Source organism: Bacillus sp. ms-22 (assembly GCF_009759805.1).
In the GTDB taxonomy this organism is placed as follows: Bacteria; Bacillota; Bacilli; order Bacillales; family Bacillaceae; genus Bacillus; species Bacillus xiamenensis.
Genome location: NZ_CP046653.1, coordinates 1,439,975 through 1,497,645 on the forward strand (window position 1 = coordinate 1,439,975; position 57,671 = coordinate 1,497,645).

58 protein-coding genes, 1 other RNA gene, 1 pseudogene and 2 other annotated features (2 of these 62 running past the window's edge) are annotated in these 57,671 nt (G+C 41.7%); of the genes and pseudogenes, 50 read left to right on the plus strand and 10 right to left on the minus strand.

Annotation, left to right across the window (positions count from 1 at the left end; all coding sequences use genetic code 11):
• Positions 1-433 carry the 5' portion of a stage V sporulation protein B gene (gene spoVB, locus GPA07_RS07485; protein ID WP_157292285.1) on the minus strand. The gene continues 1,118 nt to the left of window position 1, outside the view, so the window shows 433 of its 1,551 coding nt (coding positions 1-433); it begins with the start codon at positions 431-433; the stop codon falls past the left edge of the window.
• Between the two features lie 116 nt (positions 434-549).
• Between spoVB and GPA07_RS07490 the strand changes: the two genes are divergently transcribed.
• From GPA07_RS07490 to dtd, 8 genes are all read left to right on the plus strand, one after another.
• Positions 550-846, plus strand: coding sequence for a post-transcriptional regulator (locus tag GPA07_RS07490; protein ID WP_008360989.1), 297 nt, complete (start codon positions 550-552; stop codon positions 844-846).
• A gap of 41 nt (positions 847-887) precedes the next feature.
• Positions 888-3,116: a protein translocase subunit SecDF gene (gene secDF / locus GPA07_RS07495; RefSeq protein WP_157292286.1), complete on the plus strand. Its 2,229-nt coding sequence runs from the start codon at positions 888-890 to the stop codon at positions 3,114-3,116.
• A 394-nt stretch (positions 3,117-3,510) separates the two neighbouring features.
• Entirely contained in the window at positions 3,511-3,999 is a 489-nt protein-coding gene (locus tag GPA07_RS07500) for a cation:proton antiporter regulatory subunit (protein ID WP_008360876.1), read from the plus strand.
• Positions 4,000-4,100: 101 nt separating this feature from the next.
• Complete coding sequence (locus GPA07_RS07505) at positions 4,101-4,457, plus strand: LapA family protein (protein WP_008360873.1); 357 nt, start codon at positions 4,101-4,103, stop codon at positions 4,455-4,457.
• A gap of 81 nt (positions 4,458-4,538) precedes the next feature.
• Positions 4,539-6,863, plus strand: coding sequence for a single-stranded-DNA-specific exonuclease RecJ (gene recJ, locus GPA07_RS07510; protein WP_157292287.1), 2,325 nt, complete (start codon positions 4,539-4,541; stop codon positions 6,861-6,863).
• A gap of 23 nt (positions 6,864-6,886) precedes the next feature.
• Positions 6,887-7,399: an adenine phosphoribosyltransferase gene (locus GPA07_RS07515; RefSeq protein ID WP_008342729.1), complete on the plus strand. Its 513-nt coding sequence runs from the start codon at positions 6,887-6,889 to the stop codon at positions 7,397-7,399.
• Between the two features lie 143 nt (positions 7,400-7,542).
• The gene (locus tag GPA07_RS07520; protein WP_008360869.1) at positions 7,543-9,753 is read left to right on the plus strand and encodes a RelA/SpoT family protein; all 2,211 of its coding nucleotides are present in this window, start codon (positions 7,543-7,545) and stop codon (positions 9,751-9,753) included.
• A gap of 18 nt (positions 9,754-9,771) precedes the next feature.
• Positions 9,772-10,215: a D-aminoacyl-tRNA deacylase gene (gene dtd, locus GPA07_RS07525; RefSeq protein WP_157292288.1), complete on the plus strand. Its 444-nt coding sequence runs from the start codon at positions 9,772-9,774 to the stop codon at positions 10,213-10,215.
• 84 nt (positions 10,216-10,299) lie between these two features.
• Here dtd and GPA07_RS07530 read toward each other — a convergent pair whose 3' ends face one another.
• Positions 10,300-11,880, minus strand: coding sequence for an N-acetylmuramoyl-L-alanine amidase family protein (locus GPA07_RS07530; protein ID WP_157292289.1), 1,581 nt, complete (start codon positions 11,878-11,880; stop codon positions 10,300-10,302).
• A gap of 137 nt (positions 11,881-12,017) precedes the next feature.
• Here GPA07_RS07530 and GPA07_RS18615 point away from each other — a divergent pair, with 137 nt between their 5' ends.
• The 5 genes from GPA07_RS18615 (at position 12,018) to GPA07_RS07550 (ending at position 16,745) form a co-directional block, all read left to right on the plus strand.
• On the plus strand, positions 12,018-12,188 hold the full coding sequence (locus tag GPA07_RS18615; RefSeq protein ID WP_003216250.1) for a YrzK family protein: 171 nt from the start codon (positions 12,018-12,020) through the stop codon (positions 12,186-12,188).
• A gap of 58 nt (positions 12,189-12,246) precedes the next feature.
• Positions 12,247-12,486 (plus strand) — a binding site (T-box leader).
• A gap of 72 nt (positions 12,487-12,558) precedes the next feature.
• A complete protein-coding gene (gene hisS, locus GPA07_RS07535) occupies positions 12,559-13,833 on the plus strand; it encodes a histidine--tRNA ligase (protein ID WP_157292290.1) in 1,275 nt (424 codons plus the stop codon).
• A gap of 18 nt (positions 13,834-13,851) precedes the next feature.
• Positions 13,852-15,630, plus strand: a complete 1,779-nt coding sequence (gene aspS / locus GPA07_RS07540) for an aspartate--tRNA ligase (RefSeq protein WP_145939416.1) — start codon at positions 13,852-13,854, stop codon at positions 15,628-15,630.
• 77 nt (positions 15,631-15,707) lie between these two features.
• A non-coding RNA gene (gene ssrS, locus GPA07_RS07545) (6S RNA) lies at positions 15,708-15,888 on the plus strand.
• Between the two features lie 92 nt (positions 15,889-15,980).
• Positions 15,981-16,745 (plus strand): tRNA threonylcarbamoyladenosine dehydratase, encoded by a 765-nt coding sequence (locus tag GPA07_RS07550; RefSeq protein WP_008360859.1) that lies wholly within the window; start codon positions 15,981-15,983, stop codon positions 16,743-16,745.
• A 32-nt stretch (positions 16,746-16,777) separates the two neighbouring features.
• On the opposite strand, the gene GPA07_RS07555 is transcribed toward GPA07_RS07550, so the two are convergent.
• Positions 16,778-18,043, minus strand: coding sequence for a replication-associated recombination protein A (locus tag GPA07_RS07555; protein WP_157292291.1), 1,266 nt, complete (start codon positions 18,041-18,043; stop codon positions 16,778-16,780).
• Positions 18,044-18,252: 209 nt separating this feature from the next.
• Here GPA07_RS07555 and cymR point away from each other — a divergent pair, with 209 nt between their 5' ends.
• From cymR to GPA07_RS07595, 8 genes are all read left to right on the plus strand, one after another.
• A complete protein-coding gene (gene cymR, locus GPA07_RS07560; protein ID WP_008360856.1) occupies positions 18,253-18,672 on the plus strand; it encodes a cysteine metabolism transcriptional regulator CymR in 420 nt (139 codons plus the stop codon).
• 18 nt (positions 18,673-18,690) lie between these two features.
• Positions 18,691-19,833 (plus strand): cysteine desulfurase family protein, encoded by a 1,143-nt coding sequence (locus GPA07_RS07565; RefSeq protein ID WP_008360854.1) that lies wholly within the window; start codon positions 18,691-18,693, stop codon positions 19,831-19,833.
• Positions 19,834-19,928: 95 nt separating this feature from the next.
• A complete protein-coding gene (mnmA, locus tag GPA07_RS07570) occupies positions 19,929-21,047 on the plus strand; it encodes a tRNA 2-thiouridine(34) synthase MnmA (RefSeq protein ID WP_008360852.1) in 1,119 nt (372 codons plus the stop codon).
• A gap of 61 nt (positions 21,048-21,108) precedes the next feature.
• Entirely contained in the window at positions 21,109-21,762 is a 654-nt protein-coding gene (locus tag GPA07_RS07575; RefSeq protein WP_008360849.1) for a tetratricopeptide repeat protein, read from the plus strand.
• 19 nt (positions 21,763-21,781) lie between these two features.
• The gene (gene recD2 / locus GPA07_RS07580) at positions 21,782-24,166 is read left to right on the plus strand and encodes an SF1B family DNA helicase RecD2 (RefSeq protein WP_008360847.1); all 2,385 of its coding nucleotides are present in this window, start codon (positions 21,782-21,784) and stop codon (positions 24,164-24,166) included.
• Positions 24,167-24,456: 290 nt separating this feature from the next.
• Positions 24,457-24,915, plus strand: a complete 459-nt coding sequence (locus tag GPA07_RS07585) for a PRC-barrel domain-containing protein (RefSeq protein WP_071169241.1) — start codon at positions 24,457-24,459, stop codon at positions 24,913-24,915.
• A 13-nt stretch (positions 24,916-24,928) separates the two neighbouring features.
• Positions 24,929-25,120: a hypothetical protein gene (locus GPA07_RS07590; protein WP_003216308.1), complete on the plus strand. Its 192-nt coding sequence runs from the start codon at positions 24,929-24,931 to the stop codon at positions 25,118-25,120.
• Between the two features lie 20 nt (positions 25,121-25,140).
• Positions 25,141-25,272 carry a YrzQ family protein gene (locus GPA07_RS07595; RefSeq protein ID WP_008362324.1) on the plus strand — a complete coding sequence of 44 codons (132 nt, stop codon included), beginning with the start codon at positions 25,141-25,143 and terminating at the stop codon, positions 25,270-25,272.
• A 241-nt stretch (positions 25,273-25,513) separates the two neighbouring features.
• On the opposite strand, the gene GPA07_RS07600 is transcribed toward GPA07_RS07595, so the two are convergent.
• The 4 genes from GPA07_RS07600 to GPA07_RS07615 form a co-directional block, all read right to left on the minus strand.
• Entirely contained in the window at positions 25,514-26,164 is a 651-nt protein-coding gene (locus tag GPA07_RS07600) for an amino acid ABC transporter permease (protein ID WP_008358536.1), read from the minus strand.
• Between the two features lie 15 nt (positions 26,165-26,179).
• Complete coding sequence (locus GPA07_RS07605) at positions 26,180-26,833, minus strand: amino acid ABC transporter permease (protein WP_008358534.1); 654 nt, start codon at positions 26,831-26,833, stop codon at positions 26,180-26,182.
• Between the two features lie 80 nt (positions 26,834-26,913).
• Positions 26,914-27,723, minus strand: coding sequence for a transporter substrate-binding domain-containing protein (locus GPA07_RS07610; RefSeq protein ID WP_008358532.1), 810 nt, complete (start codon positions 27,721-27,723; stop codon positions 26,914-26,916).
• A 14-nt stretch (positions 27,724-27,737) separates the two neighbouring features.
• Entirely contained in the window at positions 27,738-28,466 is a 729-nt protein-coding gene (locus GPA07_RS07615; RefSeq protein WP_157292292.1) for an amino acid ABC transporter ATP-binding protein, read from the minus strand.
• Positions 28,467-28,690: 224 nt separating this feature from the next.
• On the opposite strand from GPA07_RS07615, the gene GPA07_RS07620 reads away from it, so the two are divergent.
• The 14 genes and pseudogenes from GPA07_RS07620 (at position 28,691) to GPA07_RS07685 (ending at position 42,773) form a co-directional block, all read left to right on the plus strand.
• The gene (locus GPA07_RS07620; protein ID WP_157292293.1) at positions 28,691-29,755 is read left to right on the plus strand and encodes an AI-2E family transporter; all 1,065 of its coding nucleotides are present in this window, start codon (positions 28,691-28,693) and stop codon (positions 29,753-29,755) included.
• A gap of 43 nt (positions 29,756-29,798) precedes the next feature.
• Positions 29,799-30,007 (plus strand) — a binding site (T-box leader).
• Between the two features lie 81 nt (positions 30,008-30,088).
• Positions 30,089-32,725 carry an alanine--tRNA ligase gene (gene alaS / locus GPA07_RS07625; protein WP_157292294.1) on the plus strand — a complete coding sequence of 879 codons (2,637 nt, stop codon included), beginning with the start codon at positions 30,089-30,091 and terminating at the stop codon, positions 32,723-32,725.
• Between the two features lie 88 nt (positions 32,726-32,813).
• Entirely contained in the window at positions 32,814-33,080 is a 267-nt protein-coding gene (locus GPA07_RS07630; RefSeq protein WP_008358522.1) for an IreB family regulatory phosphoprotein, read from the plus strand.
• A 3-nt stretch (positions 33,081-33,083) separates the two neighbouring features.
• Positions 33,084-33,500 (plus strand): Holliday junction resolvase RuvX, encoded by a 417-nt coding sequence (ruvX, locus tag GPA07_RS07635; protein WP_008358520.1) that lies wholly within the window; start codon positions 33,084-33,086, stop codon positions 33,498-33,500.
• A 15-nt stretch (positions 33,501-33,515) separates the two neighbouring features.
• Positions 33,516-33,797 carry a DUF1292 domain-containing protein gene (locus GPA07_RS07640; protein WP_157292295.1) on the plus strand — a complete coding sequence of 94 codons (282 nt, stop codon included), beginning with the start codon at positions 33,516-33,518 and terminating at the stop codon, positions 33,795-33,797.
• Between the two features lie 179 nt (positions 33,798-33,976).
• Positions 33,977-34,258: pseudogene (locus GPA07_RS07645) on the plus strand (hypothetical protein); the annotation flags it as partial.
• 56 nt (positions 34,259-34,314) lie between these two features.
• Positions 34,315-35,397, plus strand: coding sequence for an endolytic transglycosylase MltG (mltG, locus tag GPA07_RS07650; RefSeq protein ID WP_008358515.1), 1,083 nt, complete (start codon positions 34,315-34,317; stop codon positions 35,395-35,397).
• Between the two features lie 213 nt (positions 35,398-35,610).
• Positions 35,611-36,276 (plus strand): O-methyltransferase, encoded by a 666-nt coding sequence (locus tag GPA07_RS07655; protein ID WP_008358513.1) that lies wholly within the window; start codon positions 35,611-35,613, stop codon positions 36,274-36,276.
• Positions 36,273-37,202 (plus strand): peptidase U32 family protein, encoded by a 930-nt coding sequence (locus GPA07_RS07660; RefSeq protein WP_157292296.1) that lies wholly within the window; start codon positions 36,273-36,275, stop codon positions 37,200-37,202. Before GPA07_RS07655 ends, GPA07_RS07660 begins: the two co-directional genes overlap by 4 nt.
• Positions 37,203-37,222: 20 nt before the next feature.
• Positions 37,223-38,491 carry a peptidase U32 family protein gene (locus tag GPA07_RS07665; RefSeq protein ID WP_008358509.1) on the plus strand — a complete coding sequence of 423 codons (1,269 nt, stop codon included), beginning with the start codon at positions 37,223-37,225 and terminating at the stop codon, positions 38,489-38,491.
• A gap of 7 nt (positions 38,492-38,498) precedes the next feature.
• Positions 38,499-39,131: a uridine kinase gene (udk, locus tag GPA07_RS07670; RefSeq protein WP_008358507.1), complete on the plus strand. Its 633-nt coding sequence runs from the start codon at positions 38,499-38,501 to the stop codon at positions 39,129-39,131.
• Positions 39,132-39,776: 645 nt separating this feature from the next.
• Complete coding sequence (gene greA, locus GPA07_RS07675) at positions 39,777-40,250, plus strand: transcription elongation factor GreA (RefSeq protein ID WP_008358505.1); 474 nt, start codon at positions 39,777-39,779, stop codon at positions 40,248-40,250.
• 50 nt (positions 40,251-40,300) lie between these two features.
• The gene (locus GPA07_RS07680; RefSeq protein ID WP_157292297.1) at positions 40,301-42,043 is read left to right on the plus strand and encodes a peptidoglycan D,D-transpeptidase FtsI family protein; all 1,743 of its coding nucleotides are present in this window, start codon (positions 40,301-40,303) and stop codon (positions 42,041-42,043) included.
• Positions 42,044-42,110: 67 nt separating this feature from the next.
• The gene (locus GPA07_RS07685) at positions 42,111-42,773 is read left to right on the plus strand and encodes a YrrS family protein (RefSeq protein WP_008358502.1); all 663 of its coding nucleotides are present in this window, start codon (positions 42,111-42,113) and stop codon (positions 42,771-42,773) included.
• A gap of 39 nt (positions 42,774-42,812) precedes the next feature.
• Here GPA07_RS07685 and GPA07_RS07690 read toward each other — a convergent pair whose 3' ends face one another.
• Positions 42,813-43,016, minus strand: a complete 204-nt coding sequence (locus GPA07_RS07690) for a YrzA family protein (RefSeq protein WP_008358500.1) — start codon at positions 43,014-43,016, stop codon at positions 42,813-42,815.
• A 186-nt stretch (positions 43,017-43,202) separates the two neighbouring features.
• Between GPA07_RS07690 and GPA07_RS07695 the strand changes: the two genes are divergently transcribed.
• From GPA07_RS07695 to GPA07_RS18820, 7 genes are all read left to right on the plus strand, one after another.
• Entirely contained in the window at positions 43,203-43,844 is a 642-nt protein-coding gene (locus tag GPA07_RS07695) for a class I SAM-dependent DNA methyltransferase (protein ID WP_008358498.1), read from the plus strand.
• A gap of 15 nt (positions 43,845-43,859) precedes the next feature.
• Positions 43,860-44,555, plus strand: coding sequence for a 5'-methylthioadenosine/S-adenosylhomocysteine nucleosidase (gene mtnN, locus GPA07_RS07700; RefSeq protein ID WP_157292298.1), 696 nt, complete (start codon positions 43,860-43,862; stop codon positions 44,553-44,555).
• Between the two features lie 47 nt (positions 44,556-44,602).
• Positions 44,603-45,526: a PLP-dependent cysteine synthase family protein gene (locus GPA07_RS07705; RefSeq protein ID WP_008358494.1), complete on the plus strand. Its 924-nt coding sequence runs from the start codon at positions 44,603-44,605 to the stop codon at positions 45,524-45,526.
• A 1-nt stretch (position 45,527) separates the two neighbouring features.
• The gene (locus GPA07_RS07710; protein WP_008358492.1) at positions 45,528-46,676 is read left to right on the plus strand and encodes a bifunctional cystathionine gamma-lyase/homocysteine desulfhydrase; all 1,149 of its coding nucleotides are present in this window, start codon (positions 45,528-45,530) and stop codon (positions 46,674-46,676) included.
• 72 nt (positions 46,677-46,748) lie between these two features.
• A complete protein-coding gene (locus tag GPA07_RS07715) occupies positions 46,749-46,979 on the plus strand; it encodes a YrhC family protein (protein ID WP_008358490.1) in 231 nt (76 codons plus the stop codon).
• A 444-nt stretch (positions 46,980-47,423) separates the two neighbouring features.
• The gene (locus tag GPA07_RS07720) at positions 47,424-47,558 is read left to right on the plus strand and encodes a YrzI family small protein (RefSeq protein WP_008358488.1); all 135 of its coding nucleotides are present in this window, start codon (positions 47,424-47,426) and stop codon (positions 47,556-47,558) included.
• Positions 47,559-47,717: 159 nt separating this feature from the next.
• Positions 47,718-47,879, plus strand: a complete 162-nt coding sequence (locus GPA07_RS18820) for a hypothetical protein (RefSeq protein WP_155887861.1) — start codon at positions 47,718-47,720, stop codon at positions 47,877-47,879.
• Positions 47,880-47,923: 44 nt separating this feature from the next.
• On the opposite strand, the gene GPA07_RS19140 is transcribed toward GPA07_RS18820, so the two are convergent.
• Positions 47,924-48,049, minus strand: a complete 126-nt coding sequence (locus tag GPA07_RS19140; protein WP_008342643.1) for a YjcZ family sporulation protein — start codon at positions 48,047-48,049, stop codon at positions 47,924-47,926.
• Positions 48,050-48,316: 267 nt separating this feature from the next.
• Here GPA07_RS19140 and GPA07_RS07735 point away from each other — a divergent pair, with 267 nt between their 5' ends.
• From GPA07_RS07735 to GPA07_RS07770, 8 genes are all read left to right on the plus strand, one after another.
• Positions 48,317-48,919 (plus strand): class I SAM-dependent methyltransferase, encoded by a 603-nt coding sequence (locus tag GPA07_RS07735; protein WP_008358486.1) that lies wholly within the window; start codon positions 48,317-48,319, stop codon positions 48,917-48,919.
• Between the two features lie 429 nt (positions 48,920-49,348).
• Positions 49,349-50,563 (plus strand): formaldehyde dehydrogenase, glutathione-independent, encoded by a 1,215-nt coding sequence (gene fdhA / locus GPA07_RS07740; protein WP_008358484.1) that lies wholly within the window; start codon positions 49,349-49,351, stop codon positions 50,561-50,563.
• A 230-nt stretch (positions 50,564-50,793) separates the two neighbouring features.
• Positions 50,794-51,738, plus strand: coding sequence for an ABC transporter ATP-binding protein (locus GPA07_RS07745; protein WP_008358482.1), 945 nt, complete (start codon positions 50,794-50,796; stop codon positions 51,736-51,738).
• Positions 51,739-51,776: 38 nt separating this feature from the next.
• Positions 51,777-52,925, plus strand: a complete 1,149-nt coding sequence (locus GPA07_RS07750; protein WP_232532122.1) for an ABC transporter permease — start codon at positions 51,777-51,779, stop codon at positions 52,923-52,925.
• Complete coding sequence (locus tag GPA07_RS07755) at positions 52,918-54,039, plus strand: ABC transporter permease (protein ID WP_157292300.1); 1,122 nt, start codon at positions 52,918-52,920, stop codon at positions 54,037-54,039. The genes GPA07_RS07750 and GPA07_RS07755 overlap by 8 nt, the downstream gene beginning before the upstream one ends.
• Before the next feature lie 70 nt (positions 54,040-54,109).
• Complete coding sequence (locus tag GPA07_RS07760; protein ID WP_008358476.1) at positions 54,110-54,859, plus strand: glucose 1-dehydrogenase; 750 nt, start codon at positions 54,110-54,112, stop codon at positions 54,857-54,859.
• A gap of 371 nt (positions 54,860-55,230) precedes the next feature.
• Positions 55,231-56,451: an MFS transporter gene (locus tag GPA07_RS07765; RefSeq protein ID WP_008358474.1), complete on the plus strand. Its 1,221-nt coding sequence runs from the start codon at positions 55,231-55,233 to the stop codon at positions 56,449-56,451.
• 70 nt (positions 56,452-56,521) lie between these two features.
• Positions 56,522-57,562 carry a 2,3-butanediol dehydrogenase gene (locus GPA07_RS07770; RefSeq protein WP_008358472.1) on the plus strand — a complete coding sequence of 347 codons (1,041 nt, stop codon included), beginning with the start codon at positions 56,522-56,524 and terminating at the stop codon, positions 57,560-57,562.
• A gap of 41 nt (positions 57,563-57,603) precedes the next feature.
• On the opposite strand, the gene GPA07_RS07775 is transcribed toward GPA07_RS07770, so the two are convergent.
• Positions 57,604-57,671, minus strand: partial view of an amino acid ABC transporter permease gene (locus tag GPA07_RS07775; RefSeq protein ID WP_008358470.1) — the 3' portion only. 646 nt of this gene lie beyond the right edge of the window; 68 of the gene's 714 nt are visible here — the last part of the coding sequence; its start codon lies beyond the right edge, outside the window; it ends in the stop codon at positions 57,604-57,606.

Below are 57,671 nucleotides of genomic sequence, written 5' to 3' on the forward strand. Positions count from 1 at the left end.
GGAAATATCCCCTCAGCACACTTGAGATAGCGATGACGGGTACGACTGGTGTAATCGCAAGCAGTGGATAGACCGTTCTAGGATCTGTCAGCATATTTTCCGCCATAATAGGGGCAAACCATAAAAAGAGCGGCGTGAAAATCAGGCTAAGTGTTCCTGTTATCGCAAGGGACATGACCAGAATGCGTTTTGTTTTCTGTTTGTCACCCCGGGCTTCTGCTTCTGCGACAAGCTTACTGATAGCGACAGGCAGTCCGAATTGTGTCAGCGTCACCGCGAGAAAAAAGGTAGGTGCTGCCATCATGTAAAGCCCTACGCCTTCTTCTCCAATGAACCTTGCAATCACAATTCGATTCACAAAACCCAATATTCTCGTGATGAAACCTGCTAAAATTAAAATGATTGTCCCTTTTAAAAACGTTTGCTTCGTCAAATCACAGATCACCTGCCTTCTCAAACGACATAGAATCATATACAATAAGATATGCGTGTATATCGTCCAAGCATGACAAGTCTCTCGATAAAAAACTGAAAAGGGGGAGCCTCACATTGACACAACATCCGGCTGCTATATACAAAGACCATTTAAAGCCTTTTCTGTTCAGTAAGCTTGAAGAATTCATTGTTTTGGGCTACAAAGATGTTGATTTAGAGGAATTATGGTCATACTTAGAGAATAAGAAGTGGAAGAAAAAACAAGATTATCCGATTCATGAAATGGTTGCAGATATTTTATCTGTGAAAATTGGCGAATTTATGAACTATGCAACCGTTCAGTCGTTTAAAACGTCTGCTTTTTTGGACAGTGAAGATGGCAAGAATATGCTGGATGAACTGTTGAAATAAGCCATCTTAATGGATTCAGGTGTTTAAGGAGGAAATACATAATGAAAAAAGGGCGCATTCTTGCGTTTTTCTTAGTGGTTCTGTTAATCGGAACTGGTGTGGGCTTATTAACGAAGCCTGTTGCGAAAGATATGACGCTAGGGCTGGACTTACAGGGTGGATTTGAAGTTCTGTATGATGTACACCCAGTGAAAAAAGAAGACAAGATCACAAATGGTGTTCTCGTCAGTACAGTAGAGGCTTTAAACCGAAGAGCCAACGTGCTTGGAGTCAGTGAGCCGAACATTTCTATTGAAGGCAACAACCGTATCCGCGTGCAGCTTGCGGGTGTAAAAAATCAAAACAGAGCAAGAGAAATTCTTTCAACTGAAGCTCAGCTTTCCTTCAGAGATACGAATGATAAAGAGCTCTTAAACGGATCTGATCTTGTTGAAAACGGTGCAAAACAAACATTCAACCAAACGAATGAGCCGATTGTGACGGTCAAACTAAAAGATGCGAAAAAATTTGGCGAAGTGACAAAAAAAGTAGCGGCTATGGCACCAAATAATCAGCTTGTTATTTGGCTTGATTATCATAAGGGAGACTCCTTCAAAAAAGAAGTCACTAAATCAAACCACAAGTATGTGTCTGCGCCGAATGTGAATCAAGAGATTAACAGCAGTGACGTACAAATTGAAGGGAACTTTACGGTTCAAGAGGCCAAAGACCTTGCGAGCATTTTAAATGCAGGGGCATTGCCAGTAAAATTAACGGAAAAATATTCAACATCTGTGAGTGCACAGTTTGGTGAACAAGCACTGAACGAAACAGTCTTTGCAGGAATTGTAGGAATAGCATTTATCTTCTTATTCATGCTGCTTTATTACCGATTACCAGGTCTAATTGCTGTCATTACACTGTCAGCTTATATCTATATCACACTGCAAGTTTTTGACTGGATGGGTGCGGTCATGACGCTGCCTGGAATCGCTGCTTTGATTCTTGGGGTAGGGATGGCTGTCGATGCCAATATTATTACTTATGAACGGATCAAAGAGGAGCTCAAGCTCGGTAAATCTGTGCGTTCTGCCTTCAGATCGGGTAACCGCAGATCGTTTGCCACGATCTTTGATGCGAACTTAACAAGTATTATTGCCGGCGGGGTTCTGTTCTTCTTTGGAACAAGTTCTGTAAAAGGATTTGCAACCATGCTCATCCTATCGATTTTAACAAGCTTTATCACGGCTGTCTTCCTATCAAGATTCCTCCTTGGGCTTCTTGTAGAAAGCCGCTATCTCGACCGGAGAAAAGGCTGGTTTGGCGTTCGCAAAAAAGACATCATGAACATTCATGAAACAACAGAAAATACCGAACCGAAAACACCATTTGATAAATGGGATTTCGTCAGCAAACGTAAAGGCTTCATGATTTTCTCAGCAGCTGTGACCATTGCTGGAATCATTGTGCTTTCGATCTTCAAGCTCAATGCAGGTATTGACTTTGCCAGTGGAACAAGGGTTGATGTCCAAAGTGATCACAAGCTGTCAACAGAGCAAGTAGAGCAAGATTTTAAAAAGCTTGGTCTTGAAACAGACAGTGTTGTGTTATCGGGTCAAAAAGAAAATCAGGCAGCTGCTCGATTTGTCGGTGTTCCGAATAAAGAAAAAATCGCCGAAGTGAAAGATTACTTCAAAGATAAATATGGAACTGAGCCTAACGTAAGTACAGTGTCTCCGACAGTCGGAAAAGAGCTTGCACGTAACGCATTGTACGCGGTCATCATTGCTTCGATCGGGATTATCTTATATGTATCCATCCGGTTTGAGTATAAAATGGCCATTGCAGCGATTATCTCACTGCTTTACGACGCATTCTTTATCGTTGCCTTCTTTAGTATTACGCGGTTAGAGGTGGATGTCACCTTCATTGCAGCGATACTCACGGTCATCGGGTACTCGATCAATGACACGATCGTGACCTTTGACAGGGTTCGTGAACAAATGAAGAAACGCAAACCGAAAACCATTGAAGATTTATCACATATTGTGAACTTAAGCTTACAGCAAACCTTTACGCGTTCTGTGAACACCGTGCTCACCGTACTTGTAGTGGTTATTGCACTGCTTATCTTCGGATCAGCGTCTATTACAAACTTCTCTATCGCCTTACTTGTTGGCCTATTAACAGGGGTGTATTCATCTCTTTATATCGCGGCACAAATTTGGCTGATGTGGAAAGGCCGTGAGCTGAAAAGACCGGCTAAAGTAGACACAGAACAAGACATCTAAACAAGAAAGACTGCCAGTATGGCAGTCTCAGCGTGTAGACAAACCCTCGCATTCGGTGTCAGTCCTGCGTGCTGGTGCTCACGAATGTCAAATTCGCTCCGCGCCAGTACTCGTCCTTCCTAGACTGCAAAGGTTTTCATGTCACGCTGAAAAGAAGACAAAGGGCTAAAATCAACAACATTTTAGCCCTTTGCCAACAATCTGAGACTGCCAGCATGGCAGTCTTTTTTTCATGCATCATCTCCATTTGTCACAACAATAAGACAATTTGAAAAAACATTTCGGGTTTCGTTGATCTTGAAATGGTCTTTTGCTATAATGACATACGTTTAGATCAGTATAGAAAGCAAGTGCCTGTTTTGGGCATTTGGCTTTATTCATTGGAGGGGCTGTTATGAAGGTTCGGGAAACTGAACTGCCTGGTATCGGTCACAAAGCCGAAATGATCACAAGAAATAATGAGAAGCTTGCCATCATCACACATGATGACGGCAGAAGAGAGATGTATCATTTTCAAGAGGATGATCACGAAGAATGTATTTCTGGTATCTTGCTTAGCGATGAAGAAGCAAGGCAAATCTCGGCTATTTTAGGCGGTATGGTGTATAAACCAAAGGCGCTTGAGACAGTGGAGGTTGCCATTGATGAACTCATGATCGAATGGTTTAAGATTGAAAAGAACGCACCAGCTGTTAGACAGACGATTGGCGACCTCGATGTTCGTCAAAATTATCAAGTGACAGTCATCGCCATTGTGAGAAAGTCACATGAGAAGATTTTAAATCCAGGACCAGATACGATCATTGAAGAAGGGGATACCCTTGTCATCTCTGGAGAAAGAAAAGAATTAAAGAACTTAATTAAAGAAAAACTCAGCAGCTAATCACACCCATGCTGATAGAAGATCTTCCGCTGCTTTCCTTGTGTGTTTAAAAAGGACAAGAAAAAGGGAAGAATAAAAGAAAAAGCTTGGGGGATATGTAGATGAATAAACAACAATGGACCATTATACTCGCATTTATTTTCGTATTAATTGTCTCAGTTTTTGCCGTGATTAATGTGCGGCCTGTGCAGGTAGACTACTTATTTGGAACGGCTGAATGGCCGCTGATCCTTGTCATTATCGGCTCTGTTCTCATGGGCGGGCTCATTGTGGCTTTTGCAGGGATTTTCCAAATTGTAAAACTGAAACGTGAACTAAAAGCATTAAAAGCTGAACGTGCAGCCGCTGCGACTGTTCCTGCTGCTTCTTCCAAAAAGGCAGACAAAGACGTTCAAAAGAAATCGAATGTCACGCCTTTAAAAGAACAAACAGCGTCTTTTGACCGGAAGGAAAAATAATCTTCCAGTCCAATTTCATAAAATAAAAATTGAAACCCCTCAGGCCACTCTAGTATAATAGTGTGGTTGAGGGGTGAATTTATGTTATTATCCAAAATGCGCTGGGAATATGAGCATCCAAGCGAAGAAAAAGTGAAATCACTCTCTGAAAATCTGAATATTTCTGCGCTGACTGCATCACTTCTTGTACAAAGAGGACTCGAAGAAGTAGAAGAAGCGAGGTCTTTTTTATTTGATCAAAAAGCCGAATTTCATGATCCATTCTTATTAAAAGGAATGAAAGAAGCAGTAGAGCGCATCAACAAAGCGATCGAAGCGCAAGAATCGATTGTGATCTTCGGAGATTATGATGCAGATGGTGTGACAAGTACGTCTGTACTTTTACATACATTAAAAGAGCGGTCTGCGAAAGTAGACTTTTATATTCCAGATCGATTTAAAGAAGGTTATGGGCCAAACGAACAGGCTTTCCGATATATTAAAGAGCAGGGAGCATCGCTTGTCATCACAGTGGATACAGGTATCGCTGCTGTAAATGAAGCGCGAATTGCAAAAGAAATAGGATTAGACCTGATCATCACAGATCACCATGAACCAAGCGAGGAACTGCCGGAGGCACTTGCGATTGTACACCCTAAGCAGCCAGGCTGTGAGTACCCATTTAAAGAACTGGCTGGTGTCGGTGTTGCGTTTAAAGTGGCACATGCCCTCCTAGGGAAACTGCCTGTAGATTTATTAGATCTTGCTGCAATTGGAACAATTGCGGATCTTGTCCCGCTGCATGATGAAAATAGATGGCTTGCAAAAAAAGGCCTTATGCAGCTTCGGCAGTCTCGTCGTCCTGGGCTAAAAGCGTTAATAAAAGAAGCGGGGGCTACTCTTGAAGAAGCCAATGAGGAAACAGTCGGCTTTCAAATTGCGCCAAGGCTGAATGCAGTCGGACGAATTGAGCAGGCAGACCCAGCTGTTCATCTTCTCATGACGGAGGATAGGGATGAAGCAGAAGAGCTCGCTCGTTTTGTTCAAGAACTCAACAAAGAACGGCAGAAAATCGTCAGTACGATCACGGAAGAAGCCATTCGAATGGTCGAAGAGACGGGCGGTGACCAGTCTGCCATCGTTGTCGCAAAAGCGGGCTGGAATCCTGGCGTTGTTGGCATTGTTGCCTCGAAATTGACTGATACATTTTCTCGTCCGGCGATTGTGCTAGGCATAGACGAAGAAACGCAGATGGCGAAGGGGTCAGCACGAAGTATTCCTGGCTTTGATTTGTTTTTCCATTTGAGCAAGTGCCGTGACATCCTGCCGCATTTTGGCGGACACCCTATGGCAGCAGGAATGACACTTCAAGCGGATGATGTTCCTTTGCTTAGAGAAAGATTGAATCAATATGCAAATGAAACGTTGACAGAAGAAGATTTTATTCCGATTCAACGGGTTGATGCGGTATGTAAAGTGGACGAGATTACGGTGCAGGCCATTGAAGAAGTGGGGATGCTGTCCCCATTTGGCATGCAGAACCCTAAGCCGTTTATCATGATTGAAGACGCCAAGCTTGAAGACATACGAACGATTGGGGCCAATCAAAATCATATAAAAATGTCACTGAAAGACGAAGACAAACTGCTGGACTGTGTCGGTTTTCATCAAGGCAATCTAAAAGAAGAACTCGTCCCAGGAAGTCAAATTTCGGTCATTGGCGAGATCTCCATTAATGAATGGAATAATCGAAAGAAACCTCAGCTTATGTTAAAGGACGCTCGAGTGGATGAATGGCAGCTGTTTGATTTACGCGGGAAAAAGGATTGGGAAAAGAAAGTATCAACACTTGATCCAGAGAAAAGTGTTGTGCTCTGTTTTGATGAAGAAACAAAACGGCAAACGGAAATTCCGGTTCATGTTGTCGATGCAGACAATGTTACATCGTTTGATGTCCATGAGAAATATGTGGTCTTTGCCGATGTTCCCGCAGATGAGCACTTGCTCAAGTTGCTTTTAGAAAATCAAAAACCAGCAAGAATTTATACGGTGTTTCAACGGAAAGAAGATCACTTTATGTCCGCATTCCCGAGCCGTGACCAATTTAAATGGTTTTATGGGTTCTTGTTAAAACGGGGGAGTTTTCCTCTCAAAGAACAAGGCATGGAGCTTGCCAAACATAGAGGCTGGACAAAAGATACAATCATTTTTATGACAAAGGTGTTTTTTGAACTCGGTTTTGTTAAAATAGAGAATGGTGTGCTGACAATAGTACGTGATGCCCCTAAAAAAGATTTAACCGCATCATCGTCTTATACAGCAAAACAACGATTGATGGAACTCGATCAAACACTAACATATTCCTCAGCCAAAGAGCTGAAGGAATGGCTGAATAGCATGATGAGCGAAGTCTCACCTGTGCTTTGACGTACGAGGAGGAAAAGGAAAAGATGGATTTAAAACAATATGTGACAGTTGTACCTGACTACCCAAAGGAAGGTGTACAATTTAAAGATATTACAACATTAATGGATAAAGGCGAAGTGTACCGTTATGCAACGGATCAAATCGTTGAATACGCAAAGGAAAGAGACATTGATCTCATTGTTGGACCTGAAGCGCGTGGATTCATTATTGGCTGTCCTGTAGCATATGCACTTGGTGTAGGTTTTGCACCAGTTCGTAAAGAAGGAAAGCTTCCTCGTGAAGTCATTAAAGTTGATTACGGTTTGGAATACGGTAAAGATGTATTAACGATTCATAAAGATGCGATTCGTCCTGGTCAGCGTGTACTGATTACAGATGATTTACTTGCGACTGGTGGAACGATTGAAGCGTCCATCAAGCTTGTTGAGGAATTAGGCGGCGTTGTTGCAGGGATTGCATTTTTAATTGAGCTGACGTATCTTGATGGCAGAAAGAAGCTGGACGGTTACGACATCTTGACGTTAATGCAATACTAATGGAGTTTTACGAAAAAAGCACTCAGTAAGAAGGGTGCTTTTTTCCTATCAAAAATCTTTTAGCGGACTTCTTCTCTTTACATCTATCGAATTTTTCTTGATAATAAACTACAATACAGTTTTCATTTAAAAAAGGTGATTCCATGGCGAACGAACAAGTTTTAACGGCGCAGCAGGTCATTGACAAGGCAAGAGAATACCTGTCCGCTGAACATATTCAATTTATAGAGCGTGCATACGAGTATGCTGAGAATGCACACAAGGAGCAATACCGGAAATCCGGTGAGCCTTATATTATCCATCCTATTCAAGTGGCTGGAATTCTTGTTGATCTTGAAATGGACCCTTCGACCATTGCTGGCGGCTTTTTGCATGATGTTGTCGAGGATACGGATGTGACATTAGAGGATTTAAAAGAGCATTTTAACGAAGAAGTGGCAATGCTGGTTGATGGTGTGACAAAGCTCGGGAAGATTAAATATAAATCACAAGAAGAACAGCAGGCTGAAAACCACAGGAAAATGTTTGTTGCAATGGCGCAGGATATTCGTGTGATCTTGATTAAGCTGGCAGACCGTCTTCACAATATGAGAACACTCAAGCATCTTCCGCAGGAAAAGCAGCGTAGAATTTCAAATGAAACGCTTGAGATTTTTGCACCGCTTGCGCACAGATTAGGGATTTCAAAGATTAAGTGGGAGCTTGAGGATACAGCCCTCCGCTATTTAAATCCGCAGCAATATTACCGGATTGTGAATCTCATGAAGCGCAAACGAGCGGAACGTGAGGAATACTTGGACGAGGTTGTTAATGAAGTGAAAGACCGTGTGTCTGAGGTGAACATCAAGGCTGAATTCTCCGGCAGACCGAAACATATTTATAGCATTTATCGCAAAATGGTCTTGCAAAATAAGCAGTTTAATGAAATATATGATTTGCTGGCTGTTCGTATTTTGGTGGACAGCATTAAAGACTGCTATGCCGTACTCGGTATTATTCATACGTGCTGGAAGCCGATGCCAGGCAGATTTAAAGATTATATTGCTATGCCAAAGCCGAACATGTATCAGTCACTTCATACAACAGTGATTGGTCCAAAAGGCGACCCGCTGGAAGTTCAGATCCGTACAGTAGAAATGCACGAAATTGCGGAATACGGAATTGCGGCACACTGGGCGTATAAAGAAGGCAAAGAATCAGCAGAATCGACGGAAGAAGCTGTTTTCCAGAAGAAGCTGTCTTGGTTTAGAGAAATCCTAGAATTCCAAAATGAATCCACAGATGCGGAAGAATTTATGGAATCGTTAAAAATCGATCTCTTCTCTGATATGGTGTTTGTGTTTACGCCAAAAGGAGACGTCATTGAGCTGCCGTCTGGTTCAGTTCCAATTGACTTTTCGTACCGGATTCATTCGGAAATTGGGAATAAAACAATCGGAGCCAAGGTCAACGGCAAAATGGTCACACTTGATCACAAATTAAAAACAGGTGACATTATTGAAATTCTGACATCTAAGCATAGCTATGGTCCAAGTCAGGATTGGATCAAGCTTGCCCAAACTTCCCAAGCGAAGCACAAGATCAGACAGTTTTTCAAAAAACAGCGCCGTGAAGAAAATGTCGAAAAAGGCCGAGAACTCGTGGAGAAAGAAATCAAAAACCTTGAGTTTGATGTCAAAGACATTATGACACCTGAAAACCTGCAAAAAGTGGCCGATAAATTTAATTTCTCAAATGAAGAGGACATGTATGCGGCCGTCGGTTATAACGGAATTACGGCACTCCAAGTGGCGAATCGTTTAACTGAAAAAGAAAGAAAACAAAGAGATCAGGAAGAACAAGAGAAAACCGTCCAAGAAGTGACGGTAGAGTCAAAACCATATCACGGGAAAAAACGCGAAGCGGGCGTACGAGTCAAAGGAATTGATAATCTGCTTGTCCGCTTATCCAAGTGCTGTAATCCTGTTCCTGGTGATAGCATTGTGGGCTTTATTACAAAAGGACGGGGCGTATCTGTTCACCGTGAGGACTGTCCGAACGTGAAGACTGGAGAAGCGCAGGAGCGGTTAATCCCGGTCGAGTGGGAGCACGAACAGCCTGCTCGAAACCGTAAAGAATACAATGTGGAAATTGAGATATTAGGATATGACAGGCGCGGCTTACTCAATGAGGTGCTTCAAGCAGTGAATGAAACAAAAACAAACATCTCCTCTGTTTCTGGGAAGTCTGATCGTAACAAAGTAGCGACGATTCATATGGCTATTTTTATCCAAAATATCAATCATTTGCATAAAGTAGTGGAACGCATCAAACAAATCAAAGACATTTACTCTGTTCGCCGATTTATGAATTAGAAAGGAAGTATATCGTCTATGAGGCTTGTTGTTCAGCGTGTGACGAGTGCATCTGTGAAGGTGGAAGATGAGGTCACAGGTGCCATCAATGAAGGATATATGGTGCTGGTTGGTGTCACACATGAAGATACAGAAGAAGATGTGCATGACTTAGCTGAAAAGCTGGTACATTTACGTATTTTTGAAGATGAAAACGGGAAAATGAATCGTTCATTGTTGGATGTAAAAGGAAGCGTTCTGTCTGTGTCTCAATTTACCCTTTATGGTGATACGAGAAAAGGCAGACGGCCTAATTTTATGAAAGCTGCCAAGCCGGATATGGCAAACTCACTTTACGAATGCTTCAATGAAACCCTTAGAGAAAAGGGCATCCTTGTTGAAACTGGCCGTTTTGGCGCGATGATGGACGTGTCATTGACCAATTCAGGGCCAGTCACGATTTTGATGGATAGCAAAGAATAGACTGTAGATAAACTCTTGCTGAGAGTTTGTTTAGAGTCTTTTTCTTTTGGCATCAAAAAAGAGGCGCAGCGGCCTCTTTTTTTTCTATCGAAAATATTGTTTTAATCCTTCTGTCATTCCTTCTGTCACTCGCTCTTGGTAAGAGGCGCTATAGATGATCGCTTCCTCCTGAGGGTTGCTTAAATAGCCGAGTTCATATAAAAGGGAAGGGCGTTTATTTTCTCTTAAAACAAAATAATCTCCGAATTTAACACCCTTATCTGGGATTTGTGATCGTTTTGCGACTTCAGCATGAACGTTTGCCGCTAGGCTTTGATCTTTTGATGCCTGATAATAATATGCGGTGCTTCCTCTGACACTTGGGTCCATAAAACTATCATAATGAAGACTGATGAATGCATCTGCATTTCGGTAATGAGAAGTGGCAACCCTCGATTGAAGGCTGATAAATGTATCATCACTTCTTGTTAAATACACATTTGCTCCAGAAGCTCTTAATTTGCCTGCCAGTAAATTGGCGGTTTTTATGGTGATATTCTTTTCAAAAGCACCGTCTGCGCCGATCGTGCCGCTGTCTTTCCCGCCATGACCAGGATCAAGAACAATCGTTTTCCCTTTTAAAGATCCAGTTCCAGACGATGAATCCTGCTGAGGTCTTGGTGCCTCGCTGCTATTTTTCTTTGTTTGAACAACCCAGCTCGCCACATATCCTGTTCCGCCGTTAGATAGGGTGACTTCATACCAGTCACCTTGCGTTCGAACAATTTGATAAGCTGCTCCTTTCGTTGATCTTTCTGCAATCGCAGCAGAGGTAGAAGCGCTTTTTCTAATATTCGTTCCATCATAGACGATATACGCGTTCTGATGAGAGGACGAAGAGGATGAACTCTTTTCACGGGCCGAACTTGCTCCTTGGCTTGTGACAATATAATAACTTGCAACCCAGCCTTTTGTCCCTTTGGCTTCGATTTCATACCAGCCATTTTGCTCTCGTAAAATGGTGATGTGTGTATTGCGGCTAAGTGAAGCCACCACTTGTGCATTTGGTGCCGCTGATTGTCGAACATTCAAGCTGGATACGCCAACTGTGCCTGTCTGTTTAGAACGAGCGGACTCACCTGAACTTGATTGAGAAGTTTTTTGTCCGCCAGAAATGTAATCAGAGTGGACCCAGCCTTCTGCTTGTTGATACGAAATTTTTGTCCATGCGCCGCTTGTGCCCAGCTTCTTAGCGGAAGCGCCCTGCGGGAAAGTTCCGATGACTTGATAGGAAGTCCCTGGGCCTGTCCGAATGCGAAGATCGGAGGCTGTCGAGGTAATTGTGCGGCTTCCTTCTGCACGTTGATCTTGCGTCTTTGTCTTCGCAGGCTTTTGCGTGTCAGATGACCGGGTAATCAGCCATGAGACAATCCAGCCTTTTTGTCCGTTCGATAGCCCAATCTGCACCCATTCCCCTTGTTCAGTGAGAATCGGATAGCTTTCTCCTCGTTTCGCAACAGCTGCGATCCCATAGCTCAAACCAGGACCGGTTCGCACATTGATTTCATCTGTTGCAACGACTGCTTGGTCTGTTTGAGCAGTCGCATGTGTCATGGGCAACGTGCTGGCGATGAGAACAAAACAGGTCAGCAACATGATCATGTGATTGTGTGTTTTCAGATTCAAAACGGTGTTTTCCCCTCCCTTGTAAAACCGATGAATGTAAATTCGTTATGTAATGGACTAATTCCTTGCAGTATCCCTAATAAAAATGAATCAATCTGTTTATACTAGATAAAAATGTGATAAAAGGATGTACAAACATGAGATTAAGCAGAAAATTAGGACGAGTGCAGTATAATGGACATCGTGATATCGATCGCTGGCAGCACGACGAAATGGATCAACCAGGCTTCCTTGAAGAAACGGCATCTGAATACGGCTGCACGTCAAAAGAAGAGCTGGAAAAGAAAAAGAGGCACGGCAAGGGTTGACAGAGTGGCAGCACCGACCTTATTATAATATAAATCAACACACTTGAAAATTTAAAATGTGGAACTGATGATAGAGAATAGTAGGGTAAATTGCGTGAGCAGAGAGGAATCGCCTTAGGCTGAAAGCGAATCCGCATGGCATTTATCACGAAAGAACACTCTGTAGGTTTCCTGCTGAACGCTCTAAAAATGAGTCATTAGGCGGAGAACGTGAATCTGCGTTAAGGATTTGAGCGGGAACATGGCTGAATCATGTTCCAACTAGGGTGGCACCACGGGTATAACTCTCGTCCCTACTATACACATAGTAGAGGCGGGGGTTTTTTATATGTCCACATAAAAAATGATGATGGTCGTAGGAGGACGAAAAATGAGTTTTAATATTCCAAGAGGTACACAGGATATTTTACCTGGAGAGTCAGAACGCTGGCAGTATGTTGAACAAATTGCGAGAGATACATGTGCAGCCTTCCAATACAAAGAGATTCGCACACCGATTTTTGAGCATACGGAGCTGTTTGCGCGAGGAGTAGGCGAATCAACGGATATCGTTCAAAAAGAGATGTACACATTTGAAGACAAAAAAGGACGCAGCATCACCCTTCGTCCAGAGGGAACGGCTTCAACAGTACGTTCTTATGTAGAAAATAAATTATTCGCTCAGCCTACGCAGCCTACAAAGCTGTATTACATCGGACCGATGTTCCGCTATGAGCGCCCGCAAACGGGAAGATATCGTCAATTTTATCAATTTGGAATTGAAGCGATCGGTTCAAAAGATCCTGCCATTGATGCTGAAGTCATTTCACTTGCAATGAGTGTGTATGAGAAAGCAGGTCTTTCCAACTTAAAGCTTGTCATTAACAGCCTCGGTGACAAAGAAAGCCGGGCAGATTACCGCCAAGCACTTGTTGAGCACTTTGAGCCAAGAATGGATGAATTCTGTCACGACTGCCAAATTCGTTTACATCAAAATCCATTACGTATTCTTGATTGTAAAAAGGACCGTGACCACGAACTGATGGCAACGGCACCATCCATTCAAGATTTCTTAAATGAAGAATCAAGGACTTATTTTGAAAAAGTCAAACAATACTTAACAGATCTAGGCATTGAATATGTCGTCGATCCGAACTTAGTGCGTGGTCTTGATTATTACAATCACACAGCATTTGAAATTATGAGTAATGCAGAAGGCTTTGGTGCGATCACAACATTAGCCGGAGGCGGCCGTTATGATGGACTCGTTGAAGGAATTGGCGGTCCTGAATCCCCAGGCATCGGCTTTGCGATGAGTATTGAGCGTTTCCTATCAGCAATTGATGCAGAAAAGATTGAGCTTCCAGTACAATGCGGCATTGATCTTTACATTGCCGCATTAGGAGATCAAGCAAAAGATTATGCTGTGGCATTATTGAATCGACTACGAAAAGAAGGCATTTCAAGTGAAATGGACTATACAGGGAAAAAGCTAAAAGCACAATTTAAAGCGGCGGATCGCTTGAAAGCCAAGTTTATTGCAGTTCTTGGTGAGGATGAGCTGGCGCAGCAAATTGTGAATGTGAAAGATACGACAACGGGTGAACAAATTGAAGTGAAGCTTGATGAGCTCATTCAAATGATGAAAGCCCACCAGAAAGCGTAAAGAAGGAGTGGAATGTTTGTGTTTGGTAGAACTTTTTATTGTGGAGAAGTAACAGAAGACCAGATTGGTCAGACAGTTGTATTAAAAGGGTGGGTACAAAAACGGCGTGACCTTGGCGGATTAATCTTTATAGACCTGCGTGACCGTACAGGCATTGTGCAAATTGTCTTCAATCCAGACCTATCAAAAGAGGCACTTGAGACAGCAGAATCGATTCGTAATGAATATGTCCTTGATATTAAAGGAACAGTCGTCGCAAGAGAAGAAACCACCATCAACCCAAATTTAAAAACAGGCAAAATTGAAATTCAAGTGGAGACGGTCACTGTGTTAAATGAAGCAAAGACCCCTCCATTTATGATTTCAGATCAAGCAGACGAGGTATCGGAAGATGTACGATTAAAATACCGCTATCTAGATCTTCGCCGTCCTGCAATGTTTGAAACGATGAAAATGAGACATGAAGTCACAAAAGCATTCCGCCATTTCTTAGATGATAACGGCTTTCTAGACATTGAAACACCAATTTTAACAAAAAGTACGCCAGAGGGTGCACGTGACTATCTTGTGCCAAGCCGTGTACACGAAGGAGAGTTCTATGCGTTGCCGCAGTCTCCGCAATTATTTAAGCAATTATTGATGGTGTCTGGGATGGACCGCTACTATCAAATTGCTCGATGCTTTAGAGATGAAGACTTACGTGCTGACCGCCAGCCGGAATTTACACAAGTCGATATTGAAATGTCCTTTATGAGTCAAGAAGACATCATGACGCTTGCTGAAGAGATGATGGCAAAGGTCATGAAAGATGTCAAAGGCATTGACCTTACATTGCCATTACCACGTATGACGTATGATGAAGCGATGAATTCCTATGGATCTGATAAGCCAGATACCCGCTTTGACATGAAGCTTATCAACATTTCAGACACGGTAAAAGACTCAGATTTCAAAGTCTTCAGCGGGGCTGTAACCAATGGCGGAGCTGTCAAAGCCATAAATGTAAAAGGGGCTGCAGCAAAATACTCAAGAAAAGACATTGATGCCCTTGGTGCATTTGCGGCGAACTACGGGGCTAAAGGTCTTGCTTGGCTAAAAGCTGAAGGGACAGAATTAAAAGGACCGATTGCTAAATTCTTTGATGAGTCAAAGCAAGCAGAATTGAAAGAGCAGCTTCAAGTCGAAGAGGGTGACCTTTTACTTTTTGTCGCTGACAAGACGTCTGTTGTCCATGATGCCCTTGGTGCACTTCGTTTAAAACTTGGGAAAGAGCTTGGACTGATTGATGAGACTTTATTCAATTTCTTATGGGTCGTTGACTGGCCGCTGCTTGAAAAAGATGAAGAAGAAGGCCGCTTCTATGCTGCTCACCATCCTTTCACAATGCCAGTTCGGGATGACCTTGAATTAATTGAAACAAGTCCAGAAGACATGAAAGCTCAGGCTTATGATCTTGTGCTCAATGGCTATGAGCTTGGCGGGGGTTCTATTCGTATTTTCGAAAAGGACATTCAAGAAAAAATGTTTGGTTTACTTGGCTTTTCAAAAGAAGAAGCATACGATCAATTCGGTTTCCTTCTAGATGCGTTTGAGCATGGTGTTCCTCCGCACGGCGGAATCGCGCTTGGTCTTGACCGTTTAGTCATGCTTCTTGCCGGCCGATCTAACCTAAGAGATACCATTGCGTTCCCGAAAACGGCAAGTGCAAGCTGTGTGCTCACAGATGCTCCTGGCACTGTAAGCGAAGCCCAGCTTGATGAGCTAAGTTTAGCGATTAAAACAAAAGTAAAACAGTAAAATAGGCGGATGTTTATAGGCATGTAAACGCTTGAAAAAGCGGCATGCCTATGATATGCTTTCATCAACTAATCAATAAAGTCCTGATACGTACGGTGGTTACCTAGTTTTGACCGAACATTTTTTTCTACGGGAGCTTGGCTTTCCTTTCTGCATTCATGCCTCATCTGAGGACTTATAAAGTGAGGAAGAAAGCACCCACCTGCATGGTGCGGGGTTCAAAACGAAGGAACAGCTGGCGGCGTCATCGGGACTTTTTTGTGTTTTTTTCTTTTTGAGAAGGATGACGGAGAAGTCTGAATATGATATGATTCTTTCGATTCATTTTAAATAAAGGTGGAGTGAGGCACTTGTTACATCAGTTTTCAAGAAACGAGCTTGCCATTGGCAAGGAAGGCTTAAATATATTAAAAAACAGTACAGTTGCAGTGCTTGGAGTAGGCGGCGTTGGTTCATTTGCAGTAGAAGCGCTCGCTCGTTCAGGTGTTGGCCGTATTGTTCTTGTTGATAAAGATGATATTGATATTACAAATGTAAACCGTCAGCTGCCAGCATTGCTGTCAACAGTCGGTCAGCCTAAAGTGGACTTAATGAAGGCGAGAATTGCTGACATTAACCCAGAATGTGAAGTCGTTGCGCTCAAAATGTTCTATACAGAAGAAACATATGAACAGTTCTTTGAGTATCCGCTTGATTATGTCATTGATGCATCAGATACGATTCATTATAAAATTCATTTAATGAAAGAGTGCCTAAAACGCGGTGTGAATATCATTTCTAGTATGGGTGCTGCAAACAAAACAGATCCGACACGCTTTAAAATTGATGATATTTCGAAAACACATACGGATCCCATTGCAAAAGTCGTTAGAACACGTTTGCGTAAGGAAGGGATTCGAAAAGGGATTGAAGTGATTTTCTCTGATGAAAGTCCGATTGTGATTCGTGAAGATGTCAGAAAAGAAGTTGGAAATGATGAAGCGAAAATTCGTAAGGCGCAAATGCCGCCATCATCCAATGCATTCGTTCCATCTGTTGCTGGACTGATCATGGGTGGTCATGTCATTATGAAGCTTTTAAAAGACATTCCGATTACACGTGTGAAAGATAAATAAATAGCCCGCCTGCGAAATGCAGGGGGCTATTTTTATTTTTGCCGTCTTAAATTCTCATAGACTTGCTTCAGTGCACCTTCAAATTTCCCTGTTTGCTTCGGTTCATAGTATTGCTTGTTTTTCAGCGGGTCAGGTAAATATTGCTGCTTCACCCAGCCATTTTCATAATCGTGCGGATATAAGTAACCGGCGCCTCTTCCGAGTGCTGTTGCTCCTTTATAGTGAGCATCCTTTAAATGAGCAGGGACTTCACCTATTTTCCCAGTACGAATATCATGCAGTGCCGCATCAATTGCTTGATAAGCGGAGTTTGATTTTGGAGAAAGACACAGTTCAATGACGGCGTTGGCGAGTGGAATCCGTGCTTCTGGGAAGCCGACTCTCTCAGCTGTTTGAACAGCGCTTAACACGCGGGGCCCTGCCTGCGGACTGGCTAAGCCAATATCTTCGTAAGCCATCACAAGTAATCGTCTTGAAATGCTTTCGAGGTCTCCCGCTTCAATAAGTCTTGCAAGGTAATGCAGGGCGGCATCTGTGTCAGACCCTCTGATGGATTTTTGGAAAGCCGAGAGGACATCATAATGGGCATCACCGTTCTTGTCATGCGAGAAGCTCTTTTTCTGTAAACATTCTTCTGCTGCGGCAAGAGTGATCGTGATATGTCCAGATTCATCAGCTTTTGTCGATAGGACGGCTAGTTCAAGCGCATTTAAAGCAGAGCGCACATCTCCTCCGCATCCATTCGCAAAATGATTCATCGCCTTTTCATCAACTGTGACCGAATAACCGCCAAGCCCGCGATGTTCATCCTGTAAAGCCCGTGATAAAGCGGCTTTGATCTGCTCTGTTTCAAGCGGCTTCAGCTCAAATATTTGTGTCCGGCTGCGGATAGCTGGATTGATTGCATGATACGGGTTGGCTGTTGTTGCGCCAATTAAAATGATCATGCCATTTTCTAAATACGGAAGAAGGAAATCCTGCTTCCCTTTATCCAGCCTGTGAACTTCGTCTAAAATCAGGATGACCTGACCGCTCATTTTTGCTTCAGCGGCGACAGCTTCCATGTCTTTTTTGTTATGAATGACCGCATTCAACGTACGAAAGGCAATGCTTGTACTGCCAGCTATCGCAGTTGCAATTGATGTTTTGCCAATGCCCGGCGGTCCGTATAAAATCATCGAGGATAAATGTTTTGCCTCGACCATTCGTCTAATAATTTGACCTTCTCCAACGAGATGCTCCTGCCCGATAATATCTTCAATATGACTTGGGCGCATCCGATACGCTAAAGGTTTCATGATTATCTCTCCTAAAGCAATGTCTTGTTTATATAGAGTACCGAAATTTCTTCAAATAGAAAAGGGATGCGTCCTCCTTTAGCGCTCAGAGGCCGCAAATGAAAGTTGGCTGAAAGTATGATATAATTGCTTTTGGTCTATATAACAGCGTATATGAAATCAGAAAAATAATTGATGACATAGAATTAGAAAACGCAGAGGTGTTTAACTTGAAAATTTCCACTAAAGGCAGATATGGTCTGACGATCATGATCGAATTAGCCAAAAAACATGGCGAAGGCCCTACATCATTAAAATCAATCGCTCAAAACAATGATTTGTCTGAGCATTATTTAGAGCAGCTTGTATCACCACTTCGCAATGCCCGTCTTGTGAAAAGTATCCGCGGGGCTTATGGGGGCTATGTTCTTGCCCATGAACCAAGCGAGATTACAGCCGGTGATATTATTCGTGTATTAGAAGGACCGATTAGTCCTGTCGAAGTGATCGAAAACGAAGAACCAGCAAAGCGTGAACTTTGGATTCGAATTCGTGATGCAGTAAAAGACGTACTAGACAATACCACTCTTGAAGACTTGGCAAGCTATACAGATGACGGGGATCAAGACGCGTATATGTTCTATATTTAGATCAGAGGTGTACCGGAAATGGAACGTATCTATTTAGATCATGCAGCTACAACGCCTATGGATCAGCGCATTGTGGACAAGATGATGCCTTACTTTACAGAGATATTTGGCAATCCCTCGAGTATTCATTCATACGGGCGCGAGGCAAGGAAGCGGCTCGATGAGGCAAGAGAAATCATTGCAGAAGAATTACACTGTAAACCGCAGGAGATCATCCTAACAAGCGGGGGAACAGAGGCGGACAACTTGGCGATCACAGGTGTTGCAATGGCAAGGCAACATGAAGGAAAACATATTATCACAGCAAAAACAGAGCATCATGCAGTGCTGCATACATGTGAGCGATTAGAGAAGCTTGGTTTTGATGTGACGTATTTAGATGTTGATCACACTGGATTCATTCAACTTGACCAATTCAAACAATCACTAAGAGATGATACGATTCTTGTGACCATCATGTACGGCAATAATGAAACAGGCGTCATTCAGCCAATCAAAGAAATTGGTGAACTTCTACACGATCACACGGCTTATTTTCATACAGATGCCGTACAGGCGTTTGGCACAATGACAATTGATGTTGCAGCTCTTCATATTGACCTGTTATCTGCTTCTGGCCATAAATTAAATGGTCCAATGGGAACAGGTTTCTTATATGTCAACGAACGCGTAAAACTCTCTCCGCAAATATTCGGAGGAGAACAAGAAAGAAAACGCCGTGCTGGCACTGAAAATGTGGCGGGGATCGTTGGGCTGGCAGCAGCTGTTCAATTAACAAAGCAAAATAGAAGAGAAAAAGCAGTGCATTATGGTAAGCTCAAAGAAACGATGCTCAAAGTATTCGAGGAGGAATCACTCAATTTCTCTATCAATGGACATCCGGAACAGACATTGCCGCACATTTTAAATGTTCATTTCCCCGGTGTCTCCATTGAATCGTTACTTGTGAACTTAGATATGGAAGGGATTGCTGTTTCAAGCGGGTCAGCATGTACGGCTGGATCTGTCCTTCCTTCGCACGTATTAAGCGCCATGTATGGCGAAGAAGCAAAAGAGCTGACATCCTCAGTCAGAATAAGCTTCGGTCTTGGAAATGAAGAGGAACATGTAAAGCAGGCGGCGCGTAAGATCGCGGCTGTTGTCAAACGCCTAGCCAAATAAATGCTCCCTTTTTGTTCGTGTGTGAAAAATGAAACAGCCAGGCACCTGAAGAACGAAACGCGCACGCTGTTTCATTGAAATTGGAGTTGATGAAGATGACAAAAAGACCAGAAGACACAAGAGTTGTGGTTGGTATGTCTGGAGGAGTCGATTCATCAGTTGCTGCTCTCATGCTAAAGGAGCAGGGCTATGATGTAATCGGCATCTTTATGAAAAACTGGGATGACACAGATGAAAATGGTGTTTGTACAGCAACGGAGGACTATGAGGATGTCATTCGTGTTTGTAACCAGATTGGAATCCCTTATTATGCAGTAAATTTCGAGAAGCAGTATTGGGACAAAGTGTTTCAATATTTTCTTGATGAATATAAAGCAGGCAGAACGCCAAACCCAGATGTCATGTGTAACAAAGAAATTAAGTTCAAAGCATTTCTTGAGCATGCATTGTCACTTGGTGCAGATTATTTAGCAACAGGCCACTATGCACGTATCGACAGAACTGGCGATGAAGTGAAAATGCTAAGAGGTCTTGATGCAAACAAAGACCAAACCTATTTCTTGAATCAGCTGACTCAAGAACAGCTTGATAAAGTGATGTTCCCAATCGGCGATTTAGAGAAAAAAAGAGTGCGTGAATTAGCAAAAGAAGCGGGACTTGCTACCGCAACGAAAAAAGATTCAACGGGCATCTGCTTTATTGGGGAAAGAAACTTTAAAACGTTCCTCAGCCAATATTTGCCTGCACAGCCCGGTGTGATGCAGACAATGGACGGAGAAGTAAAAGGTGAACATGATGGACTGATGTATTACACGATTGGTCAGCGCCAAGGACTTGGCATTGGCGGAAGCGGTGATCCGTGGTTCGTTGTTGGGAAGGACTTAGAGAAAAATATCTTATTTGTTGAACAAGGCTTCCACAATCCACTTTTATACTCTGAAAGCATTTCAGCCGTAAATATAAGCTGGACTCGTCCTCATATTGTCGACGAAAACGGTGAATTAACATGCACAGCAAAATTCAGATACCGTCAAGAAGACCATCATGTGAAAGTCAAAATGACAGGTGAACAAGAAGCGATGGTCATCTTTGATGAACCAGTGCGTGCTGTCACACCAGGACAAGCCGTTGTCTTCTATGATGGCGAAGAATGTCTTGGCGGCGGGACAATTGACGATGTCTTTAAAGACGGTCAGAAGCTGTCGTATGTGTAACATGTGTTAAAAACCTCAACGTCGCTGTTGAGGTTTTTTAATGAAAGGATGATAAGAGCAAATGAATCATAATGAGATCGGCATAGAAGCGTTAAACCAAGGGAACATCGAAAAGGCAGCCGAAGCTTTTACAAAAGCCATTGAAGAAAGCCCAAAGGACCCGGTTCCATATATTAACTTTGCAAACTTACTTTCGAGTATCAATGAATTTGAACGTGCTCTGAACTTCTTTCAAAAAGCCATTGAACTTGATCATACAGCAGCTGCAGCCTATTACGGAGCAGGAAATGTGTACACATTGAAAGAAGACTTTATGAAAGCAAAAGACTATTTTGAGCAAGCGCTAAAAGCTGGAATGGTAAACAGCGATTTGTTTTATATGCTAGGGCAAACGCTTATCAAATTAGAGCAACCGAAGCTTGCGATGCCTTATCTTCAGCGTGCCGTTGAGCTAAACGAAGAAGATAACGAAGCAAGGTTTCAATTTGGCATGTGCCTTGCGAATGAACAGATGCTGGAAGAAGCGGTGGCGGCCTTTACCGAAGTGGTCACGCGAGATCCGCAGCATGCAGATGCCTTTTATAATTTAGGGGTTGCGTATGCCTATTTAGAGAAAAAAGACGAAGCACTTGAGATGCTAGGAAAAGCCATTGACGTGCAGCCAGATCATATGCTTGCACTGCATGCACAAAAGCTGATTCAAGAGGCAGAATAGACGGAAGGAGGGAAGACCTGTGCAGGAACATCCAGATCAAATAAAGCTTGAAGACGAACCATTTTTAAAAGGGACGGTTCAAGCGGTTATTTTCCATAACGAAAGTAATTTATATTCGGTGTTAAAAGTCAAAGTCATTGAAACATCAGAAAACTTAGAGGAAAAAACAGCATCTGTCACAGGCTACTTCCCGGCACTTCATGAGGAGGAAACCTACACCTTCTATGGCAAAGTCACAAGCCATCCGAAATTTGGTGAGCAGTTTCAGGCCACTCATTTTCAAAAGGAAGTACCTACAACAAAACAAGGGATTATTCATTATCTCTCAAGTGACTTATTCGAAGGAATAGGGAAGAAGACGGCGGAAGAAATCGTCGGGAAACTTGGCAATCAGACGCTTCATCAAATTATGCGTGATCCGTCTGTGTTGTATGACGTTCCGCGCCTGTCAAAAAAGAAGGCAGACAAGCTGGCTGCCGCACTTCAGGAGCATCAAGGACTGGAGCAAATCATGATCAACCTGAATCAATATGGCTTTGGTCCGCAGCTCAGTATGAAAATTTACCAAGTGTACGAGAGTGAAACCTTGCAGAAGATTGAGGAAAATCCTTATCAGCTTGTCAAAGACGTAGAAGGGATTGGGTTTATTAAAGCAGATGAGCTCGGCGCTAGAACAGGGATATCTGGAAATGACCCAGACCGCATTCGTGCAGCTCTGCTTTATACTGTCGAGACAGCAAGCCTTCAGGACGGTCATACGTACATACAAACGAAAGATCTGATCGTCGAAACCCGTAAGCTGCTCAATCAAACAGGTAATGACTACAAAGTGAATGAAATGGACGTTGCCAATCAGATCATTGCACTTGGAGAAGCGAAAGAGATGATCATAGAAGATGAGCGGTGCTATCATCCGTCGCTTTTTTATGCGGAGCAAAGTGTGGCGAAACGCATTCGGAAAATCGTCTCTCAAACAGAATATGCTGATCAATTTCCTGAATCAGAATTCCTTCTAGCACTCGGTGAGCTGGAGGAACGGCTGGGCGTCCAGTATGCGCCGACACAAAAGGAAGCCATTCAAAAGGCGCTCATGTCCCCAATGCTGCTCTTAACAGGCGGACCGGGTACAGGGAAAACGACGGTCATTAAAGGGATTGTCGAGCTTTATAGCGATCTTCATGGCGTTTCTCTTGACCCTAGTGATTATAAAAAAGATGAGTCTTTTCCGTTTGTGCTTGCTGCACCAACTGGACGCGCGGCGAAACGAATGACTGAATCTACAGGGCTTCCAGCTGTGACCATTCACCGGCTATTAGGCTGGAATGGGTCAGAAGGCTTCTCACATGATGAAGATCAGCCGATTGAAGGAAAACTCGTGATTATTGATGAATCGAGTATGCTAGATATTTGGCTGGCTAATCATTTGTTTAAGGCGATTCCAAATGACATTCAAGTCATTATGGTTGGAGACGAACATCAGCTTCCATCTGTCGGACCCGGTCAGGTGTTAAGAGACCTGCTTGCATCACAAGCCGTACCAGCTGTAACGTTAACTGATATTTACCGTCAGGCAGACGGTTCATCCATTGTTGAGCTTGCCCATGATATGAAAAATGGTGTTTTACCAAAAGATATTACCGCACGCTCGAAGGATCGATCCTTCATTCAATGTTCAGCTGATCAAATAAAAGAAGTCATCGAAAAAGTTGTCAGCAACGCTGCTCAAAAGGGCTATTCAGCAAAGGACATTCAGGTGCTGGCACCGATGTATAAAGGGAAAGCTGGTATCAACGAGCTGAATAAAATGCTTCAGCAAATTTTGAACCCTAAAAAGCCAAAAGGAAGAGAAATTCCCTTTGGTGACGTCGTCTACCGGACAGGTGATAAGGTGCTTCAACTTGTCAATCAGCCGGAGAATCATATCTTTAATGGGGATATTGGTGAAATCGTATCGATTTTTTATGCGAAAGAAAACACGGAAAAAGAAGATATGGCGGTGATTTCTTTTGATGGAAACGAAATCACGTTTACAAAAAAAGATTTTCATCAATTTACCCATGCTTATTGCTGCTCTATTCACAAATCTCAGGGCAGTGAATTCCCCATTGTTGTGCTGCCAGTCGTCAGAAGCTATTATCGAATGCTTCGGCGAAATCTACTGTACACAGCCATTACACGCAGTAAAAAGTTTTTAATTTTGTGCGGTGAGGAATCAGCCTTGGAGTGGGGCGTGAAAAATAATGAGGATTCCCTTAGACAAACGTCCTTAACAATGCGTCTTGCTAAGACCGAAGAAATCATGGATGCTGAGCTTGCAGCGCTTCAAAAAGAGCTGCCTTTCAGCGTACACGATGCAAATATTGGCATGGAGGGAATCACTCCGTTTGATTTTATGCAAGAATAAATGGCTTCCTTCATGGAAGCCATCAGATTGTTGACAAAGGGCTAAAATGATCTTTATTTTAGCCCTTTGTCTTCTTTTCAGCGTGACCTGAAAACCTTTGCAGTCTAGGAAGGACGAGTACCGGCGCGGAGCGAATTTAAGATTCGTGAGCACCGGCACACAGGACTGACAAAGAATGCGAGGGTTTGTCTACACGCTGATGGCTTCCTTCATGGAAGCCATTTCTTCGTATGAGTCATGAAGCAAACGCACACGATAAGACTGTTCCGCAAAAGGTGGTTGATCACATTTTGAGAACATGTCGAGAGCTTGAAGGAATGACGATCTATACAGATGAGCTGTCTCATTCACTTGGTTCGATCAAAGATATTTGCTTTTTAGCCGGCGGCAGCTGCGGGGGATATGTATTAGATGGGAAAAAGAAAGACTGTGCCTTCATTCCATTCTCAGCTGGCGACAAATTGACAGACAAAGGTCTATATGTGAGCTGCCAGGAGGGAGGAGAAATAGATTCCTCTGCCCCAGCCTTCTTCTTTTCGAAATTGAAAAAGAAAATGATGCAGTCACCAGATGGTGAAACATTAGGTGTTTTGGAAGATGTATACTTTGACGCAAATTCGGGCACAATCGTAGCATATGAACTTTCGGACGGCTTCTTTACAGAGTTATCAGGGATTCGAAAACAGCTGCATGCTGCCGGAACTTTGATGGACGTTCAAAAGGAAGCACTTGTTCTAAACCGAACGTAAAGAGGTGCTGAATATGCTCATTTGCCCAAATTGCAAATGTAAAGACATCGGAAAAATTGGGGTCAATCAATATTATTGTTGGGGCTGTTTTATTGAATTGACGCTGTCAAAAGGCAAAATATCTACTCATCAAGTGGAGGAAGACGGTACACTAAGCAGTTTAGATGATCTGTTTAGTGATGATGAACGTTCAATTCAACTATAAGTGTTTAGGGGGAATTTCGAATGGGAAAAATGACGTCTTCACTATTAACGCTTGGTGCAGGTGCACTCGCATATCACTTTGCAAGTCGATATGATATGCCATCAAAGCGTGATATGAAAAAGATGAGAAAACGTGTTATGCGAATGTTTTAAACAAAAAAGGGACATCCACCATGAGTGGATGTCCTCAGATTGTTGACAAAGGGCTAAAATGATCTTTATTTTAGCCCTTTGTCTTCTTTTCAGCTTGGCCTGAAAACCTTTGCAGTCTAGGAAGGACGAGTACCGGAGCGGAGCGAATTTGACATTCGTGAGCACCGGCACGCAGGACTGACAAAGAATGCGAGGGTTTGTCTACACGCTGGGGACATCCACTATGAGTGGATGTCCTTTTTTATGCCTGCCTGTACTCTAATCTCCGTGCAAGTAAGGACAAGCCGAAGTTGACAACAAAATACATCATGGCCGCCAAAAGGAAAATAGGGAGTAAGTAAGATTGGCTCTGACCATTTAAAATTTGTGCGTGATGCAATAATTCTGGAAGGGCAATCACAACGGCAAGCGATGTATCTTTTAAAAGAGAAATAAATTGACTGACAATCGGCGGTACCATACGGCGTAACGCTTGAGGCATAATGATCATTTTTAACGTTTGAACATAGGTTAAACCGGAAGATCTGGCAGCTTCAATCTGCCCTTTATCAATTGATTTGAGGCCGCTGCGAATAATTTCTGACAGCATGGCCGATTCAAACACGGTTAAAGCTGCTATGGCAGAGGCAGTGATGCTCAGCTTAATGCCGATTTCAGGAAGTGCAAAATATGTGAAAAAGATGATCAGCAAAAGCGGCAGGTTCCGAATGGTTTCAACAATGACCGCCAGCACCTTTGATAAAATAGGGATTTGAGCGAACCTGAATGTGCCAACGATTAAACCGATGATAAAGCTTAAAATGATGGAGATAAAAGCCACTTTTAAGGTGACAGCAAATCCTTCAAGTAAAAAGGCGAGATGATCCGGCTGGTAGGCACCTATAAAATCCATTGTGTTTCCTCCTTTCTAGTGGCTTCTTGCTAATCTTCTTTCTAAATAACCAACGCCTAGGCTGAGCGGAATGGTTAAGAGTAAATAAAACATGGCAACGAAAATGTATACATCAAACGTCACAAATGTTCTGGAAGCGATGAGGTCCCCTTGATACATGAGATCAAAACCGGCTATGACACCTAAAATAGACGAGTTTTTGACAAGGTTAATAAATTGATTCCCAAGAGGCGGGATGACAATTTTGATCGCCTGAGGCAAAATAATATATCGCATCGTACCGCCGTATGACAGACCAGAAGCTCTAGCGGCTTCCATTTGTCCAAGTGGTACTGCTTGTATACCGGCACGGATGGCTTCAGCAATAAAAGCCGACGTATAAATCGCAAGGGCGATGGTCCCAGCAGTAAAGCCATCTGCCACAATACCAAGCACCGGTAAACCAAAGAAGAAAACAAATGTGATCAATAATAACGGAATATTCCGAATAAATTCCACGTAAGCCGTTCCTAACCAGTTGAGCGGCCTAAGGGGCGCGATTCTCATAATGGCAATGAGTGTACCGATCAAAAAGCTTCCAATTAACGCAATGACACTTGCACCAATCGTATATTTAAATCCTTCTAAATAAAGAGGGAAGTTTTCAGTTAAAATTGAAAACCGCAGCAATCCGTTCACTTCCTTCCTAATCAACAGGGGAGCCGAGAACTGGCCCTCCTGAAGGTATGAATGTTGATTTAGTTAAGTGGCTATTCTTTGATCCATTTTTCATAAATCTTGTCATACTCACCATTATCCTTTAATGCTTTTAATGCTTTGTTAATGGCTTCTGTCAATTTTTCATCGCCTTTTTTCACAGCAATGCCATATGGCTCATCGGTAAAGGTTCCGCCGACGACTTCATAATTTGAGTCTTCGTCAGCCATACCGAATAGGATGGCGTTATCTGTTGTGAGCACTTGCCCTTGGTTTGATTTTAATGCTGTAAAGGCTTCTTGATAGTTTTCAAATTCTAGTACAGTCGCTTCAGGGGCTTTCTCGCGGATGTTTTGAGATGAAGTAGACCCTTTGACCGCCAGCACCTTCGTCCCTTTTTTAAGATCGTCAATGGATTGGATGTCACTTCCTTTTTTCACAAGCAGTGATTGTCCTGCTTCAAAGTAAACATCTGAGAAATTGACTTCTTTTTTACGCTCTTCTGTGATGGTCATTGTGGCAACAATTGCATGGATGTCTCCTTTTTGCAGTAAAGGAATTCTTGTTTTCGATGTCACTTCTTTGAATTCTGCCTTTCCTTCATCACCGAGCATTTCTTTTGTGATCGCTTTTGCGATATCAATATCAAATCCTTCGATATCCCCGGTGCTAGGATTTTTCAGACCGAAAAGGCGGGTATCATTTTTGACACCGAACATGATTTTTTTGTCTTTCTTAATTGCGTCTAATGAGCTTCCTTGCTTGGCATCCGTTGAGCCTTTCTCGGCAGAGCCGCAGGCAGCAAGAGCGACAATACAGCAAGTCATCAGTAATAATAGGCCAAATCGTTTCATTTTTTTCATCAAAACATTCCCCCTTAGTGATTTAAAATACGGCTTAAAAAGAGCTGAGCGCGTTTCTCGCGCGGTTTTTCATAAAATGCAGCCGGTGTTGATTCTTCAAGGATTCGCCCTTCATCAATAAAAACAATGCGGTCAGCCACTTCCCGGGCAAATCCCATCTCATGCGTGACAACAACCATGGTCATTCCTTCTCTGGCCAGCTGTTTCATCACATCTAGTACCTCACCGATCATTTCCGGATCAAGCGCAGACGTCGGCTCATCAAAAAGCATGACCTCAGGCTTCATCGCGAGCCCCCTTGCAATGGCAACACGCTGCTGCTGTCCTCCTGATAGTCTTGAAGGATAAGTGTCTGCTTTATCAGGAATCCCAACTTTATTTAAATAAAATTCAGCTGTTTCTCTTGCTTCTGCCTTGCTTACTTTTTTGACCTTCATAGGCGCAAGCATAATGTTTTCAAGCACTGTCTTATGAGGATAGAGATGAAAGTGTTGAAACACCATCCCGATATTTTGCCTGACTTGATTGATGTTTGTTTTTGGATGCTGGACAGGGCCTTCGTTGACAAGTACTTTTCCTTCATCAATGCTTTCAAGACGATTGATGCACCTGAGCATCGTGCTTTTACCGGATCCTGAAGGACCGATGATCACAACAACCTCACCCTTTTGAATATGTAGGTTAATGTCTTTGAGTACGTGGAACTGGCCATAATGCTTGTTGACTTCTTCGAATGTGATCATGAAGAACCTCCTCTTGTGATTATTTGGCTAAAGTGGATTCTAGCACACCTTGTGTAAAAAGAAGTAAATAATGGAATATTATCTGACGAGATTTTACAGCAAACAGTGACTTTGGTTGGAGCTGTATGTTTCATATGTATTCATTTTTAACGAAGTTAGGACAAATTTTATTTACATGGATAATTGCAGAAGTTGGTTAAACAATAAGAAAAGAGGTGAAAAAGGTGAAGAAACGTCCGATCGAGTTTCTGATATATGCTGCAGGTGTACTGCTTGTCCTTGCATCCTTACTCATTTTGGTTCAGCTCGACGAGTTATGGATGCCTATTTTTTTATTGCTCAAAGCGGTTTTGATCCCGCTTCTTATCGCTATTTTTATTTCTTACCTTCTTTATCCTATTGTTGAAAGGCTGCACAAGCGAGGCTTGCCTAGAACGGTCAGTCTCTTATTGATTTATGTGCTGTTTTTTGGAGGAATTGGTTTTGCTGTGTATAAAGGGGCACCTGTTTTAATCGCTCAATTAAATGAATTGTCAGAGCAAATTCCTGTGCTTGCGGAAACGTATAATGGCGCTTTATCTCATGTTCATCGTCATACAAGCCATTGGCCTGACGGACTGCACGATCGGCTTGATCGTTTTATTGTCCAATCGGAGACATATGCAGCAAATGGGGCAGAGCGAATGATTCTTAGCTGTAAAGTGCTGCTTGATTACGCCTTAGTTGCGGCACTCATCCCTTTTCTTGTCTTTTATATGGTGAAAGATATGAACACGATGAAGCGGGCGGCATGGTATTTAACGCCGCCAAACTTTCGGAAAAGGGGTCATGCCTTTGTGAAAGCAGTGGATGACTCACTTGGGGATTATATTAGAGGACAGCTGCTTGTCTGTTCTTTAATTGGGGGAACAGCTGCCGTTGTTCTCTGGCTGTTTCATATCCCGTACCCCCTTGTATTAGGTATGTTCATCGGTGCAACGAATGTGATCCCGTATTTTGGTCCAATTATTGGTGCCATTCCTGCTGTATTTATTGCTTTTACCATCTCAGTTAAGTCGGTCCTTATTGTGCTGATTACAGTGGCAGTGCTTCAATTTTTGGAAAGCAATGTTCTTAGTCCGATCATCGTTGGGAGAAGTCTGCATATGCATCCTGTCGTCATTATGCTTGTGTTACTCGCTGGAGGTGAGCTGTTTGGCTTAATGGGCATGATTTTAGCAGTGCCGTCCGCAGCCATTATCAGGGTCATCATTGTGCAATATATCTACATGAGACGAAGCGTTCATTGACAAGACGAGCCGAGTTGTCTATAATAATTTCGATTCATACATATTGAATTCAATGACGGACCCGAGTACGTTAAAAAGCTGTTGCAGAGAGAGGCTTTATGTTGCTGAGAAAAGCCTTATCAGACCTTTAACGGAAGCTAGTCCCGAGTGCAGATAAACACTGCCGCTCTCTTCCAGCGTTATCGGATGTGAAGGTGATAGACGAATAGGTCTATAATCAGGGTGGTACCGCGAGAACATCTCGTCCCTGTGTAAGTAAATGTATGCTTGCATAGGGCGGGATGTTTTTTCGTTTGTGTGAAGATTGATGAAATGAAAAGGGAGGATTTTTGAATGAAAACTTTAACTTCAGCTCAAGTACGTCAAATGTTTTTAGACTTTTTTAAAGAAAAAGGACATGCTGTCGAACCGAGTGCGTCTTTAGTACCTCACGATGACCCAACACTTTTATGGATTAACAGCGGAGTTGCGACATTAAAGAAATACTTTGATGGCCGCGTTGTGCCTGACAATCCGCGTATTTGCAACGCACAAAAATCGATTCGTACGAATGACATTGAAAATGTAGGGAAAACAGCACGCCATCATACGTTTTTTGAAATGCTCGGCAACTTCTCGATTGGTGACTATTTTAAAGAAGAGGCCATCGAATGGGCTTGGGAGTTCCTCACAAGTGACGAGTGGATTGGTTTTGATCCGAATTTGTTATCTGTTACGGTACATCCAGAGGATGAAGAAGCGTATGTTCTTTGGAGAGATAAAATTGGTATCCCTGAAGAACGGATTATTCGTCTAGAGGGGAACTTCTGGGATATTGGCGAGGGGCCAAGTGGTCCGAATACAGAAATTTTCTATGACCGCGGCGAAGCATATGGTCACGATATAAACGATCCAGAATTATATCCAGGCGGGGAAAATGAGCGTTATCTAGAAGTGTGGAATCTCGTTTTTTCTGAATTTAACCATAATCCAGATGGTACATACACGCCGCTGCCGAAGAAAAACATTGATACAGGAATGGGTCTTGAACGTATGGTCTCTGTCATTCAGAACGTGCCAACGAACTTTGACACCGATCTATTCATGCCGATTATCCGTGCAGTAGAAACGATTTCTGGAGAAAGCTATGGTGAGTCGAAGGAGAAGGACACAGCCTTTAAAGTCATTGCTGACCACATTCGAACAGTTGCCTTTGCTGTCAGTGACGGAGCACTACCTTCTAACGAAGGCCGCGGCTATGTATTAAGACGTTTGCTGCGCCGTGCTGTGCGTTATGCAAAAACGATCCATATCCACCGTCCGTTTATGTATGATCTAGTACCAGTTGTTGCGGAGATCATGAAGGACTTCTATCCAGATGTTCAGGCAAAAGAAGAATTTATTGCAAAAGTAATCAAAAATGAAGAAGAACGTTTCCATGAAACACTGAATGAAGGGTTAGCCATTTTGTCAGAAGTGATCAAAAAAGAAAGAGACAATGGCAGCTCACAAATTTCAGGTGAAGATGTGTTTAAGCTGTATGACACATACGGATTCCCTGTCGAGCTCACAGAAGAATATGCAGAAGATGAGAACATGACAGTCGATCGAGAAGGCTTCCAGGCAGAGATGGAGAAGCAGCGTGAACGCGCGAGAAATGCAAGACAAGATGTTGGCAGTATGCAGGTTCAAGGCGGGGCTCTAGGCGATATTAAAGCCGAAAGCACCTTTGTTGGTTACGAAAACTTAACTGCGGATTCTCGTATTATCGAATTGCTTCAAAACGGTGAAATTGTCGCAGAAGCACACGAAGGGGAAACGGTACAAATCTTATTAGATGAAACACCTTTCTATGCGGAAAGCGGCGGACAAGTTGCGGATAAAGGGACGTTAAAAAGTGCTGAAGTCATCATTGACATCAAAGATGTGAAAAAGGCGCCAAACGGTCAGCATGTCCATGAAGGGGTCGTCGTAAGCGGTACCGTTCAAAAAGGAATAGAAGTGACTGCAGAAGTCGAATCAGCTCTTCGAAAAGGCATTGTGAAAAATCATACAGCGACGCATCTATTGCATCAGGCGCTCAAAGATGTATTAGGCAGCCACGTCAATCAAGCAGGTTCACTTGTGAACGAGAACAGACTTCGCTTTGATTTCTCTCACTTTGGACAAGTGACAAAAGAAGAATTGTCACAGATCGAAAAAATCGTCAACGAAAAGATTTGGGAAGGGATTTCGGTTGCGATTGACCTGAAGCCAATTGCTGAAGCAAAAGAAATGGGCGCAATGGCGCTGTTTGGCGAGAAGTATGGCGATATCGTCCGTGTTGTGCAAGTAGGCGATTACAGCATCGAGTTATGCGGCGGCTGTCACGTCCAAAACACTGCGGAGATCGGTTTGTTTAAAATTGCATCTGAATCGGGTATTGGTGCTGGAACACGCCGTATCGAAGCTGTCACTGGCAAAGGGGCTTATGAAGAATTAAATGACCAGCTGGCCATTTTAGAGCAGGCAGCGAGTGTGCTGAAATCAAATACGAAAGATGTACCAAAACGCATCGCTTCCTTGCAGGCCGATTTAAAAGAGGCTCAAAGAGAAAACGAATCCCTTCTTGCGAAATTAAGTCAGGCAGAAGCAGGCTCTATTTTAGAAAAAGTAACAGAAGTCGGCGGAGTAAAAGTGTTAACGGAAAAAGTAAACGCCAAAGACATGAACCATTTAAGAACAATGGTCGATGACTTAAAAGCCAAATTAGGTTCAGCTGTCATTGTACTTGGATCCGTTCAAAATGGAAAAGTAAACATTTCAGCAGGTGTAACAAAAGACGTTATTGAAAAAGGTCTTCATGCAGGAAAGCTTGTCAAGCAGGCAGCTGAAATCTGCGGAGGCGGCGGAGGCGGACGCCCAGATATGGCACAAGCAGGCGGGAAACAGCCAGAAAAGCTTGAAGAAGCATTAGCAACTGTCGAAGAATCTGTCAAATCCGTTTTATAATCAGTCAATGTAGTGTAGAATAATGGTATTAGATGAGCGGTTAGAAAAAGCTTGCTAGTAGAATGTTGGAAGAGAGGTGCAAGAAGCAGTGAGTTCATTTGATAAGACAATGAAGTTTAACTTCTCTGATGATTCAGCTGAAACCAATGTGAATGAAGTGCTCATTACAGTTCATGACGCACTCCAAGAAAAAGGATACAACCCGATCAATCAAATTGTCGGATACTTGCTGTCAGGCGACCCTGCTTATATTCCAAGACATCAGGATGCACGCAACCTAATTCGTAAACTAGAACGAGACGAATTAATTGAGGAATTGGTTAAATCGTACTTAGAGACACATAAAGAGGCGTAAAACATGAGAATTTTAGGCTTAGATTTAGGCACGAAAACCCTTGGTGTTGCGATCAGTGATGAAATGGGATGGACAGCGCAAGGGATTGAAACAATTAAAATTGATGAAGCAGGCGGAGACTTTGGTCTCAGCCGCCTGTCTGAGATTATCACGCAATACGGAGCAGATAAAATTGTACTGGGCTTTCCAAAGAATATGAACGGTACGGTCGGTCCAAGAGGCGAGGCCAGCCAATCATTTGCGAAAGTGCTAGAAAACACGTACAATGTTCCTGTTGTGCTTTGGGACGAGCGCCTGTCGACAATGGCAGCGGAAAAAATGCTCATCTCTGCAGATGTGAGCAGGCAAAAGCGCAAAAAAGTCATTGATAAAATGGCCGCTGTTATGATCCTTCAAGGATATTTAGACAGCTTAAATTAAAATGAGGTGAATCAAATGGAACACGGAGAAAAGCAAATTACAATCGTTGATGATAATGGAAATGAACAGCTTTGCGAAGTACTATTTACTTTTGAAAGCGATCATTTTAACAAATCATATGTCCTTTACTATCCAATTTCTGAACAAGATAACGAAGAAATTGAAATTCATGCATCAAGCTTCACACCAAACGAAGATGGTGAAGATGGCGAGCTAGAGCCAATTGAAACGGATGAAGAGTGGGACATGATCGAAGAAACGTTAAATACGTTCTTAGATCAAGAAGAAGAAGAATAGAACAAATAAAAGGCCTGTGAGCATGATCTAAACGATCGTTCTTCACAGGTCTTTTTTTATAGTCAATATGTTAACTTTTATGTACTTTGTGTTGACATAAGTCGCTCAACTTTTTACTTATTAAAAAGAATCGAGTGAGGGGCATGAATATTGAACATTCAAGAGATGATGCAAATGGCATTAATGAAGCGTTTACGCTCAAAGTAGCACTGATTGCACTTGCGCTTGGTATACCTTATGACCGGATCAATAGAAGGGGCGGTGCGCTTTGTCTTGGGCATCCATACAGCGCCTCGGGAGCTGCTATGATGGTGAGATTATTTTATGAAGCGCACGGCTTACCGAAAGGGAGCTATGTCGTATCTGGCATTGGCAGTGGCGGCGGTGTGGGCTTAGCTGTCTTGCGGTGTGGGCTTAGCCGTCTTATGGCAAGTTCTGTCATGACATGCATGAGCAAGTAATTGCCGAACTCCGTCGAATCATGTACTATAAAGGCTAGATGTGAGGAGGGCCATGCATGTTTTCAGAACAAAAGAAACGACCATTTTTTAAACGAAAAATGGGGATCGTCCTGTTATCTGTACTTGCTGTGATCATCATTGCAGCATTATCAGGTTTTCTATATGTTAAATCAGCACTCGGACCGGTCGATCAAAAAAGCAAACAAACGATTAATATTCATATTCCAAATGGGACATCAGTCAGCGAGATTGCAGGCATTTTAAAAGAAAATGGGCTTATTTCAAATGACACGATCTTCACGTACTATGCAAAATACAAAAAAGCGTCCGGCTTTAAAGCGGGCTATTTTCATCTCAAACAAACAATGGATGCAGATCAGCTCATTCAAAAGCTGACCTCTGGCGGTACAGATTATGCCTTTCAGCTTGTGATTCCTGAAGGGAAAAAGCTGTCTGATATTGCAACCATTATTGCGAACCAGACGAATTTCACAGCGAAGGAAGTTGAAGCGAAGCTCGATGACCCAGCGTTTATTAAAAAAATGATGAAAAAATACCCGAAAACGGTGACGTCACAGGTGAACGGAAAACAGATCAAACATCCGTTAGAGGGATATTTATTCCCTGCTACGTATCCGTTTTATCGCGAGGATGAATCACTCGAAACGGTCATTGACACCATGATTAAACAAACAGATCAATATGTGAAAACGTATGAAAAAGACATGAAAAAGCGAAACATGTCCATCCATGATGTATTAACGATGGCATCGCTGATTGAAATGGAAGCAACCGAAAAGACAGACCGGGCAAAAATCTCAAGTGTGTTTTATAATCGGCTGAAAAAGGATATGCCGCTTCAAACAGATCCAACGATTCTTTATGCACTTGGGGAGCATAAGTCGCGCGTCTATTACAAAGACCTAAAGGTGAAATCTCCTTATAATACGTATACCAACAAAGGACTGCCGCCAGGTCCGATTGCAAATGCTGGTGAATCTTCTTGGAAAGCAGCACTCCATCCAGAGAAAACAGATTTTGTTTATTTCCTAGCGAAGAAAAATGGAGAAGTCGTCTTTACGAAAACGTTAAATGAGCACAACAAAGCGAAAGCGAAATACATCACAGGCAGCAATTAACGCCCATGTGAGAGGAAAAAGACTGTAGACAATTGTTTAGATTGCCTACAGTTTTTCTCGTTGGAATATCTATTTTATAGATTCGCAATTACCACTTCTTTGTGGTAAAATATATCGGGTTGTTTTTACTTAGATGAACGAAAGATTGACGAGAAAGAGAGCTGCAGCAGGCAGGACTCTTCTTTTTCAGGTCATGAAGGAGCTAGACATATAATGACAATCGAAGATGATCAAATAAATGATTATATTGAACATTTAATTGAGCCGAGTCCTGATGCAATCGCTCAATTAGAGGAATATGCAAAAGAGCATCATGTGCCAATTATGGAAAAGGTGAGCATTGAACTTTTACTGCAGCTCCTTTCCTTGAAAAAACCGAAGAAGATTCTTGAGGTTGGGACAGCCATTGGCTATTCTGCGATTCGAATGGCGTCAGCTCTGCCAGATGCTGAGATTTACACGATTGAGCGAAATGCGAAACGGTATGAAGAAGCGACGAGGAATATTGAGGAATTACATTTCAAAGATAGAATTCACGTGTTCTTTGGCGATGCCATGGAATCGGCTAAAACAGTCCAGACGATGGCGCCATATGATGTCATTTTCATTGATGCGGCAAAAGGACAGTATCAACGCTTTTTCGAGCTGTTTGAACCGATGCTGTCTGATGACGGAATGATTATCACAGACAACGTATTATTTAAAGGTTTAGTTGCGACGAATTATGAAGAAGACATTGAAGATAAACGGAAAAAACAATTAATAGGAAAAATTGATCGATACAATCAATGGCTGATGTCAAACCCTGATTACCAAACATGTATCATTCCTGTTGGAGATGGGATCGCGATTAGTACAAAAAGAGGTGACCAATCATGAAAAAACCAGAATTGCTTGTGACGCCAAGCAAGGTATCGGATGTACTGCCACTAATTGAGGCGGGAGCAGACGCATTTTTAATCGGCGAACAAACATACGGGATTCGTCTTGCAGGTGAGTTTTCAAGAGAAGATGTGAAACAAACGGTTCAGCTCGCACATGCACATCACAAAAAAGTATATGTGGCAATGAATGCGATCTTTCATAATGACCGGGTTCAACTGCTTGGAGATTATTTAACCTTTCTCGATGGATTAAACGTGGATGGTGTGGTCTTTGGAGACCCGGCAGTGATTATGGCTGCAAAGGAAACCGGTGTGAGCCTGAATCTTCATTGGAGTACAGAAACGACTGGGACCAACTATTACACTTGTAACTACTGGGGCAGAAAAGGCGCAACGCGTGCTGTTCTTGCCAAAGAACTCAATATGGACAGCGTGATCGACATCAAAGAAAACGCTGAAGTGGAAATTGAAATTCAAGTCCACGGCATGACATGTATGTTCCAATCGAAACGTACACTCATTGGCAACTACTTTGAATATCAAGGCAAGCAAATGAACCTGGAAGGCAGAAATATGGAGGAAGGACTATTCCTTCACGACAAGGAGCGTCAAAACAAATATCCTATTTTTGAGGATAAAAATGGCACACACATTATGAGTCCAAATGATGTATGTATGATTGACGAATTAGAAGAATTTGTCGACGCAGGCATTGACTCTTTTAAAATTGACGGAATTTTAAAGTCACTTTCATATATGACAGAGGTGACATCACTATACCGAAAAGCAATCGATTTACTCACAACTGACAAAGAAGCCTATGAAGATCAGAAAGACGAGTGGGTACAGCGAATTGAAGAGATTCAGCCTGTCAACCGCCCAATCGATACAGGATTCTTTTTTAAAGAAACGGTTTATTAATAGAAAAGGAGGCAGAAGAAATGACACTTTTAAAGGATGGAATTTCTGAGATGATTGATGGAAAACGTGTCATTACGAAAAAACCAGAACTGCTTGCACCAGCAGGAAACTTGGAAAAGCTGAAAATTGCTGTACATTATGGAGCAGACGCTGTCTTTATTGGCGGGAAAGAATTTGGACTGCGTTCAAATGCAGATAACTTTTCAATTGAAGAAATGGCAGAAGGCGTCGCATTTGCAAATAAATACGGTGCGCGAATTTATGTGACAACGAATATTTTCGCCCACAATGAAAATATGGACGGGCTGGAAGAATACCTACAAGGGATTGAAAGTGCTGGTGTAGCGGGCATTATTGTTGCTGATCCACTCATCATTGAAACGTGCAAACGCGTGGCACCAAAGCTTGAAGTTCATTTGAGCACCCAGCAATCTCTTTCAAATTGGAAAGCGGTTCAGTTTTGGAAGGAAGAAGGGCTTGAGCGTGTGGTTCTTGCACGTGAAACAAGTGCCCAAGAGATTAGAGAAATGAAAGAAAAAGTCGATATTGAAATCGAAACGTTCATTCATGGTGCAATGTGTATTGCTTATTCTGGCCGGTGCGTCCTTAGTAACCATATGACAGCGAGAGATTCGAACCGCGGCGGTTGCTGTCAATCTTGCCGCTGGGATTATGACCTTTATAAACTAGAAGGCTCTGAGGAATCACCGCTGTTCAGCGAAGAAGACGCACCATTTGCAATGAGTCCAAAAGACTTAAAGCTGATCGAATCCATACCGCAAATGATCGAAATGGGGATTGACAGCTTAAAGATCGAAGGACGAATGAAATCCATTCATTATGTGGCTACGGTCGTGAGTGTGTATCGTAAAGTCATTGATGCTTATTGTGCTGATCCAGACCATTTTGTTATTCAGCAAGAATGGTTAGACGAATTAGATAAATGTGCCAACCGTGACACAGCACCTGCCTTTTTCGAAGGTGTACCAGGAACGGATGAACAAATGTTTGGTGTACACGGAAAGAAAACGACATTTGATTTCGCAGGTCTTGTGCTCCATTATGATGAAAAAGAACAAATCGTTACCTTGCAGCAGCGTAATTTCTTTAAACCAGGCGATGAAGTTGAATTCTTCGGTCCCGAAATTGAAAATTTCACCTGCAAAATTGATACCATTTGGGACGAAAAAGGAAACGAGCTTGATGCTGCTCGTCACCCGCTTCAAATTGTGAAGTTTAAGCTTGATCAAAAAGTATACCCTAGCAACATGATGAGAAAGGGGAAATAACCAGCACATGGGGAAAAAACCAGTGGTGATTGGCATTGCGGGCGGCTCGGGTTCAGGTAAAACGAGCGTCACCAATTCGATCTATGAAAAATTTAAAGGACATTCAATCCTCATGCTTCAGCAAGATTTATATTATAAAAATCAAAGTCATATGCCATTTGAAGAGCGCCTGCTCACAAACTATGATCATCCGCTTGCATTCGACAATGACCTGATGATCGAGCATGTAGAACAGCTGCTAAGGTACGAGTCCATTGAAAAACCAATTTATGATTTTAAACTAAACACACGTTCAGAAGAGACAGTACATGTTGAACCGAAGGATGTCATCATCGTTGAAGGGATCTTTGCGCTTGAAAATGAGCGTCTTAGAAACTTAATGGATATTAAACTGTATGTGGATACTGATGCAGATCTTCGAATCATTCGCCGTATTTTACGCGATACGAAAGAAAGAGGTAGGTCTATTGATTCAGTGATTGAACAATACGTATCTGTCGTCAGACCGATGCATAATCAATTCATTGAACCGTCAAAACGATATGCAGACATCATCATCCCAGAAGGCGGCCAAAATCATGTGGCCATTGATTTAATGGTGACAAAGATTCAAACGATTCTTCAAAACCGCGGAGAGTAGATGAAAAGACCTTTACACCGTAAAGGTCTTTTCAGCATAATAATCACGTAGAAAAGATACGTAACCAATATTTTACTTATTTCTGCTAGTAGATTTTCGTTCAGCATTGGAGAAGCATACCTTGCATGCAAGATTTGATATGATAGGAAAACAATCATTCGAAGCGGAAGTGGAAAAATGGCGATGGCAAGCTGAACGTTGTAGTGATTCCTAGTTTGTAAAAGTATATTAAAAAAACGACAAACAAATCATCACAAATTTTCAAACAATTCTTGATCAAAATGCAATTTTGTAATAATATAGCATAGACATATCGTACACTGACCATATTATGTATTGGAAGTTGGAGAATGGATAAGCTATTCTTCTACATATGATCGAAATGGCCGAACGAGGTACAGGAGCTTCCTGTGCCTTTCCACAGTTTGTGCGATAAAGATAAATGATCTTTAGACCGCTGCTGGGTCCTGCTAGATAAAAGGCATAATAGTTGCATCTAAAAGGGACGCCATGTAAGATGGACTTTTACGAATATGGGACAGACGGAATGAGGGCCTGAACGTGTCCTCATTCTTGTATATTTCAGTCGTCACTCACATGCAGAAAGCTTGCATGATGAGGATTAATAGAAGGAGTGAATGATTCATGGCACAAGAGAAAGTATTTCCAATGACAGAAGAAGGAAAGCGTAAATTAGAAGAAGAGCTTGAATATTTGAAAACGGTTAAACGTAAAGAGGTTGTAGAGCGTATTAAAATTGCTAGAAGCTTTGGGGACCTCTCTGAAAACTCGGAATATGATTCTGCGAAAGAAGAGCAAGCGTTTGTAGAAGGGCGTATTACTACGCTTGATAATATGATTCGTAATGCCAAAATTATCGAAGATGAAGGGAATTCAAATGTTGTTTCACTTGGTAAAACGGTGACATTCGTTGAATTGCCGGATGGAGAAGAAGAATCTTATACAATTGTCGGAAGTGCAGAAGCTGATCCGTTTGAAGGCAAAATTTCAAACGACTCACCAATTGCGAAAAGCCTGTTAGGCAAACAAGTAGATGACAAAGTCACCGTTCAAACACCAGGCGGAGAAATGTTCGTCCAAATTGTAAAAATTTCATAATCACGTTTATACGATAAACACCTCGTCCACAATAAGGACGAGGTGTTTTTATGCGCAAAAAAAGAAGAATTCAATGGACGGGTGCCATTATATTTATATTATTGCTCGGTCTTCTGATCAGATTGGCAGAAATCCAGCTGTTTTTCACAGAATCTTTTTCAAAGCTTGATATCAATTTGATACAAGAAAGTGTCAAACAGCGGACAGAAGAAGTGGTCATTTCAGACGGACGTGGCGAGTTTTTAGATCGAAACGGCGAGGCACTTCTCACAAAAGAAGAGCCAGCGGTCATCATCTTTCCTTTCCTCCAATATGACCTTCCTCACTTAAAGCAAACGGCTTTGATTCTTGAGATGGAAGAAGATGAACTGAAAAGGCAGCTGACAGAAACGAAAAAACCACTGATTTTAAAAAATGACATCACGAAAAAAAAGCTCAAAGACATCAATGAGATGAAATATTCAGGTGTTTATGGCGTATATATGAAAGAGAAGGACAAAAAAAGACTGGCCCTTCACACATTAGGCTTCACAAGCGAGAATCCAGAACTCTTAAGAAAGCGTTATCCTGACAAAAAAGAGCTTTCAATCCGAACCGAAATCGGTACATTTGGGCTAGAAAGTACATTTGACGAATTTCTATTACCCGAGCAAGACACAAAATTGTTATATCATGTGGACGGAAGGGGAAACCCTTTGTTTGGGATGGACGTCAAATATACAGCAGAAGCTCATTCGTTTTATCCGCTGCAGGTTCAGACAACCATGGATGAAGACATGCAAGCTGAAATGGAGAATGTTCTAAAAGAACAAGGCGTCGAAAAAGGCGGAGCTGTTCTGCTCGACATTCAAAACAGCAGTGTGCTGGCGATGGCGAGTGTTCCAAATGTCACGAGTAAAAATCGGCATGAGGCAAGAAATTACATGCTGACTGCGATGGCACCAGGCTCTGTATTTAAAACGGCTGTGCTTGCCGCAGCGATCGAAAAAAACCTAGACAAGCCACAAACGATGTATGATTGTCGAAAGAATTTATATGGAGAGCCAGAAGGAAAACAGGAAGTGCTGAATTTGTCTGAGAGCTTTGCGCAAAGCTGTAATTATACCTTTGCGACACTCGCTGATCAGCTCATTCAAACAGATGATCAAATCATTGAAAAGACAGCTTCAAAGCTTGGGCTAGTCGATCGAGTGGGCTGGGAAGGGGATGTATACCATAAGCAGCAATTCAAACAGTTTGATCGTGAAGAAACAGGCAGTGTGTGGGGAGATAAAAGAGACAAGCATGTCAAAAAAGCCATTGCACAAACGGCAATCGGTCAAAAAAATGTTAAAACAACTCCCTTGCAAATCGCCAATATGATGGCAACGATTGCAAGGGGCGGAGAACGAAAAGAAGTGAGAATTGCAGATAAAGTGCTGTATCAAAACGGAACAACGATGCTGTCCTTTCAAAACAAACAGCCTGAAGGCGAGAGCATTGACCGCTATACAGCTCAAAAATTGCAAAAGTACTTAAGTCAGGTGGTGACGTCTGACAAAGGAACAGGCAGGAGGTTTCAAGATCTGCCATTTCATGTAGCGGGGAAGTCAGGCACTGCCCAAACAGGCAGTAAAGATAAAAAGGGCAATCCGCTTTATCATAAATGGTTTGCTGGATACTTTCCGGTAGAAAAGCCAAAATACGCCCTTGTGGTTGTTCATCTCGATGAGACAAGTGGCCGTGCTAAGACAAATGAAGCGTTTTATGATATTGTAAAAAAGGTCAATGAAATTGAAAAGAAACAGACATAGAACATCCCTTCATGTCATGTTAGAATAGTAACGACTTAGGGAACAGAGGCAAAGGAGTGCAGAGATTTTGAGTAGAAATTCTCGATTTGAACATCGTGATAAGCGCAGAAAGGCGAATATGGTGCTTAACATATTAATTGGTATCGTTGTGGTGCTTATTTTGGTTGTTGCATCGAGTTTGTTAATTTTTAATAAACCAACGAAAGATGTAGCAGACGCACCATCAAAAACGGCACCTGCTTCAAGTGAAAATAAACAAAACTCACAAGAAGATGTGAAAGATCAAAAGAAAGATACATCCGATGATGCAGATACAAAAAAAGATGATTCATCTGATCAAGACGAAGATACAAAGAAAACAGATGATGAAGAAAAGACGAACAAAGATGCGTTAAAAGACGCCAAAGTAACAGATGGCGGCAAAACAAGTGACGTAGACAAAACATATGAAAACGATGACTGGGAGCCTGTAGGAACAGAGCAATCCGGTTCACATACAGCGACCTATGATTCTAACTCAAAAGACTGGAAAGAAATGATCAAAGCCATGTCCTATGCGACAGGAATTTCAGAAGATCAAATGACTGTTCTTTGGTTAGGAAATAACGGAGGGCCTCAAGATGCAAAAGGAACCATCCGTGATAAATCAACAGGTGAACGCTACCGTGTAGAAATTACATGGGTGGATGAAAAAGGCTGGAAACCTGTGAAGGTTGAAAAATTAAAATAAACATGAAAAAAAGATAGCGGACATGCTATCTTTTTTTATTTAGACATTCGCTTTAAAATGAACAACCGCTGTATACAAAATCCGGTCATCAATGACGGTCGTTTGATGACTCACTGAATGAACAGTCAGCAGGATCGCCTGATTATGTTCAATTTGTTTTTGGATCTTTTGTTCAAGTTCTTTTAAAGATGCTGCTTCAAAAAATTCAATTTTGTCCTTTAAAAAATCCAGTTGAAAATCCATTACATTCACCCCTTCACGCTCTAGAATCATCATAATCTCTTCCTTTCAAAAGGGCAAATATTTTTCTACCCCTCCCAGTATTTTTTAGTAGGAAAGAATCAGAAGATGTGGTAGGATAGGAACTGTTCAACAGATTAAAACATACTATACGCATAGGAATAAATAGATAAAGTGGAGGGAAAGAAAATGGGACGTGAGTTTCTTTCTTTATTTGATCATTGGGCTGAGTCTTATGATGACACAGTCAGTGGTCACGACGAGCAGTATGAAGAAGTGTTTCGCGGGTATCCGGCTATTCTAAAAGAGATTGCTCGCCGTTCAGGTCAACATGTTCTTGAGTTTGGAAGCGGTACTGGAAATCTAACCGCGGCGCTTCTTAAAGCAAATAAAAAAGTGTTTGGCGTTGAACCTTCTGAGGCGATGAAGAAAGCGGCTCTTCAAAAGGGAGTACCAAATGTATTTCATGATGGAGACTTTTTATCGTTTCCAGCCCCGCCTTTTGAACCTGATACGGTCGTCAGTTCATATGCTTTCCATCATTTAACGGATGAAGAAAAAAAACAAGCCATTCACACCTATGGCAACATCCTTCCCTCAGGTGGTAAAATAGTCTTTGCTGATACAATGTTTCAAAATCAAGCAGCACATCAAGCTGAAATCGACAAGGCGAAAGCCGCTGGATTCGATCAGCTTGCAGAGGATTTAGAAACAGAATACTATCCATCTATTGATGTGCTAAAGCAAATCTTTGAAGAAGAAGGTTTTAGCACATCCTTTCAACAAATGAATGATTTTGTGTGGATCGTAGAAGCGAAGAAAAGGGAATGAAAGGATGTTTTTGATTTGAAAATCGCAGTCATAGGTGCAATGGAAGAAGAAGTGACGATTTTAAGAGATCAACTAAAGAATGCCACACAAGAAAACATCACTGGGTGTGAATTTACAACAGGTGTTTATGAAGATAAAGAAGTGATTTTATTAAAATCAGGCATAGGAAAAGTAAATGCTGCTGTCAGCACAACACTTCTGCTTGACCGCTTCCAGCCAGATTATGTGATCAATACAGGATCTGCTGGCGGTTTCCATCACTCTTTAAATGTAGGTGATATTGTCATATCGACAGATGTTAGACATCATGATGTGGATGTGACAATCTTTGATTACGAATATGGACAAGTGCCAGGACTGCCGGCTGCTTTTATTGCCGATGAAAAGCTTGTGAAGCTGGCAGAGGAATCTGCTTTAGAAATCGATCATATTCAAGTGGCAAAAGGAACGATTGCAACAGGAGATTCATTTATGAATGATCCTGGCCGTGTAGCGTTTGTCAGAGAGAAGTTTCCAGAGCTATATGCGGTGGAAATGGAAGCAGCAGCCGTTGCGCAAGTTTGCCATCTGTTTGGAACGCCATTTGTGGTCGTTCGAGCGCTATCCGATATTGCGGGGAAAGAATCCAATATTTCCTTTGATCAATTTCTTGAGCAAGCAGCAATTCACTCAACAGACCTTGTCCTGCGTATGATAAAGCAAACACAATAAAAGAAGGGGTTTCCCCCTTCTTTTCCATGCAAAGGAAGGGAAAAAATATGGCTGTCATACATGATATTACGGAATTAATTGGTCACACACCACTTTTAAAACTGTCAGGCATTGGCGTGCCAGCAGGTGTTGATGTTTATGCAAAGCTTGAAATGATGAACCCAGGCGGAAGTATTAAGGATCGTTTAGGTGATATGCTGATGAAAGAAGCACTGGCATCGGGCAAACTGCGGCCAGGCGGAACCATTATTGAAGCAACTGCGGGAAACACAGGCATCGGGCTTGCGCTAAGTGCAAGGAAGCATCAATTACGCACCATTTTCTGTGTGCCAGAACACTTTAGTCAAGAGAAACAACAACTCATGAAGGCGCTTGGTGCAGAGATTATTCATACACCAAGAAAAGATGGAATGAAGGGTGCGATTGATCGAGCCCTTGAACTAGAGGCAAGTCTTGACAATGCGTATTGTGTTTTGCAATTTAAAAACCAAGTAAATCCATTGACTTACTATAAAACACTTGGGCCAGAAATATGGTCTGATCTGCAAGGGAACATAGATGTATTCGTAGCAGGAGCGGGCTCTGGCGGGACGTTTCAAGGATGTGCCGCCTATTTAAAGGAGCAAAATAAAGCGTTAAAAACGGTTGTTGTGGAACCAGAAGGATCAATTTTAAATGGCGGAAAGCCGGGCCCGCATAGAACGGAAGGAATTGGCCTTGAGTTTATTCCAGATTATATGGAATCGTCTTTATTTGATGAGATTTATACCGTCAGTGACGACGATGCTTTCCGAATGGTGAAAGAAGCGGCTGAAAAAGAGGGCGTTCTGATCGGAAGCTCATCTGGTGCTGCTTTATTTGCCGCCTTAGAAGAAGCAAAAAAGGCAGCACCTGGGACAGTCATTGTCACCATTTTTCCTGATAGCAGTGAGCGCTATTTAAGTAAAGGCATTTATGAGGGAGGAAATTAAAATGAAACCAAAAACAATGATGATTCACAGCGGAACAACTGGTGATGAAAAAACAGGAGCCGTGTCTGTTCCCATTTACCAAGTGAGCACCTATAAGCAGCCAAAAGCAGGCGAACATACAGGATATGAATATTCCAGAACAGCGAACCCTACAAGAACAGCACTGGAATCGGTCATTCGTGATCTCGAAGGGGGAGCAAACGGCTACGCATTCGGTTCAGGGATGGCTGCGATTACAGCAGTGATGATGCTGTTTAACAGCGGGGATCATATCGTACTGACAGACGATGTATACGGCGGAACCTATCGCGTGATCACAAAGGTGTTAAACCGGATTGGCATTGAAGCCACATTTGTTGATACAAGTGATCCTGAAGCGGTGAAAAAAGCGATTTTGCCAGAAACAAAAGCTGTCTACATTGAATCACCGACCAATCCACTACTCAAAATGACCGATCTACAAGCTATCAGCCGCATTACAAAAGCAGCCAACATTTTAATGATTGTAGATAACACATTCTTCACACCGTATTTCCAAAAGCCGATTGAATACGGGGCTGACATTGTCTTGCACAGCGCCACAAAATATTTAGGCGGCCATAGTGATGTCGTAGGCGGACTTGTCGTGACAGCAACAGAAGAGCTTGGTGAGGAGCTACACTTTGTACAAAACTCTACAGGCGGTATTCTCGGGCCGCAAGATGCATGGCTTCTGATGAGAGGGATGAAAACGCTTGGACTAAGAATGGAAGCACATCAACAAAATGCGCAGAAAATTGCTGAGTTTTTAGAACAACATCCTGCCATTACACGTGTCTATTATCCAGGTTTAAGCGCTCACCCAGGTCATGAGCTTGCGAAAACACAAGCAACAGGCTTTGGTGGTATGATCTCTTTTGATATTGGAAACGAAGAAAATGTCGATGTGTTTTTAAGTCAGCTTAAGCTGTTTACAATCGCAGAAAGCCTTGGAGCGGTCGAAAGTTTAATCTCTGTTCCTGCTCGAATGACTCATGCATCCATTCCAAAAGAGCGCAGGGAAGAGCTTGGCATCACAGATGGTTTAATTCGTATTTCTGTCGGTATTGAGGATATTGATGACTTATTACATGATATCGAACAAGGGCTGGACGCACTAGCGAATGGATAGATTTACATGCCCCTCGCTTTCTCTCACTATGTTAAGCTATGAATAGACATGGATAACGGGAAGGTGAAACAAGTGAAGAAAAAGTGGAGTGGTTTAGTGACAGATTATAAGCAATACGCTTTTATTTTGCTTGCTGTCAGCACCTTTTTATATATTGGTACGATTTTACCTAATCAGCACATTGAAACATCTCCAAAAATGCTGATGATGGCAGTGGATTGTGTTTTCTTAATAGCCGCTTTTCTTTGTGTGAAACGCGCGATCTTTTTTCAAAAAAAGCTACAAGAACTAGATGAAGATTAATTCGTAAAGTCTCCTCATGTGATGAGGAGGCTTTTTTTATGGCATTGGACAATTGGACAAGAATGACTGTAGAAATTTAGTCAAACACACAAAAATCATCTCATTTACTAAAAACAGGTTTACAAAATGGTGCTTGCTGGATATACTTACAAAGTAATTAAAAACGTAAAGGAGGCTGAAGAATATGTTATTCGTATCTACTTGTGATCAACTCAACAAACAATTTCATTATGTCATCAGCCTGTGGAAGAGCTCGTGTCCTTCCTTTACCTTTTACGGTGCACGCTTCAAAACTGTTTAAGTAAACGAGGATTTCACGTATCATCCATCGCAGGTTGAAAGACACTGTCTTTTGATCTGCATTTTTGTGTGCCCGCAGGTCAACTGATAAAGAAGATCTGCGGGCTATTTCGCGTGCTGCGAACTGAAGGGAGGTGAGCGTATATGACAATCCATTTATTTTTTATTACATTGACGATCCGGCGAAAATACAAAGACATTGAAACAGTTCTTTATGAACAACAAGTCGAATCCTTTTATGAAGAAATGAAGCAGAAACAATTAAAGTATATGAACTAAGAAGGAAAAGAAAAAGATGAAAAGGAGGAGATTGACATGTTTATGATGCTGGCAATGCTTGATTGTTATACAAGGGAGAAGGACCAGGTTTAGACACGCTCCACATTGATCATCCGCACATATGATAACCGTAAAAGGAGATTGTGAGGTGATCAATGAATGTCGATGTCACCATATATGAGGTTTCCGTCAGTGGGGCACGGGTATGCGTCTATTCCGCATTCTTTAAAGCACGGGTACGGCAATCCATACAGATTGCAAAGAGAGCAAGAGGAAATGCTCAGACGCTATATGTACACATATCCAACCTATTGGTATTAAAGAAAAGGAGCAGGAAAACGTCATCGTTTCCTGCTCCTTTTACATTAGCAAATCCAGCTTGCACCGATGATGATTAACAAAATGAACAGTACAACAAGCAACGCGAATCCGCCTGCAAAACCGCCACCGTAGCCACCGCAGTAGCCTCCAGAATAACCGCCAAAGCCCATAATCTAGCACCACCTTTATCTAATCAAGATACATTCATAAAATATGCAGCTCATGCAGAAAACGAAATCAATCTGAGCATAATTAATGAAAATGCCTATTCGTTAAAATATTTTTCATCACGTGCGAAACATTTTCAGAAAAGGTGCCGTCTTATAAAGGAGAAAGAAATTAGGACTAGGTCTTAACTTTTGTTAGGCGAGAGCCGATATGAAAAGTAAGAAAATTCGTAAATAGTTTTATTTACTGATGCAAAGCAGGTGTTAACATTGATTCAAAGCTGGATTGGAAAACAAATGAGGGAACCAAAAGGCTTGTTCTCAAAATGGATTGCCCGCTATATGGAAAAAAATCATCATAATATCAATCAATGGACGATTCAACTCTTAAATATACAAGAAAATGACCGAATTTTAGAAATTGGCACTGGAAGAGGTATGACTTTATCAAAAGTAGCAGAAAAACTCGATCGAGGAAAAGTATATGGAGTCGATGCTTCTCGTCATATGGTGAAATACGCAAAAAGAAAAAATAAGAGGCTTGTAGAGCAGGAAAAAGCCGTTATCACACTTGGAAAAGCTGAGCAATTACCTTTTGAAGACAGATCATTCAATAAATTGTTTACAGTGCAGACCATCTATTACTTGTCAGACATAGAGCAAGTAATGAAAGAGGTGTACCGCGTTCTTCAAGTGGATGGAGAGGTATTCCTCTCTTTTCAAAAGCAGGATCTCATGAAGGAACAAAAACGTTCAAAGTCCGTTTCGACATACAGTGAACAAGAAATCAGCCGCCTCTTTTCAGCGTATCACTTTAGAGACGTTTCTGTTTATCACTATGATACATATATCTGTATCAAAGCCTTAAAATGATGAAAATATTTCCCAGGTAATGAACAAGCAATCAACAAAGAGGCTCTTCGTCAGAGGAGCCTCTTTTTGCGTGGGATGAAATCCATCGTTCGGCAATAAAAAAGACTCTTCATAAAAAGAGCCTTTTGGATTCATTTCATATGTAGGGGCCAGCCAGGTGTGTAAGGAATGATAGTATATATAAGGAATTTGTTTGTCGATTAAGGATACCTGTCTGGCTTATTCCTTATATCGACATTATTCTGCAAATGTTTAGCTTTTTTTTCAATATTTTCTTTTTTATTTGACTGGAAAATACATTTTTCTTTCCATGGTAGACATTCAGTTTTTACTTTTTGAGTCAATGTGCGGTTTGAAGAAGGGAAATGCACGAGAAATAGAGAAAATTGTAGAGACTTCATTTTTAAACAAAAAGGGAGGAATGGAAACATGTCGGGAAACAAAGGTGTCGTTTATAAAGGAGCAGGAAATGTAGCAGTGGAGGATATCGGATACCCTGATTTGGTGTTAAAGGATGGCCCTGGTGTACCTAAAGCCAATGTTGGACGTAAATGTGAGCATGGCGTCATTTTAAAAGTGGTGACAACAAACATTTGTGGAAGTGACCAGCACATGGTAAGGGGACGTACAACTGCGCCTGAAGGACTTGTCCTTGGTCATGAAATTACAGGTGAGGTTGTTGAGGTTGGACGGGATGTAGAGTTTATCCAAAAAGGGGATCTCGTATCAGTTCCGTTTAATATTGCCTGTGGCCGCTGCGTCATGTGTAAGGAACAAAAAACCCATGTGTGCTTAAATGTAAACCCTGATCGCCCTGGCTCAGCTTATGGATATGTAGATATGGGCGGTTGGGTTGGCGGCCAATCCGAGTACGTGATGGTTCCATATGCTGATTTCCAGCTCCTTAAATTTCCGGACAAAGATCAGGCAATGGAAAAGATACTTGATTTGACGATGCTTTCTGATATTTTCCCGACAGGTTTTCATGGTGCTTATTCGGCGGGCGTTAAGCCAGGCTCTACCGTCTACATTGCGGGCGCAGGGCCAGTAGGTCTTGCAGCAGCGCATTCCGCTCAGCTCCTTGGCGCGTCCGCTGTCATCGTCGGTGATCTCAATGAACAAAGGCTGGAACAGGCCAGAAGCTTTGGCTGCGAGACGATCAATTTACGAAAACATGATCGAATCGGCGAACAAATCACAAACATTCTAGGAGAGCCGGAAGTCGACTGTGCGGTCGATTGTGTCGGCTTTGAAGCTTCAGGCCATGGAGATCAAGGAGAAGCACCAGCGACCGTTTTAAATACAATTATGGATATTACCAAAGTTGGCGGTAAACTTGGAATCCCAGGACTTTACGTCACAGAAGATCCAGGTGCCGTTGATGAGGATGCAAAAGTGGGTTCTCTTAAAGTGCGGATTGGACTTGGCTGGGCCAAAGCCCATACCTTTGTGACAGGCCAAACCCCTGTCATGCAATATCACCGCAGTCTAATGAAATCCATCTTAAGCGGAAGGGCACAGATCGCCAAAGCCGTCAATGCAACCGTCATTCCCCTCGATCAAGCCCCTAAAGGATATAGTGATTTTGATTCGGGTGTAGCGAAGAAATTTGTGATTGACCCGCATGGGATGATTTCTAAATAAGGATCCATTCGAAAATAAGCTAAAAAACTTACAGGAATCGTCCTGTAAGTTTTTTGTGTTTCCAAATATAAAAAGTCCTATACTATTCTCCTGCATTTTATAACATGTTAAAATGGATGAATTGGAAAAAATAATCTTTAGTTGAAGTGAATACCATACGTGTTGATGAATGAACTATGATAGAAAATGATCCTATAGAATAGATAGGAAGAATAGGGGAGAGAGTTCAATTGCTAAAAGTACATGACATCATGAAAAATTATGAGAATAAACAAGTATTAAAAGGGGTTAGCTTTCACTTGAAAAAAGGAGAATCGTTTGGACTGTTAGGCCCTAATGGTGCAGGGAAGTCAACATTAATTGGCATTATGACAGGACTTATCCGTGCGACAAGCGGGACTGTTACGATCGGAGGTATTGATCTAACTAAAGAAACAAAGCAAGCGCAGCAATTGATTGGCATTGTTCCACAAGAGATCGCTTTATATTTAGATTTAACAGCAAAAGAAAATTTAATGTTTTGGGGGAAAATGTACGGACTTAAAGGAAAAGAGTTAAAAAATAGAGTGCAAGAAACACTTGAGTTAATCGGTTTGGATAATAGATCAAATGATAAGGTGAACGTATTCTCAGGAGGGATGAAAAGAAGAGTGAATATTGGCTGTGCAATTTTGCATCGGCCGAAACTATTAATTATGGATGAGCCTACAGTAGGTATAGACCCACAATCTAGAAATCATATATTAGAAACAGTGAAAACGTTAAATAGTGAAGGAATGACGATTATTTATATTAGTCATTACATGGAGGAAGTCGAATATCTATGTCAAAGAGTGGCTATTATGGATCAAGGTTCTTTCATTGCTATAGGGAATCAAAAAGAATTAAGTGAGCTTGTCGGAAAAAAAAGAGAAATGATTTTCACGATCAAATGTGAACAAGGACAAAACGATATAGATCGAATGTGTCAATACATACATCAATACGACCCTTTGAAGGACATTGTGGTTCAGGAAAATCAAATCAAATTATTTGATGAACATCCTCAGCAGTTACTAAGTGACCTCATTCAAGGTATGACCGAATTAAATGTTCAAATGATGTCAGCAGAAATTGTAGAACCAAATTTAGAAAATATATTTTTGTATTTAACTAGTAAAAAATTACGGGACTAGAACTGTTTAGAGGTGAGCACATGAGCATTTGGATTGTATTGAAAGATTTACTATTATTTTTTAGAGATAAAAAAAGCTTTTTTACCCTTTTTTTTATGCCTATCATTTTGATCGCTATATTAGGTGCGGCATTTGGAGATAGCATGAATGAAAATAGTGAGGTCAGTATCAACTCATTTCGTGTAGGGATCACGGATCAAGATGGGTCAACTACAAGTAAACTGTTTATATCGACTTTGTCTAAAAGTGAGCTAAGTGAAATCATTAATGTAAAGCTACTGTCAAAGGATCAACTAGAGAAAGATTTAAAAAGTAGAGTGATCGAAATGGCGATCATGATCAAGCCGAATTTTGAAAAAAGCCTAATCAAACATGACAATGTACAATTAAATATTTTAAAAGGCCCAAATTCAACATTACAGGAAATGGTTCTAGAGAATGTGGTTCTACAATTCTCACAAAACTATGAAATGAATCGTATTCTCATGCCGTTGAATCAGGGGAAAGAATTAGAGAGTGTATCTCATCAATTGAAAAAAGAACTAATAACTGAGAGAAATATTCATAAAAACAGCCAGCCGATTACATCCTTCCAATACTACGCAGGCGGGATGGGTGTGCTCTTTTTATTAATGACGGTTGTTTTCTTAGTTGGCAGTATGATAGAGGAAAAAGAGGAAGAGGTCTATAAAAGGCTGCTTGTATCAAATTTAAGCAATACTAGTTATATCGTTGGAAAGTTATTGGGTATTCTTTTAATGAGTATGATTCAGCTTTCGCTCATCATTTTATTTACTAGTGTTGTCTTTAAGGTCAACTGGGGAGATCCATTTACCGTCGTCATGATTGGATGTAGCTTTATATTAAATGCTGCTGGATTCGGTGTAATGATAGGTTCTTTTATAAAAAGAGAAAAAACGTTCAACAGTGTAGGCATTTTAGGGACACAAGTATTAGCTGCTTTAGGTGGGAGTATGGTTCCCTTGTACTTATTTCCACAGTGGTTAATCAACACCAGCTATTTTTTACCGAATTCTCTTGCTCTTCAAATGTTTTTAAAGAGTATGGCAGGTGCTGATTTTCATGAAATTCAAAGTGGTTTTTTGCTTAGCTGTGGGATGGGACTAGTTTTTTTCATCTTTGCTCTACTAAGAATGTCTTTTGAAAGGAAGCATCATTATGCATAAAATGCTAGCGATCATTTCTCTAAAGTTAAAAGAAACGCTAAAGTCCCCATTGACCCTCATCTTTTTATTTGCAATGCCAATTGTCTTTAGCTTTATCTTTGGTAGCACGGCATCAGATACAAAGAAACCCACAGTTGCTTTTGTTCAAGAGTCCAGTCAAGGTGAACTGAATCAAGAAATTTTTCGAATTCTCGAAAAGAACACGAAATTCCTTTGGATAAAGGTGTCTGAAAGTGAAGCAAAAGAATTAGTATCTGATGAAAAAGCAGTTGCATCGGTGAAAGTCACCCATCAATTAAAGTCCCATTTAAAAGAAAATAAAGAGATTTTTGATGTGACAGTTTATAAGAAAACAGAGGAATACGCGGTTTTATCTCCGTATTTAAAAGAGACAGCGGCCCACATATATCAAATCAATCAAGCTGTGAAAGAGCAGAAAAGTGTTTCGCTGATCAAGACACTGAAAAAAATAAATGCGTCTGGCATCATTTCAATGATTGAAGAAAATCTAGATGGTCAAGCAAGTGAGCAGCCAAATTTAATCCCGCTTGGATTTACCATCATGTTTATGATGTTTGCAATCTCGAGCTCGGTGTCGTCTATTCATTTGGAATATAAAGATTATACATGGCAAAGATTGCTGTCGAGTCCTATTCATAAAATATATGTGCTGCTCGGTTATTTCATTGCGTATTTCCTGCTTGGCTGGATACAATTAGGCGTTTTATTGACCGTCTTATCTGTGTTCTTCAATGTGTACTTAGGCAACTTCATACTTATTTTATTGTTTGGGTCATTCGTTATTGGTCTTGTAGTAAGTTTAGGATTTATGATCGCTGCTTTATCTCAAACAAAAAAACAAACTGAAATCTTTAGTGCAATTGTGATAGTGGGAACATGCATGTTAGGCGGTATTTATTGGCCTTTGGATATTGTTCCAGACATCATGAAAAAAATATCGATGGCTATTCCACAAACATGGATGATGTCTGGTTTTGGTGAAATCATGAGCGGCAATGTCAATCATTCAATTTTACTGCTGGATACGATAGTTTTAATTGGTTTTACCATTGTTTTTATGATCATTGGTTTAAAAAGTATTAGATCATATTGATCGGTACATTTGATTCCAACAAAATGGTATGATAGACGACATCATCTCATGTAGAAAGGTTGGATAAACAATGAACTTTCACAATAAAACAATCATCATCACTGGCGCAGCCAATGGAATTGGTGAATCGATCGCGTATGGCTATGCGAAAGAAGGGGCGCGTGTCGTGCTTGCGGATATTGATGAAGAAAAAGGGAAGCGCTTGGAGGAGCAGTTGAAAAAAGAGTCCTTTGTGGCCTTTTTTCAAAGAACGGATGTGAAACAAGAGAAGGATATTCAAGATTTAATGTTGTCTGCTGTGGAGCGTTATAAAACGATCGATATCCTCATCAATAATGCTGGGGTCATGTGTACAAAATCCCCTTATGAACTAACGGTCGATGAGTTTGATCATGTGTTACATACGAATCTAAGAGGTGCTTTTTTATGTGCAAGAGAAGCGGCACGTTATATGAAAGTAAATCAAACAGGCGGTTCCATTGTGAATATTTCATCGACTCGTGCGATCATGTCAGAACCTCATACAGAAGCATATGCAGCATCAAAAGGCGGGATATCAGCGCTTACTCATGCTCTGGCGGCTTCCTTTAGTCAGGATTCCATTACTGTGAATAGTATTTCCCCTGGGTGGATTGAAACGAAAGATGAGAAAAATCTTCGGGAGATCGATCATCAGCAGCATTTTTCAAATCGAGTCGGAACGCCAAAGGATATTGTCAAAGCTTGTTTTTATTTAACTGATGAAGACAATCAATTTGTGACAGGGACAGATGTAGTCGTTGATGGAGGCATGACAAGAAAGATGATTTATGCTGATTAAATATGGAAAAACATTGACGCGTTGATCGAGCCGCTGTATAATATGTAACAATTCAACTGAAGATCGTATAAAAAAGGAAAAGCGCAAATAGAGAAGAGTACGTAATGGCTACCTGCACAGAGAACTCCGTTCAGCTGAGAAGGAGCTTGGAAGCATTACGGAACCAAGCCTCTTAGCTCTGCATCGGATTCATTTTGATGGTGGTGCAGCGATATTCTCCCGTTACAGAGAAGGGTTAATCATAACCTGCTAAGGTTTATCTGGTAACAGATGAATGAACTGAGGTGGCAACGCGGAGTCAATCCCGTCCTCAAGACAGAAATGTCTTGGGGGCGGGATTTTTTTTGATGACAAATAGGGGGAACGTTACGATGAAAAAACATTGGCGAGATATGAGCATTTTACTTGGAGCGATTGGTATGGCGAACATAGGAGAATGGATATACATAATTGCTCTCCACCTACTGATTTTTCAGGAAACGGGCTCCGTTCTTGCTGTAACAGCCGTCTATCTGCTAAGGCCTGTCTCTGCTCTTTTAACAAATAGCTGGTCTGGCAGTTTGATTGACAGGCTGAATCAGCGTAATGTCATGATCAGTCTAGATGTATGTCGGGCCATTCTGATTGCATGTATTCCCATTGCCTTATTTTCAGGCCATTTATTGATCGTATACGTTATGTTGTTTCTCATACAGATGGCACACGCCATGTTTCATCCAGCGTCGATGGTATATATGACAGGACTGATCCCAGCGGATAACCGCAAACGATTTAATGCCATTCGGTCTTTATTACAATCGGGTGGATTTTTACTTGGACCCGCTGTAGCAGGGCTGCTTTTTCTGATCGGCACACCAGTCTTTTCAATTTATGTGAATGCGATCTGCCTTTTGATATCCGCTCTTTTGACAATGTGTTTACCGATTTTGTCAAAAACAAACGAGGCACAAAAGGAGTTTTCCCTTTCCATATTAAAGGAGGATGCAGCACTTGTTCTTCGTTTCAGTCTCACATCTCGCCAAGTGATGGCGGTGTATTTATTATTCAGTGCCGCTATCATGGTGTTGCCTACTGCTATTGACTCACTTGAAACAGCTTTTGCAAAAGAAGTGTTGATGCTGACCAATACCGAATATGGATTTCTTGTCAGTATGGCAGGAGCAGGGATTATCGCAGGGGCATGTCTCAATACGGTCATTGTCGAAAGGCTGCCTGTTTCTATTATGCTTGGTGCGGGAAGTTTGTTTGTGGCTTTTGGTTACTTGATCTATGCTTTTTCTAGCACATTGACTGCAGCAGCAGTTGGCTTTTTTGTTCTCGCTTTCTTTTTAGCATTTGCAAACACCGGTTTTATGACTTTTTATCAAACGAATATCCCGGTAGAGGTCATGGGGAGAGTGGCAAGTTTTTATGCGTTATGTGAAGCTGTTCTGACGATGATGATGACAGGAATATGCGGCGTATTGGCGCATGTGTTATCGATACGTACTTCTGTCATAATTGGCTGCCTATGTATGCTTCTTATTTGTCTATTGCTATGTTTTGTCATTTTTCGTCCATTGACTGTCAAAAAAATAGTGCATCTTTCTTAGAAAATTTTAAAAATTATGTTATCATTATTTAAGTAAGTTAATTAAAAAAAAGAGAAAAGGAGTCTTACAAATGAAAGCACTACGCTGGCACGATCAAAAGGACATTCGACTAGAGGAAATTGACGAACCAACAGTTGCTCCAGGAAAAGTGAAGCTTAAAGTAAAATGGTGCGGCATTTGTGGTAGTGATTTACATGAATATTTAGGAGGGCCTATCTTCATTCCGGTCAATGAACCTCATCCACTGACAAAAGAAAAAGCACCTGTGACACTTGGTCATGAGTTTTCAGGTGAGGTTGTTGAGGTAGGAGAAGGTGTGAGCGATTACAAAGTAGGTGATCGAGTCGTTGTAGAACCTATTTTTGCAACTCACGGGCATCAAGGTGCCTACAACTTAGATGAAAACTTGGGATTTTTAGGACTTGCCGGTGGCGGCGGTGGATTCTCTGAATATGTATCAGTCGATGAAGAATTACTTCATTTATTGCCAGACGAAATCTCATATGAACAAGGTGCACTCGTAGAACCTGCTGCAGTTGCTTTATATGCCGTTCGTTCTAGTAAACTAAAAGCTGGGGATACAGCGGCTGTGTTTGGCTGCGGACCAATTGGCTTACTTGTCATTGAAGCGCTGAAAGCGGCTGGTGCTACAGATATTTATGCAGTGGAATTATCAAAAGAGCGCCAAGAAAAAGCAAAAGAGCTTGGAGCGATCATTGTAGATCCTTCTCAATATGAAGATGTTGTTCAAGAAATCGCCCGCCGTACAAACGGTGGAGTCGATGTTTCTTTTGAAGTGACAGGTGTACCTGTTGTATTGAAGCAAGCCATCCAATCAACTAGAATTTCAGGTGAAACGGTCATTGTGAGTATTTGGGAGCAAGGTGCAGAAATTCTGCCGAATGACATTGTCATTAAAGAACGGACAATCAAAGGCATCATTGGCTATAGAAATATCTTCCCATCTGTATTAAACCTAATGAGAAAAGGCTATTTCTCTGCGGATACACTCGTCACGAAAAAAATCAAGCTGGACGATGTGATCGAGGAAGGCTTCCATGCATTAATCAATGAAAAAGATCAAGTGAAAATTTTAGTCAGTGCTGAATAAGTAGGACGACAAAGAGAAGGGCATCTGCCATTCTCTTTTTTTTAACGTCCAAGAGATTTTCCGTACACGCTGACTCGTTTCTCTAACAAAGCAAAAGCGAGTTCAAAGA

What these genes read in the sequence shown, in the direction of transcription:
- GPA07_RS07705 (WP_008358494.1), top strand. Translation starts at nt 44,603, where the DNA reads ATGGCTGTCATACATGATATTACGGAATTAATTGGTCACACACCACTT.
- GPA07_RS18615 (WP_003216250.1), top strand. Translation starts at nt 12,018, where the DNA reads ATGAGATTAAGCAGAAAATTAGGACGAGTGCAGTATAATGGACATCGT.
- GPA07_RS18820 (WP_155887861.1), top strand. Translation starts at nt 47,718, where the DNA reads ATGTCGATGTCACCATATATGAGGTTTCCGTCAGTGGGGCACGGGTAT.
- GPA07_RS07680 (WP_157292297.1), top strand. Translation starts at nt 40,301, where the DNA reads ATGCGCAAAAAAAGAAGAATTCAATGGACGGGTGCCATTATATTTATA.
- greA (WP_008358505.1), top strand. Translation starts at nt 39,777, where the DNA reads ATGGCACAAGAGAAAGTATTTCCAATGACAGAAGAAGGAAAGCGTAAA.
- GPA07_RS07710 (WP_008358492.1), top strand. Translation starts at nt 45,528, where the DNA reads ATGAAACCAAAAACAATGATGATTCACAGCGGAACAACTGGTGATGAA.
- GPA07_RS07660 (WP_157292296.1), top strand. Translation starts at nt 36,273, where the DNA reads ATGAAAAAACCAGAATTGCTTGTGACGCCAAGCAAGGTATCGGATGTA.
- alaS (WP_157292294.1), top strand. Translation starts at nt 30,089, where the DNA reads ATGAAAACTTTAACTTCAGCTCAAGTACGTCAAATGTTTTTAGACTTT.
- udk (WP_008358507.1), top strand. Translation starts at nt 38,499, where the DNA reads ATGGGGAAAAAACCAGTGGTGATTGGCATTGCGGGCGGCTCGGGTTCA.
- GPA07_RS07505 (WP_008360873.1), top strand. Translation starts at nt 4,101, where the DNA reads ATGAATAAACAACAATGGACCATTATACTCGCATTTATTTTCGTATTA.
- GPA07_RS19140 (WP_008342643.1), bottom strand. Translation starts at nt 48,049, where the DNA reads ATGGGCTTTGGCGGTTATTCTGGAGGCTACTGCGGTGGCTACGGTGGC.
- ruvX (WP_008358520.1), top strand. Translation starts at nt 33,084, where the DNA reads ATGAGAATTTTAGGCTTAGATTTAGGCACGAAAACCCTTGGTGTTGCG.
- GPA07_RS07765 (WP_008358474.1), top strand. Translation starts at nt 55,231, where the DNA reads ATGAAAAAACATTGGCGAGATATGAGCATTTTACTTGGAGCGATTGGT.
- GPA07_RS07655 (WP_008358513.1), top strand. Translation starts at nt 35,611, where the DNA reads ATGACAATCGAAGATGATCAAATAAATGATTATATTGAACATTTAATT.
- secDF (WP_157292286.1), top strand. Translation starts at nt 888, where the DNA reads ATGAAAAAAGGGCGCATTCTTGCGTTTTTCTTAGTGGTTCTGTTAATC.
- mnmA (WP_008360852.1), top strand. Translation starts at nt 19,929, where the DNA reads ATGACAAAAAGACCAGAAGACACAAGAGTTGTGGTTGGTATGTCTGGA.
- GPA07_RS07610 (WP_008358532.1), bottom strand. Translation starts at nt 27,723, where the DNA reads ATGAAAAAAATGAAACGATTTGGCCTATTATTACTGATGACTTGCTGT.
- GPA07_RS07695 (WP_008358498.1), top strand. Translation starts at nt 43,203, where the DNA reads ATGGGACGTGAGTTTCTTTCTTTATTTGATCATTGGGCTGAGTCTTAT.
- fdhA (WP_008358484.1), top strand. Translation starts at nt 49,349, where the DNA reads ATGTCGGGAAACAAAGGTGTCGTTTATAAAGGAGCAGGAAATGTAGCA.
- GPA07_RS07515 (WP_008342729.1), top strand. Translation starts at nt 6,887, where the DNA reads ATGGATTTAAAACAATATGTGACAGTTGTACCTGACTACCCAAAGGAA.
- dtd (WP_157292288.1), top strand. Translation starts at nt 9,772, where the DNA reads ATGAGGCTTGTTGTTCAGCGTGTGACGAGTGCATCTGTGAAGGTGGAA.
- GPA07_RS07565 (WP_008360854.1), top strand. Translation starts at nt 18,691, where the DNA reads ATGGAACGTATCTATTTAGATCATGCAGCTACAACGCCTATGGATCAG.
- hisS (WP_157292290.1), top strand. Translation starts at nt 12,559, where the DNA reads ATGAGTTTTAATATTCCAAGAGGTACACAGGATATTTTACCTGGAGAG.
- GPA07_RS07600 (WP_008358536.1), bottom strand. Translation starts at nt 26,164, where the DNA reads ATGGATTTTATAGGTGCCTACCAGCCGGATCATCTCGCCTTTTTACTT.
- GPA07_RS07665 (WP_008358509.1), top strand. Translation starts at nt 37,223, where the DNA reads ATGACACTTTTAAAGGATGGAATTTCTGAGATGATTGATGGAAAACGT.
- GPA07_RS07720 (WP_008358488.1), top strand. Translation starts at nt 47,424, where the DNA reads ATGACAATCCATTTATTTTTTATTACATTGACGATCCGGCGAAAATAC.
- GPA07_RS07595 (WP_008362324.1), top strand. Translation starts at nt 25,141, where the DNA reads ATGGGAAAAATGACGTCTTCACTATTAACGCTTGGTGCAGGTGCACTC.
- GPA07_RS07770 (WP_008358472.1), top strand. Translation starts at nt 56,522, where the DNA reads ATGAAAGCACTACGCTGGCACGATCAAAAGGACATTCGACTAGAGGAA.
- GPA07_RS07500 (WP_008360876.1), top strand. Translation starts at nt 3,511, where the DNA reads ATGAAGGTTCGGGAAACTGAACTGCCTGGTATCGGTCACAAAGCCGAA.
- GPA07_RS07615 (WP_157292292.1), bottom strand. Translation starts at nt 28,466, where the DNA reads ATGATCACATTCGAAGAAGTCAACAAGCATTATGGCCAGTTCCACGTA.
- GPA07_RS07760 (WP_008358476.1), top strand. Translation starts at nt 54,110, where the DNA reads ATGAACTTTCACAATAAAACAATCATCATCACTGGCGCAGCCAATGGA.
- mltG (WP_008358515.1), top strand. Translation starts at nt 34,315, where the DNA reads ATGTTTTCAGAACAAAAGAAACGACCATTTTTTAAACGAAAAATGGGG.
- GPA07_RS07640 (WP_157292295.1), top strand. Translation starts at nt 33,516, where the DNA reads ATGGAACACGGAGAAAAGCAAATTACAATCGTTGATGATAATGGAAAT.
- recJ (WP_157292287.1), top strand. Translation starts at nt 4,539, where the DNA reads ATGTTATTATCCAAAATGCGCTGGGAATATGAGCATCCAAGCGAAGAA.
- GPA07_RS07575 (WP_008360849.1), top strand. Translation starts at nt 21,109, where the DNA reads ATGAATCATAATGAGATCGGCATAGAAGCGTTAAACCAAGGGAACATC.
- GPA07_RS07590 (WP_003216308.1), top strand. Translation starts at nt 24,929, where the DNA reads ATGCTCATTTGCCCAAATTGCAAATGTAAAGACATCGGAAAAATTGGG.
- GPA07_RS07755 (WP_157292300.1), top strand. Translation starts at nt 52,918, where the DNA reads ATGCATAAAATGCTAGCGATCATTTCTCTAAAGTTAAAAGAAACGCTA.
- GPA07_RS07690 (WP_008358500.1), bottom strand. Translation starts at nt 43,016, where the DNA reads ATGGATTTTCAACTGGATTTTTTAAAGGACAAAATTGAATTTTTTGAA.
- GPA07_RS07520 (WP_008360869.1), top strand. Translation starts at nt 7,543, where the DNA reads ATGGCGAACGAACAAGTTTTAACGGCGCAGCAGGTCATTGACAAGGCA.
- GPA07_RS07555 (WP_157292291.1), bottom strand. Translation starts at nt 18,043, where the DNA reads ATGAAACCTTTAGCGTATCGGATGCGCCCAAGTCATATTGAAGATATT.